The following is a 55,818-nucleotide window of genomic DNA, read 5'->3' as shown; positions in this document are numbered from 1 at the left end:
AGATCAACCGGGTCGCCAGGCCGGCGATCGGCATCGTCGCCGACGCCGGCGACGCCGCCCGGGCCCTGCTGGACGCCCTGCCCGCGCACAACCGGCGGCGGGAGTCCCGGGCCGACGAGCTCGCGGCGCTGCGCGCCCGGCACCACGACAAGGCGGTCAGCGCCGTGGGGCCGCAGATGGCGTTCCTCGGGGCGCTGCGCCGGGCGCTGCCGGACGACGGGTTCTTCGTCGACGAGTTCACCCAGGTCGCCTATGTCGCGCGCATCGGCTTCCCGGTCTACGCGCCCCGCACCATGGTGACGCCGGGCTACCAGGGCACCCTCGGCTACGGCTACGCCACCTCGCTCGGCGTGCAGGCCGCCAACCCGGACAAGGCCGTGCTGTCGGTCAGCGGCGACGGCGGGTTCATGTTCACCGCCAGCGAGATCGCCAGCGCCGTGCACCACAAGCTGCCGGTGGTGGCGGTGGTATTCGCCGACGGCGCCTACGGCAACGTGCTGCGCATGCAGAAGGAGCTGCACGACGGCCGGGTCATCGGCTCGCGCTTCACCAACCCGGACTTCGTCAAGCTGGCCGAAGCCTACGGCGCCGATGGCCGCCGCGCCGAGACCCCGGAGGCCCTGGAGATCGCGGTCCGCGAGGCGTTCGCCGCGCGCCGGCCGACGGTCATCGAGGTGCCGGTCGGCGAGATGCCCGAGCCCTGGCCGGTGATCCGGCCGGCCCCCAGCAAACCGAAGCGCACGGAGTAGGCCATGGCGAAGGAAACCGCCCTGATCGTCGGCGCCGGCGCCGGCCTGAGCGCCTCGCTGGCCCGGCTGTTCGCCAGACAGGGCATGGCGGTGGCGCTGGCCGGCCGCTCGCCCGGCAAGCTCGACGCCCTGGTCGCCGAGACCGGGGCCCGGGCCTATCGCTGCGACGCCGCCGATCCGGACAGCGTCGAAGCGCTGTTCACCGCCGTCGACAACGACCTCGGTTCGCCGGACGTGGTGGTGTTCAACCCCTCGGCGCGGGTCCGCGGCCCGGTCCAGGACCTGGACCCGGCGGCGGTCCGCGACGCCCTGATGGTGACCTGCTACGGCGGCTTCCTGGTCGCCCAGCAGGCGACCCGGCGCATGCTGCCCAGGGGCAAGGGAGCACTGCTGTTCACCGGCGCCTCGGCGGCGGTCAAGGGCTATCCGAACTCGTCGAGCTTCGCGATGGGCAAGTTCGGCCTGCGCGGCCTGTGCCAGTCGCTGGCGCGGGAACTGGCGCCAAAAGGCATCCACGTCGCCCATTTCGTGATCGACGGCGGCATCGCCGGTCCGCGCTACAGTGACGCTTCGCGCGGGCCGGACGCCTTCCTCGAGCCCGATGCGATCGCCGAGAGCTATCTCCACGTGCTGCGCCAGCACCGCAGCGCCTGGACCTGGGAGATCGAGCTTCGACCCTGGGTCGAGACCTTCTAGGAAGGAAGCGGAGCCGCCGGCCTCAGTCGACGACCGGCGGGTAGGCCCGGATCACGGCGGCGAACGTCTCGGACTCCGCCGCCTGACGGTCGCGGACCGCCGCCCAGGCGCCCCGCAGTGCCGCGACGGTTCCGCGCGACGGCGCCGACACCGCGACCTCGGCCGCCGCGATCGCCTGCAGCGCCGCCGCGTTCGCCTCGCGGTTGGCACCTTCCGCGAATCCGGCGGTCGCCCGGCAGGCGGCATCCAGGGTCGCCCGGCCGTCCGGACCGAGCATCTCCCAGCGCGCCCGGTTCACCACCACGTCGATCAGCGTCGCCGGCTGCAGGCGGCCCGGATACAGGTAGATCGACGCCACTTCGTGCAGTCCGAACGCCAGGTCGGATGCCGGCACGCCGGCCTCGGCGGCGTCGAAGGCGCCGGTCGCCAGACCGATCGCCAGATCCGAGCCGAAGCCGGTCGCGCTGGCCGCCCCGATCTGGTCCAGGATACGCGCCGCCAGCCCGAAGGCGCGCACCCGCAGGCCGCGGAACGGGGCGCTTTCGTCGAGCGGCTGCTTCAGCCAGGCGAGGCCGTCCGGCCCGACCGCCACGCAGGGCAGCCCGACCACGCCGAACCGCGCATACATCGCGTCGTACAGCGGCCGCCCGGCGCCGTCGCGCACCCAGGCGAGGTGGGCCGCCGGATCCAACCCGAACGGCACGCCGGTGAACAGCGCCGCCTCGGGGGCCCGGCCGCTGAGCACCGCCGGCATGCCCCAGGCCGCTTCCACCGAGCCCTGGGCGACCGCGTCGAGATAGGCGAACCGAGGCACCAGCGCACCCGGCTCGTGGGTTCGCACCCGCAGCCGCCCGCCGGAGCGTTCCGCGACCTCGGCCGCCAGGCGTTCGACCAGGCTGCCGTAGAGCGGCGTACGGACCCCGAAGGCGAGGTGAAGATTAACCCTTTCGCGAGCGAAAGCGGCGTTCGAACACAGCAGTCCAACCACCAGAGCGAAAACAAAAACCCGCATCCCTCGACCGTCCCGCGCGGCAGTTTGGCTGGTGTTCCGGGCCATTCGTTAACATGAACCCCGTCGACAGAGAACACGAGTCGGCGTATGGGTTGTGCTGCGGTTCCGGCGTTCGGGGCCGGCATCGTCTGAGGAGGCGGGCGAGACGTCGCCCTACGTTCGGAGTGACCGCGTTGGCTTGCAGCACCGGCATCCCGGCGTCCTGAGGAGGTGATATCTGCAATGTCCGGCGGACGCGTCGCGTTTGGAGTGCGTATCGAATGCCGACTGGTACGGTGAAGTGGTTCAACACCACCAAGGGTTACGGATTCATCAAGCCGGATGATGGCGGTGCCGACGTGTTTGTTCACATCACTGCGGTGCAGCGCTCCGGACTGCAGGGCCTCAACGAAGGCCAGGCAATCATGTACGAGATGAAGCCGCAGCGGAACGGCAAGATGGCGGCCGAGGAGCTGAAGCCGGTCTGATCGACGCCCCGACCCTGGCGACAGAACACACGAGCGGCGGCGCAGCACGGATGCGCCGCCGCTTTTATTTGCAGGCCCCTTGCAGGCATATATCGGGAAGATATATATCGGCGCGATACTAAACGCTGCCGATCGGTTGCCCGTCGATGGATGTGAAGACCCTTTGCCTCGCCGTGCTGTTCCAGGGCGAGGCCACCGGCTACGAGATCAAGAAGGCGTTCGAGGAAGGGCCGTTCGCGCATTTCCAGCGCGCCGGCTTCGGATCGATCTACCCGGCCCTTTCCAAGCTGCTGGTCGAGGGCCTGGCCGAGGCCGAGGCGCACGAGCAGGACGGGCGCCCGGACAAGAAGGTCTATCGCCTGACCCCGTCCGGCCACGCGGCGTTCCGCCGGGCACTCGCCGAGCCGCCGGAGCCCGACCATCTGCGTTCCGACCTGCTGTTCCTGCTGTATTTTGCGCGAGAACTGCCGCCCGCCCGCGTCGAGGCACTGATCGACGGCTATATCGAGGCCTACCGCAGCCAGGCCGAGCGCATCGCGGGATGCCGGGCCGAGCGGCTGGCGTCGGGCGCCGACATCGATCCCGGCCGCTGGCTGGTGTCCGGGTTCGGCGTCGAGGTCTACCGCGCCGCCGCCGACTATCTGACGCGCAACAGGGAGGCGCTGCTGGCAGGGCTCGCTCGCCCGATGGAAGCCGCCGAATGAACGCCGACCGGGGAAATTTCCGATGCGTGTGAACACCTCCATCGTCCTGGCAGCAGTCATCGCGGTCGCCGCGGCCGGATGGGTCCTCTCGGGCCAGTTCGCCGACCGCCCGGCAACCGCGGCGAGCGACCAGCCCGCCGGGTCCGAGGCCCCGACGGTCGCCAAGCCGCCGCGGGTACGGGTGGTCACCTCGAATGCGCGCGACTATGTGGCGGTCATCCGTGCCTCGGGTCAGACCGAGGCCAGGCGGGCCGTGGAGATCCGCGCCGAGACCGCCGGCCGGGTGGCATCGGTCGGCGCCCCGAAAGGCTCCTGGATGAACGCCGGCGACCTGATCGTGCAGCTCGACGAGGCCGACCGCCGCGCCCAGCTGGAGCGGGCCAAGGCCGCGATCGAGTTCCGCCGGATCGAGAACAACGCCGCCCGCCAGCTCGCCGCCAAGGGGTATCAGGCCGAAACCAAACGGGCCGAGGCGCACGCCGCGCTCGAGCTGGCGCGGGCCGAGCGCGCGCGCATCCAGGTCGACCTGGACCGAACGCGGATCACCGCCCCCTTCCGGGCCGTCCTCGACCGCCGGCCGATCGAGATCGGCGACTACCTGCAGGAAGGCGACCCCGTCGCCACGCTGATCGAGCTCGATCCGATGCGCGCCGTCGCCAGTGTCCCGGAGCAACAGGTCCAGGCGCTGGACGAAGGGATGCCGGCGACGGCGCGGCTGTCCTCCGGCACCGAGATTCCGGCTATCGTCACCTACACTGCGGCCGCCGCCGACAGCGCCACCCGGACCTTCCGCATCGAGGCCGAGTTCGCCAACCCGGACGGCCGCATCGGCCAGGGCATGACCGCCGAGCTGCAGATCCCGCTGCCGGCCCGGCCCGCCCACCACGTGTCGCCGGCGGTCTTCCTGCTGGACGACCAGGGAAAGATCGGCGTGATGATCGTCGACGACGGCGACGTCGCCCGTTTCAAGCGGATCTCGGTGCTCGGCTCCGACAGCGAGGGCGCCTGGATCGCCGGCCTGCCGGAGTCGGTCCGGATCATCAACGTCGGCCAACTGCTGGTGTCCGACGGCCAGGCGGTGACGCCGGTCGATGCCGGGACACCCCAGTCATGAGGATCCTGACATGCGGGCGCTGATCGACGCCGCCCTGGGGCGCAGCCGGACCACGCTGTCCGCCCTGCTGCTGATCCTGATCGCGGGCACCGTCGCCTATATCGAAATTCCGAAGGAAGCCGACCCCGACATCAACATCCCGCTGATCTACACGGTCCTCAAGCACGAGGGCATCTCGCCCGAGGATGCCGAGCGCCTGCTGCTGCGACCGATCGAGCAGGAGGTCCGCTCGATCGAGGGCGTGAAGGAGATGCGCTCGCGCGCCTATGAGGGCGGCGCCTCGATCGTGCTGGAATTCGACGCCGGCTTCGATGCCGACGCCGCCCTGGTCGACGTCCGCGAGAAGATCGACACCGCCAAGGCCGACCTGCCCGAAGAGACTGAGGAACCCGAGGTCCACGAGGTCAACTTCTCGCTGTTCCCGGTCCTGGTCGTGACGCTGTCCGGCGAGATCCCGGAGCGCGAGCTGCTGCATCTGGCCCGCACCGTCCGGGACGCGATCAAGACCCTGCCCGACGTGCTCGACGCCAAGCTGACCGGCGAGCGCCCGGAGCTGGTCGAGGTAGTCGTCGATCCGCTCAAGCTCGAGAGCTACGGCCTGCAGGCCGGCAACGTGCTCGACGCGGTCGCGCGCTCCAACCAGCTGATCGCCGCCGGTACCCTCGACACCGGCCAGGGACGGTTCCCGATCAAGGTTCCCGGGCTGTACGAGGGGGTGGCCGACATCCTGGAGCAACCGATCAAGGTGAACGGCGACGCCGTCGTCCGGATCCGCGACATCGCCAATGTTCAACGCAGCTTCAAGGATCGTGCCGGCTACGCCCGGCTCGACGGCCAGCCGGCGATCGGCATCGAGGTCACCAAGCGCACCGGCGCCAACATCATCGACACCATCGACGACGTCCGCGGCGTGGTGACCGAGGCCACTCAGCCGTTCCCGGACGCGGTCCAGGTGACCTTCAGCCAGGACAAGTCCGACCAGATTTCCCTGATGCTGACGGATCTTCAGAACAACGTCACCAGCGCCATCCTGCTGGTGATGATCGTGGTGGTCGGCGCCATGGGCGTCCGGTCAGCCGGCCTGGTCGGGCTGGCGATCCCGGGTTCGTTCATGCTGGGCATGCTCGTGCTGTCGTCGCTCGGGCTGACCATCAACATCGTGGTGCTGTTCAGCCTGATCCTGGCCGTCGGCATGCTGGTGGACGGCGCCATCGTGGTCACCGAGTCGGCCGATCGCCGGATGGCCGAGGGGCTGTCCAGACGCGACGCCTACGCCGAGGCGGGCAAGCGCATGGCCTGGCCGATCATCGCGTCGACCGCGACCACGCTCGCCGCGTTCTTCCCGCTGCTGTTCTGGCCGGGCGTGGTCGGCGAGTTCATGAAGTTCCTGCCGATCACGCTGCTGGTGACGCTGACCGCATCGCTGCTGATGGCGCTGGTCTTCGTGCCGGCCCTGGGCGCCATCATCGGCAAGCCGAGCGCCACGGATGACAAGGCCCGCACGCAGCTCGCCGCCGCCGAGACCGGCGACATCAATACGGTCACCGGCTTCACCGGCGGCTATCTGAAGGTGCTCAGGGCGGCGCTGCGCCATCCCGGCCTGGTGCTGGCCACCGCCTTCGGCACCCTGATCGGCGTGCAGGCCTACTACGCGACCCACGGCAACGGGGTCGAGTTCTTCCCCGACATCGAGCCGGACGTGGCGCTGATCTACGTTCACGCCCGCGGCGACCTCTCGGTCGAGGAGAAGAAGGAACTGGTGCTGCCGGTCGAGCGCGAGGTCCTCGCGGTCGGCGGCTTCGCGTCGGTCTACACCTTCATCGGCCAGCGCAGCGACGGCTCGTCCTCCGGCGGCGGCGAGGATGTCGCCGAGGACGTGATCGGCACCATCCAGGTCGAGTTCAAGGACTGGCTGGAGCGGCGGCCGGCCCGCGAGATCCTGGCCGACATCGTCGAGCGCACGCGCGACTTCCCCGGGATCTACGTGGAGCCGCGCAAGGAGGAAGCCGGGCCGCCGACCGGCAAGGCGGTGCAGATCCAGCTGCGCGGCCGCGATCGCGAGGACCTGGACACGGCCGCCGACACGGTGCTCGAGAAGTTCCGCGCGACGCCGGGGCTGAAGGACGTGGACGACACCCGCGACGTGCCGGGCATCGAGTGGCGACTGATCGTCGACCGCGCCCAGGCCGCCAAGTTCGGCGCCGACGTCAGCCTGATCGGCCGCTACGTCCAGCTGGTCACCAAGGGCATGAAGATCACCGACTACCGCCCGAACGACAGCGACGAAGAGGTCGACGTGGTGGTGCGCTACCCGGTCGCCATGCGCACCCTCGCCCAGCTCGACCGCATCCGGATGGAGACCGCCCAGGGCCTGGTGGCGATCGGCAACTTCGTGCGCATGACACCGGAACCGAAGACCGGGATCATCCGCCGGGTCGACGGGCTGCCGGCGATCACGGTGCGGGCCGACGTCGCCGAAGGGGTGCTGCCGGACAACAAGGTCCAGGAACTGCGGGCCTGGCTGCCCGGCGCCGGGCTGCCGGCCGGCATCGAGGTCAGCTTCAAGGGCGAGGACAAGGAGCAGCAGGAGGCCCAGGCGTTCCTGGTCAAGGCCTTCGGCGTCGCCCTGTTCATCATGGCGATCATCCTGGTGACCCAGTTCAACAGCTTCTATTCGGCGCTGCTGATCCTGTCGGCCGTCATCATGTCGACGATCGGGGTGATGATCGGCCTGATCGTCACCGGCAGCCCGTTCGGAATCGTCATGACGGGCATCGGCGTGATCGCGCTCGCCGGCATCGTCGTGAACAACAACATCGTGCTGATCGACACCTACGACACCTTGAGGAAGGACATCGCCGACCCCCGCGAGGCGGTCCTGCGGACCGGCGCCCAGCGCCTGCGCCCGGTGATGCTGACCACCGTCACCACCATCCTCGGGCTGATGCCGATGGTCATGCAGACCAACATCAACTTCGTCAGCCGCGAGGTCACCGTCGGCGCACCGTCGACCCAGTGGTGGGTGTCGCTGTCGACCGCCATCGTCTTCGGGCTGGCCTTCGCGACGGTCCTGACCCTGGTGGTCACGCCGGCGGCACTGGTGTTCAAGCACGACGTCGCCACCGGCTGGCGCCGGCTGAAGCAACGGCTTGCCGGACGCCGCGGCGGCCCCGGAACGGGCGGCACCGCGACGCCGGACTACGAACTGCCGCACGCCGCCGAGTAAGGCGGCGCCGCCGCCTCAGACCCGGGAGCTCGGCCGGTAGAAGGGCTGGTGCTTCGCCGGGTCTACGTAGCCCCGGTAGAACTTCTTCACGTGCGGCAGCAGGGCCTTCGACAGATTGCGACGCTCGACCTCGTCGTCGCTGAGGGCGCGCGACAGGTCGTCGTGCAATGCCTTCAGTGCCCCGTCGCGGTCGACCCTGGTGAACACGCCGTCGCGGTAGATCACTTCGCCGTCGCACATCACCGCCCGCACTCCGTCCGACTTGGCGCGCTGGATCACCGCGTCGAGCAACGGCGTCTCCCGGTCCAGATACGGATATGACATCTGCTCCCAGTCGAGCAGCACCAGGTCGGCCCCCTTCCCGACTTCGAGGGTGCCGAGGAAGTCGCCGTAGGGCGTGGTCTTCGCGCCGCCGGTGGTCGCCATCCGGAACACCTGGGGCGTGGTCGGCACGTCGTCGTCCATGCCCGGCACCCGATGCGCCCGCAACACCAGTCGCATTTCCTGCAGCATGTCGCGGTCGTCGTTGATGCCGGCCTCGTCGAGCCCGATGGCGGTGTTCACGCCCTTGATCTCGAAATGGTTCAGCGCCGCCAGGCCGGAGCGCAGCCGGAAGTTGGACGAGCAGTTGTGGCACACGCAGGTCCCGGTCTCGGCCAGCCGGTCGATGTCGCTCTCGTTCAGCCAGACCCCGTGGCCCAGGGTCAGCTTCGGTCCCAGCATGTCGAAGCGGTCGATGTACTCGACCGCTGTGCACCCGCCGCGCCGCCAAGCGTACTCCTTCTGCAGGGCGGTTTCGAGCAGGTGCATGTGCATCGGCACCTCGTACTTCTTCGACGCCTCCGACAGCGCCGTCAGAGCCGAGTCAGAGCACCAGTGCAGGTTGGCCGGCGCCAGCTGGATCTTGACCCGGCGCTTGTTCTGATGGCGCCCGTGCATGTGCGCGAACATGTCCATGCAGTCTTCCAGCCCCATCTGGAAGCGGTCGTACCAGCGCTGCATCGGGGCCTGCAGCTCCGGCGGCAGGCTCGCCACGAACGCCTTGTCGTCCTGGTAGACCATGCGGTTCTGGTCGCGCACCGCGAACGAGTAGGACACCCGCATGCCGATGTCCTCATAGGCCCGGATCACCTCGTTGGCCAACGGCTCGACCAGATCGATCTTGCCGGGCAGCCAGCCGTGGATGTGCTGCACCGTGGTGATGCCGGAGCCGATCATCTCGAACGCCGAGTACAGGGTGTCGAGGTAGAGGTTCAGGTTGCGGGTCACCATGCGGGTGATGAACCACAGCTCCAGCGGCATGTCGGGCGAGCCGAGCTGGACCGGCGTCAGGCCGACATGATGGTGGCCGTTGACGAAGCCGGGCACCAGCACCTCGCGGCCGGACCCGAGAACCGGCAGAGTCGGATGCTTGGCCGAGAGCGCCTCGTAGGTGCCGACTTCGGTGATGACGCCGTCCTCCTGGATCAGCGCGCCGTCGGCGATCTCCTCGACGGTGTGGCGGTCGACGGTCTTGGTGATCATGGTCTTGCTGCGAACGAGCGTGGTCGCCATCGCGATGCTCCTTCCCTGTGCGCCGGCCGCAAGGGCGGCGGCGTTCGTTGATGATGACGTGAAATGCGGGCTGCGGGCCCCTGACGGCTCAGGCGGTCCGGGCCAGCCCCTCCTGCTCGGCGAACGCCCTGTCGACCTCGTCGCGCAACAGCTCGGTGAGGTCGATGCGCAGGCGTTCCACCTCGCGCGAGAACTGGTCGCGCGGCCGCGGCAGCGAGATCGGGACGACCGCCTTGATGGTCCCCGGCCGGGCCGAGAACACCACCACCCGGTCGGCCAGCGCCACCGCCTCGTCGATATGGTGGGTGACGAACAGCACCGAGGCGCCGCTGTCGCGCCAGACGTCGAGCAGGAAGTCCTGCATCTTCTGCCGGGTCTGGACGTCGAGGGCGGCGAACGGCTCGTCCATCAGCAGCACCTTCGGCCGCATCGCCAGCGCCCGGGCCACCGCCACCCGCTGGCGCATGCCGCCGGACAGCTCGTCGGGACGCTTGTCCATCGCCTCGACCAGCCCGACATGACGCAGCGCCTGCTCCGCCACCGCCTTGCGGGCCGCCGGCGGGTCGCCCCGCAGCGACAGCCCGAAGCTGACGTTCTGCCAGACGTTCAGCCAGGGAAACAGCGAGGTCTCCTGGAAGATCAGGCTGCGGTCCGGCGACGGCCCGGTGACCGGGTCGCCGAAGAACCGGACGTCGCCGCCGGTGACCGTCTCCAGGCCGGAGATCAGGTACAGCAGCGTGCTCTTGCCGCAACCGGACGGCCCGAGGAACACCACGAACTCGCCGGGCTGGACGACCAGGTCGATGTCGCGCAGCGCCTCGTGGGCCCGGCGGGTGCCTTCCGCCCAGGTCTTGGAGACGCCACGGCAGACGATGGCATCGCCGTCGATGGGAAGGCTGTCAAAGGCCACGGAGCACCCCCGCCGGGTCGGGCATCCAGTACAGGATGCGCTTCTGGATCAATCGCATGAGGTAGTCGGTCAGGAAGCCGACGAAGCCGATCAGCGCGATGGTGAAGAACACCAGCGACGGATTGAAGGTGTTGCGCGCCAGCATGATCACCTGGCCGAGGCCGTAGCCGACACCGGTCGACTCCGCGATCAGCACCACCATCCACGCACCGAACAGGTTGAGCCGCAGGAACACCAGGATGCCCGGCAGGATCGCCGGGACGATCACCCGGCCGTAGATCTGCCGTTTCGACGCCCCCATGGTGCGGGCGACGTTGACCAGGTTGCGGTTCACCCCGTCGATCTGGTTCACCGTCGCGATCACCATGTGGAAGAACAGGGCGATCACGACCATGAATATCGCCGGCGCGTTGCCGATGCCGAACACGAATATCGCGACCGGCAGCCAGGCGATCGGCGAGACCGGGGCCAGCAGGGTGACGCTCGGCAGGATCAGGCGGTCGACCAGCCCCCAGTAGCGGATGGCGATGCCCAGCGCGATCGACAGCACCGCGGCGATCCCCAACCCCGCCAGCACCCGGCCGCCGGAGGCCAGCACCGTGATGAGCACCGCTTCCGCCGGGGTCGGGCCGGCCGAGGCCGAGACGCCGATCTGCCAGCGCGTCGCGGTGTTGAAGAACTTCGCCTGGTCGCCGAACGCGCCGAGGAAGATGTGCGGCGGCGGCAGCAGCTTGGGATCGGCCAGGCCGACCGCCCACAGCAGCTCCCAGATCAGCGCGAACATTCCGACCGAGATCAGGGTCCAGCCGACCTTCGGGATCAGGCGGTCGATCGCCTCGCCGACCACGATGCGGCCGCCGGCGAGCCGGGAGCCGGCCGGAAGCGAGGTGGCGCCCGGGGGCCCGGCCGCCGGCGGGGCTGTCGCCCCGCCGGTCCGACCCGCCGCCGTCCCGCGCGCCTGCTGAAGCGGCGACGCCATGCTCATGCCGCCGCCGCCTTGTATTTGAGGCTGCCGTAGAGATCGGCGTTCTCGGCGATGACCGCTTCCAGCAGCGTCCAGTCGATCGCCGAGCGGTCCGGCTTTTTCTTGATGTAGCCCATCTCGACCAGGCTGTCGGTGCGGTCGAGGATGAACTGGGTCTGGTTGCGGGCATCGACCACCGCCGGCTGCTTGGCCATGGCCAGCTTCGCGTTCTCCATCGAGGTCTTGTAGTAGGTGCCGACCAGATCGGTCAGGACCACCGCCTGCTCGGTCTCGGCCAGCTTCTGGGCCTTCATCATGCCCTTGATCAGGGCCTTCAGGGCCGCCGGGTTCTCCTCGATCAGGCTGGAGCGGGCCGCCAGCACGCAGTCGGTGTAGCCCTTGCCGTAGATGTCGGTGCCGTCGGACAGCATCACCGAGCCCGGCACGTCGTTCAGCAAGGCGGTGCCGTAGGGCTCGATCGTGCAGATCCAGTCGACCGCGCCGGCCTTGAAGGCCTCAACGGCTTCCGGGGTCGAGCCCATGTAGCGGACGTTCACGTCCTTGAAGCTGATGCCGTGCTTCTTCAGCCAGTCGTAGGGCATCACCTCCAGGGTATCGAGCTGGAAGGTCGCCAACGTCTTGCCCTTCAGCTTCTCGGGCGTGTCCAGGCCCGGCCGGGCGACGATCACGCAGCCCTCGATGCCGCCGCCGGCGACCACCTTGACCGGCGCCCCGGCGTCGAACAGCGCCATGAAGCTGGTGTAGGGCATCAGACCGACGTCGACCTGGCCAATGCCGAGGAAGGTCACCTGCTCGGCGAAGGTCGGTGTGTTCACGAACACCAGTTCCAGCCCGTCCTCCATGGCCAGCTGCTTGGCGTGGGCCAGAAACAGATTGAGGTTGCAGAAGCCGGTGCCGTGCGTCGACTTGACGGTCGACGCCGCGGCCTGGGCGGGGGAGCCGAGCAGGCCCGGCCCGACGGCCATGGTCAGCGCGCCGACCCCGGCCGCCTTCAGCAGCGAGCGGCGGTCGATCCTCGGCGCGCCGCCGAGGTCCATCGATCGGAAGTCCGGCAATGCAGCACAGCCGTATCGGTCACACATGGTCTTGTCTCCCTGCGTCGAGCCCACGGCGGCGATGCTCGCCGAGCTCCCGCGGGGGTTGCGGAGACCCCGCCGCGGCACCTGGGCGCCACGGCCGAGCCGTCGAAGACAACTGTCATGGTGCCGGGCCCCACGGGGTCCGGTGACGGTGACGGTCGGTCACGCAGTTGGGGGCGGTCGCGACGGGCCGACGAACCGACCCGGTCGAAACAACGAAGACAAGGCTCGCCCCAGGGAAGAACGGCGCGTCGGCGCCGAACTGTCCCTCCGACTGCGTTATCCGCAATCACCGCAACAGTTGCGTGGCACGCCAACCAAAGCTGTCGCCGAGGCGACGCTGCGCTGAAACAGGGAATCGCAGATTCCATGCCAACGGACAGGGTCTTTGTTTTTCAATATCTTGATGACATCAACTGAGATGCCCGGTATTCGCCGATGTTCATTTGTTTTGCAGCGCAGCATGCCGGCGCCCAAAACGCAGGCAGTGTGGACCGGGAGTCAGTCCCCGAACGCCTGCACCGCCTGCCATATCCGACTGGCGGTGGTGATCCAGCACATCGCCCCGAAAATTCCGGCAATCCACGGGAAGGCTTCGGGGAACACGCAGATCAGGACGAAGGCCGCGATGGTCTCGCTGCCCTCCGCGAGGCCGCCCAGATAGTAGATGCTCTTGCGGCCGCGGCTGGCCGTGGTCACGCCGCGCTTGGCGGCGACGATCGCGTAGGCCAGGAACGACGATCCGGTGCCGACGAAGCTGAAGATCAGGAACGCCGCCCACACCGCATGGTCCGGGCGGCCGAGCGCGAAGCCGAGCACGACCGCGCTGTAGAAGACGAAGTCGAGTACGATGTCGAGATAGCCGCCCAGGTCGCTGGGCCCCACGCTGCGGGCGATGGCGCCGTCCAGGCCGTCGCCCAGGCGGTTCGCCAGGATCGTCAGCAGGGCGAGGTCGTAGCGGCCGGCCGCCAGCGCCGGGACCGACAGGATCCCGACCAAGAAGCCGCCGACGGTCACCGCGTTCGCCGACACCCCGGCCGCCGCCAGCCGGCGGCCGGCCGCATCGAGCGGCGGATCGATCAGCCTGCGCAGCGCGGCATCGAACATCGTTCCCCAGCAGGCCGTTCACGACTCCGTCGCGCAGCTTGCACGCCGGCGACCGGATCGCAACCACGGTCGGCCCAAGGCGCCGGGCGGACCCGCCGGCCGGCACACCCGGCACGCCTACGCCATGCGGACCATCCGCGCGACGCGGCGGGCGGCCCGCCGCCACATCGGTAACGGCCGATCCTCGAAGTCGACCAGGAGCCGCGAGGTGCCGCCGCCGGCCAGGACCATCCGGAACTCCAACAACGTCGGCCCCGCCGACCCGGCGGCCGACGCCCTCACCCACACATCGAAGCCGCAGACGACCGAGACGAATGCCGGAATCTGCCGACGCACATCCGGGCGCGGCACGGTCAGCGGCAGCGGCGCCGGCGCCGCGCCGTCGACCGCCACGGTGGCCTCCGAAACCGGCTGCGCGGCATTTGCCCAGCCGACCAGCCGCAGCGTGCCGTCCTCGTGGATGGTCAGGCTGTCGAGATGGACGGCGCCGCCGGCGCCGCTGATGCGCACGCCGCCCCTGCCAGCCATGCTGCGGACATTTCGGAAGAACGACGGATGCGCTTCGATCCGGACTTTTCCGCCGCCGGCAGGCAGACGCGGAAGCTCGGCGCGGACGGACCGGCTGGCCGAGTGGGTGCGCACGAACCGCAGTTCGGTCACGCCGATCTCCTCCGCCAGCCGCCGCGCCTCGGCGATCTCGACGTCGGAGTCGTTGGAGGCCAGCAGGATGTACTTCCAGATCACCGCCCCGCCGCGCGGACGCTGCGCCGCCACCGCGTCGCGAAGGAAGGCGAGCGCCCGGTCGATTCGCCCGTTCACCCGGTAGCGGGCATAGGCGTCCTGGGTCGCGCCGTCCACCGACACCACCGTCTCCTCGACGAAGGCGTCGCCGATCCTGGCGGCGTAGTCGTGGTTGCCGTTGGTGATCACCCGTTGCAGGGTCTCCGGATATGACCGCCGCGCGGTCGCCAGCAGCTCGGGAAACCGCGGGTTGTTCAACGGCTCGCCCTGGCCGCAATACTCGACGGACAGGACTGCGAAGCCTTCGTTCCGCAGGTCGTCGAGCAGCCCGGCGAACACCTCCGGGGTCATGTGCAGCGGCCCCTTGCGGTGGCGTATCTGCTGGAGGTTGGAGCAGTCCGGGCATCGCAGCGCGCAGGCCAGCGAGGCCTCGACCTGCAGCTTCTCGATCACCCGGCGGCCGAGTTCGTCGACCGGCGCCTCGTCGGGACGCAGCAGGGCGCAGGACCGGCATACCTCCGGCCACGGCGCCTCCCCGCGGGCGAAGGCGGCACGGATCCGCCCGAACGCCTCGTTCTCCAGGATACGGCCGATGGCCGGCGTCGCCGGGTCGTCCGGAAGCCGACCGAGCGTGAGCCGCTCGCCGAAGTCGTCCTCGCACGGGATCTCGCCATTGGCCCTGACGTACAGGGTGCGCAGGATCTGGCAGTTCATCGAGGGTTCCGGGTACGGTCGGACGGGCGCACCAGGCAAGGCCGGTGAACCCACAGGACCCGAGGATCGTGACGGCGCAATCAGATACAGTATGCACGGCCGGCCGATATTCAAGCGTAGGGCGAGACCGACAGCAGCGGATCCCCTCGTAGTCGATCCGTTAGTGCAGCTTGGGCGCCCGGCTGTCGGCGTCGACCGAGGTTCCGGCGCGCGGCTCCGTCTCGTCGACGGTGGCGGGGCTGGCCTCCGCCATCTGCTCGGCCTCCTTCAGCAGCCGCCGGTAGGCGAATACCGACAGCGGAATCGAGCCGAGATAGGCGATGATCAGCAACGCCAGCATGAACCAGGGGGCGCTGACCACGCCGGTGATGATCAGGCCGGCGCCGATCAGGATCGGCAGCACCATGCGCTGCGGCACCTTCATGCGCTTGAACGAGAAGGTCGGCAGCTGGCTGACCATCAGCAGCCCTACCAGGACCAGCCAGAGCGCCATCAGCGGGGGATAGGTCGTGAGGTCGAGCCCGGTCTGGAACGCCAGCATCATCGGCAGCAGTGCCAGCCCGGCGCCGGCCGGCGCCGGCACGCCGGTGAAGTAGTTGTAGGTGAAGGCCGGCTTGTCGTCGTCCAGCTTGGTGTTGAAGCGCGCCAGCCGCAGCATGCAGCAGGTCGCGTAGAACAGCCCGGCCATCCAGCCGAAGTTGCCGAGCGACTGCAGGGCCCACAGATACACGATGATCCCCGGGGCGACGCCGAAACTGACGAAGTCGGACAACGAGTCCAGTTCCGCCCCGAACTTCGACTGCGCCCGCAGCAGTCGTGCCATCCGGCCGTCCAGCGCGTCGAACACCGCGGCCAGCACGATCATCCCGACCGCGAACTCCCACTTGCCGGCCAGGGCGTAGCGCAGGCCGGACAGGCCGAAGCAGACCGCCAGCACGGTGATCAGGTTCGGGATCAGCTTATTGAAGGACTGCCCGGAAAACCGTGGACTGCTGCGGCGGCGGCGAAGACGTTTCATCGGACCGCTCCGTTGCGCGCCGGCTCGGCCGAGGCGAGGTCCGCGAGGACCGTCTCGGCGGCGACGCAGCGCTGGCCCTCGACCACCAGCGGCGCCGTCCCGGCCGGCAGATACACGTCGACCCGGCTGCCGAACCGGATCATCCCCATCCGCTGACCGGCCAGCACGGTCTGTCCCTCCGTCAGATGGCACACGATACGTCGGGCCACCAGGCCGGCGATCTGCACGAAGGCGAGTTTCCGGCCGTCGGCGGTCTCCATCGCCACCAGCTGCCGCTCGTTCTGCTCGCTCGCCTTGTCGAAGGACGCGTTCACGAACGCCCCCGGAACATAGGCCAGCTTGGTGATCCTGCCGTCGACCGGGATGCGGTTCACATGCACGTCGAAGACGTTCATGAAGATGCCGATGCGGGTGACCTCGCCCTCGCCCGCCGTCTGTTCTCCCATGGCCAGCTCCTTCGGCCAGGGCACCGAGGCGATCGACACGATCAGCCCGTCGGCCGGGCTGACCACCAGCCCGTCACGGCTCGGCGTGACCCGGTTCGGGTCGCGGAAGAAATAGACGCACCACGCGGTCAGGAGGACGCCCGGGATCAGCAGCCAGTCGGCGATCAGGGCGAGCACAAGGGTCGCCACCGCGAACGCCGCGATGAACGGCCGCCCTTCCCGGGCGATCGGAACCAGGATGGAATTGAGCAAGGAACCCTCTTCGGATCAGTTCACGCGCGGCAGGCCGAATACCTGGCCGGGATATATCAGGTCCGGGTCGAGGATCTGATCCTTGTTGGCATCGAAGATCTCGACGTAGCGAACGCCGGTGCCATAGACCCGGGTGGCGATACGCCAGAGATTGTTGCCGGGCTGGATCACGACAAGGCGGTTGTCCGGCAGTTCCGTCAACGGGTCGGCACGGACGAACGGGAACGCCACCCGCGCCTCGACCGCGCCGGTCGACGTCACCTTGTCGACCCGCAACTGATAGGAGCCCGGCGCCACCGGCTCGGCCGGCCGCATGGTCCAGCGGCCCTCGGCGTCGGCCCCGGTATCGCCGACCTTGCGGTTGTCGATGAACACCTCGACCTTCGAACCGGGATCGGCCCGCCCGCTGAACACCACGTCGCCCTTGTCGTCGTAGTCGATCACGTCGACCGCCACGTCCTTCTGGCCGACGCCGTCCGCTGCCGCCGGCGCGGCCGGCTCCGGGTAGGCCGAGACCGCCGGCGCCGCTGACGCCAGCTGCGACGGCGCCGCGGGTTTCGGTTCGCCCGGCTGCGTCCCGACCGCGGCCGGGGCGGCGGGCGTCGGCGCGGCGGACGACGGCTCGGCGGACGACGGCTTGGCGGATGGCGGATCGGCGGGGATCGGCGCGGCTGAAGGCGGCTCGGCCGGGACGGGCGCCGACGCGCTGACGCCGGCAGCCGGCGCCGCGGCCGTCAACGCGGGAACGGCCGTCTCCTGCGGGGCCTTGCCCGCGACGACCGCGGACACGGCAGGCCCGGACCCGGAAGTCGCCGCCCCGGACACGGCGGTATCGCTTCCGGCTGCGGCACCGGCGACGGCGCCCACTGCGGCGCCCGCCGCGGCGCTCGTCCGGGTGTCCGAAGCCCCCGTTCCCGAAGAACCGGCACTCGAAGCACCGGCACTCGAAGCACCGGGCGCCGGCGTCGCCGCCGCACCGCCGGCGGATGTGCTGCCCGGGGTACCGTTCGACGCCAGCGGTCCGGCCGCCGGCGCCTGCAGCACCCGGGTCGCGACCCGCTGCTCGCTTCCGTCACCGTTCCTGGGCACCACCACCGCCAGCGGCACACTGGCCCCGTCGGTCGCGCGCCCCGCGATGTCCTTGCCCTTCTCGGGAATGACCAGCACGACGGCCTCGTCGGACTGTCTCGGCTGGTCGGTCAGTTCCTTCAGGCTCAATACACGCTCTCCCGCCTCCAGCTTGGAGGGCGGCACGAACACCCACTCGCCGCGGTTGTCGGTGGTGACCCGACCGATCTCCTTGCTGCCGTCGAGGATCGCGATATCGGTATTCGGGGCGCCGCGGCCGGCGATCACGGTGTTGCCGTCTGGATCGACCCGCACGACGTCGAAGCTCGGTGTCGACACAGTGGCCTGCTGACGGTCCTGCCCGGTCGCGGGCGGCGGCACCTGGGGCGCCCCCGCCGGTGTCCGGTCCGTCGATTTGGCGGTCGCATCCGGGCGCTTCGGGGACGGCGGCGCTGGGCTCGTCGGCGACGGCGCCCGGGCCACGGGCTCCGCCTCTTCGCCCGGCAGGACGAAGTAGTTCAACACAAGGGCGGACGCCAGGACCACTACCCCGACGACGCCGACCGTAACCGGTTTCGCGACCATCAATCCGCAAGCCGTGTAATGCTCGCCCGACCATAAACCCCTTGCGGTTTCGACACAATCGGACGGCCGGCCGAATTGATCGGCAATTCCTCCGGTTCGCCGCCTTGATCCACCCGTCCCGCGCCGCGGTTTGCCGCCCGGCTCCTCAGATCGGTTGACGACCGCCCTGCCCGGTGCGAAAGACCGCGGCATGACGATATCCACCGGTGTGTCCCAGCCGCTTCGCGTGTGCGTATTCTGCGGCTCATCCTCTCGTGTCGACGTGCGCTACCGCGACGCCGCCACGGCATTCGGCCGCCTGATCGCCGGCCGCGGCGCCGAGCTGGTCTATGGCGGCGGTCGCGTCGGCCTGATGGGGCTGGTCGCCGACGCAGCACTCGAAGGCGGCGCCCGGGTGACCGGCATCATCCCGCGCTTCCTGATGGACCTGGAGGTCGGCCACGGCGCGGTCAGCGAGCTGGTGGTCACCGACAGCATGCACGACCGCAAGGCCGAGATGTACGAGCGCGCCGACGGCTTCGTGGTGCTGCCGGGCGGCCTCGGCACCCTCGACGAGACCCTCGAGGTGCTCACCTGGTCGCAGCTCAAGCTGACGGCCAAGCCGATCGTCCTGGTCGACGTCGACGGCTTCTGGCAACCGCTGCTTGCGCTGATCGACCACACCATCCGGACCGGCTTCACAAGGCCCGAGAATCGCGCCCTGTTCCAGGTCGTCGACACGGTCGACGAGGTGTTCGACGCGCTGGCGGCGTTCCGGACCGATCCCAGCGTCGACGTCTCCAAGAAGTGGCTGTAGCCGCCGATTTCCGTCCGCGCCCGGCTTGCGTTGGGCGTTCCCGATGATATTGTGCCGCGCCCGCGGGTCCTGCGGGCGATTTCGTGTGTGATTGGAGCTTTCGATGGCCAAGATCAAGGTGGCGAACCCGATCGTCGAGCTCGACGGTGACGAGATGACCCGGATCATCTGGCAGATGATCAAGGACAAGCTGATCCTTCCCTATCTCGACGTCGACCTGAAGTACTACGACCTCGGGATGGAGGCGCGGGACGCGACCGACGACCAGATCACCATCGACTCCGCCAACGCCATCAAGCAGTACGGCGTCGGCGTGAAGTGCGCGACCATCACCCCGGACGAGGCGCGCGTCGAGGAGTTCAAGCTGAAGAAGATGTGGCGGTCGCCGAACGGCACGATCCGCAACATCCTCGGCGGCACCGTGTTCCGCCAGCCGATCATCTGCAAGAACGTACCGCGGCTGGTGCCGGGCTGGACCCAGCCGATCGTGATCGGCCGTCACGCCTTCGGCGACCAGTACCGCGCCACCGACTTCGTGGTCCCGGGTAAGGGCAAGCTGACCCTGACCTTCCAGCCGGAGGGCGGCGGCGCGCCGATGTCCTTCGAGGTGTTCGACTTCCCGGGCGGCGGCGTGGCGATGGCCATGTACAACCTCGACGAGTCGATCATCGGCTTCGCGCGGGCCTGCTTCAACTACGGGCTCGACCTCGGCTGGCCGGTCTACCTGTCGACCAAGAACACCATCCTCAAGGCCTATGACGGCCGATTCAAGGACCTGTTCCAGCAGGTCTTCGACGACGAGTTCGCGGCCAGGTTCAAGGCCAAGGGCATCGTCTACGAGCACCGCCTGATCGACGACATGGTCGCGTCGGCGCTGAAGTGGTCGGGCAACTTCGTGTGGGCCTGCAAGAACTACGACGGCGACGTGCAGTCCGACACCGTCGCCCAGGGCTTCGGCTCGCTCGGCCTGATGACCTCGGTGCTGATGACCCCGGACGGCAAGACCGTCGAGGCCGAGGCGGCGCACGGCACGGTGACCCGTCACTACCGCCAGCACCAGGCCGGCAAGGAGACCTCGACCAACCCGATCGCCTCGATCTTCGCCTGGACCCGCGGCCTGGAGTATCGCGCGAAGTTCGACGACACCCCCGAGGTTGCGCGGTTCGCCCAGACCCTGGAGAAGGTCTGCATCGACACGGTCGAGTCCGGGCACATGACGAAGGACCTGGCGCTGCTCATCAGCCCGGATCAACCGTGGCTGACAACCCAGCAATTTCTCGGCAAACTGGACGAGAATCTGCAGAAGGCGATGGGCTGACCGAGAGGGCCAGAATGCGGCAATGGGGAGGTGGTGCGCTGGTGATCGGCGCGCTGTTGCTGGGAGCGGTACCGGCGGACGCCAAGTGCGTGCCCAGCCCGTTCAAGGACGGCTGGCTGCAGGAGCAGGAGCAGCTCGGCGGCGACACGATGGACCGCCATGTCGGCCGGAGCCCGACCGAGCTGGCAGCCCGTCTGGCGAAGGAGCCGGCGAGTCCCGCCACCAGTTCCTTCCCGGACCGCCACACCGCGCGCCAGGTGATCTCGGCGGCGCTGATGCCGGACGAGGACGCCTACGACAGCTGGGCCGCCGGTGCCAACGCAGGCGAGCGGGCCGAGGTCCGGATGGCGTTCGAGCAGCCGATCGGCGTCTGGGTCGAGCGCGGCAACGCCTCCGGGGTCCCGGCCCACGGCATCACCGTGGTGCTCGAGGCCATGGGCAAGGGCAGCTGCCGGCTGGTCACGGCCTTCCCGACCAAGTGAACGGGCGTCGGCCGGACCGCGGCGGTCCGGTCGCACCAGCCTGACGCGGTCGGGCACTGGCGAGGGCGCATGGACCTCTATCACATCTGGTGCGACCTCAAGCCCGGGGTGCGCGACACCACCTTCGTGGAGGCGGTCGACCGCTACCTCGGCCGGCTGCGCGACGACGGGCTGATCGAGGGCTTCCGCGTCACCCGCCGCAAGCTTGGCCTCGGTGCCGCAGGGCTCGGCGAATTCCATGTCTGGATCGAGACCCGAGACCTGGCCCAGCTCGACGCCGCCTTCACCCGGGTGTCGAGCCGCGCCGAGCCGGTGGAGGGCTTCCACCACGGCGTGAACTCGCTGGTCCAGAACACCCAGTTCGCCCTGTACCGCGACTTCCCGGACCCGCATCGACAGACCGGCGAAGAGCGCTTCTGAGGTGCCGGACGACCTGATGGTGTACCTGGTCGCGGCCGGCGGTGCCCTGCTTGGGGCAACCGCCAGCGGCCTCGCCGGCTTCGCCTTCGCCGCCACCACTCTCGGCCTGTACGCCCACTTCCTGCCGCACGCCGCGATCTCGCCGCTGATCGTGGCGGCGTCGCTGGCCGTGCAGCTGATTCTCATGCCGATGATCTGGCGCCGGCTCGACTGGGGCGCCGCCCTGCCCTTCCTGGCCGGCGGGGTGTGCGGGGTGCCGTTCGGCGCCGCCCTGCTGTCCGTCCTGTCGGCCGACACCTTCCGGCATCTGGCCGGCGCCCTGCTGGTGATCTATGCCGGGTCGGTGCTGGTCACCGGGCGGCTGCCGAGCCTGCGGGTCGAGAGCCGGCTGGCCGACGCCGCGGTCGGCTTCGGCGGCGGCGTGCTGGGCGGATTCGCCGGCCTGTCGGGCGTGCTGCCGACCATCTGGTGCTCGCTGCGACGCTGGCCGAAGGACCGTCAGCGCAGCGTGTTCCAGCTGTTCAACACCGCCATGCACGTGGTCACGCTGAGCACCTACGCCGTGCAGGGCCGGCTGACCGCCGAGGTCGGCGGCCTGTTCCTGGCGGCGTTGCCCGGCATCGGCCTCGGCGCCTGGCTCGGCTTCAACCTGTATCGCCGAATCGACGACAAGGCGTTCGCGCGGGTTCTGCTGATCCTGCTCGGCGTGTCCGGGATCGGGCTGCTGGTCCCCCTGCTTCCGGAAATCCTGGGCTGACCGTCACACCAGCATGTTGAGATAGCTGCCCGGCGGCGCTTCCTGATCGATGTTGTCGTTGGCGATCAGGTTCATCAGGCGCTGGATCTGCCGTTCGATCTCATCCGGCGCGATCGCGGTCTTGAGGCGGAACCCGCGGTCCGGACGCGACCGCTCGGCCGGAACCGGCATCGCCGCCGGCGCAGTCCGGGCGGGGGTCTGGGCCGGGCGCGTCCGCGGGGCCGGAACCCGCGGCTCCCCCGGTCCTGTCGGCCTCAGCGCGATATGACAGCTCCCTGCCTCATGCCGTCAGGATACACGGTTTGGGGAGCCGGGGCAGCCGCTGGGTTCCGGATCCGTCCCGCCTGCGGCGGTCCGGTCCGGAATGACGAACATCAAAGGTCGTCATTCCGGACGAGCGCGTCGCCTTCGGCGCGGTTGAGCCGGAACCCACGAAGCGACGGACGTCAGGCCGACCGGCGCTGGTCCTTGCCGACGCCCAGGATCGGCTCGAGCGCATCGAGGCCGCGGGCCAGGGTCGCCTCGCTGGCCGCGAAGCACAGCCGCAGATAGCCTTCGCCGGCCGGCCCGAAGGCCGAGCCCGGGGCCAGGCCGACATTGGCCTCGTCGATGATCATCTTCGCGAACTCGACGCTGTCGTCCATTCCGTCGACCGCGAAGAACGCATAGAACGCCGCCTTCGGCCGGGCCAGCCGCAGCTTCGGCCAGGACTCCAGGCGGTCGAACACCAGGTCGCGGCCGGCCTTGCAGCGGGCACGCAGGTCGTGGATGACGTGGTCGCCGTCCTCGATCGCGGCGATCGCCGCGCGCTGCAGGAACTGCGGCACGCCGGAGGTGGTGATCTGCACCAGCTTGGCGATGGTCGGCGCCAGCGCCGCCGGGTGGGTCAGCCAGCCGAGCCGCCAGCCGGTCATCAGCCAGGACTTGGAGAAGGAATTGACCACCAGCAGCCGGTCGTCGCGGTCGGCGACCTGCAGGAAGGACGGCGCCACGTCGCGGTCGAACACCAGCTGGTGGTACACCTCGTCGGCGATCACCCAGATGCCGCGGGCGCGCGCGAACTCCATCAGGGCGCGCTGCTCGTCGCTCTCCATCATCCAGCCCGTCGGGTTGCCGGGCGAATTCACGAAGATCGCCTTGGTCCTGTCGTTCGCCAGCGCGAACAGCCGGTCCAGGTCGAGCCGCCACTCGCCGTCGATCAGCTCGATCGAGGCGTGCCGGACGACACCGCCATGGACCTCGACGGTGGAGTAGATGTTCGGCCACACCGGGCCGACCGCGATCACCTCGTCGCCCGGCTCGATCAGCATGTCCATCGCCAGGTACAGTGCGGACATGCCGGCGGTGACCAGGCTGACCTCGTCGGTCGAGACGTCGACCCCGAAGGTCCGCTTGGTATAGCCGGCCAGCGCCTGGCGCAGCGGCAGGATGCCGCGCTGGTCGGTGTAGAAGGTCTCGCCCCGGCGCAACGCCTCGGCGGCGGCGTCGCAGATGAACGCCGGCGTGGCCTGGTCGCCCTCCCCGAACCAGAATGGAATCAAGCCGGGCTTGTCCCAACCGTGCACGGCCACCTTGACGATGCCGGTCTCCGCCAGCTCCGCCACGTCGCGCCGCACGCTGTCGAGAATCGATGTCCCGCTCATGCCGTCCTCCAGGTTCGCAAGCCCCGGACATAACGGAAAGCGCCGGGCGGGAATAGGGCCTTTTTCCGCGCCGACGCTTGGGCTAACGGTAGTCTCCTTCTCCGATTGCGGGTGCCGGCGCCATGGCCGCGACGATCTATCTGCTCCGACACGGCGAGACCACCTGGAACCGGAGCGGCCGGCTGCAGGGCCAGCTCGACGCGCCGCTGACCCGGCTCGGCCTCGCCCAGGTCGACGCCGCCGGCCGCGCCCTCGCCGGGTTCCTCAACGGGACCGGCTTCCGGATGGTTGCGAGCCCGCTCGGCCGCACCCGGCAGTCGGCCGCCGTGGTCGCCGAGCATCTCGGCGTCGACTACGAGGCGATCGCCTGGGACGACCGGCTGAAGGAGATCACGCTGGGCGACTTCGACGGCGTGCCCGGCTGGCACGCCATCGACCACGCCCACCCGGAGGAAGCCGCGCGGCGCAACGCCGACCCGTGGAACTACCGCTATCCGAACGGCGAGAGCAGCCAGGACGTGCAGGACCGGGTGCGGCCGTTCCTGGCCGAGTGCCATGCCGCCGGCGGCGTCCACGTGGTGGTGGCGCACGGCGTGGTCAACAAGGTCATGCGCGGCCTGTATCTCGGCCTGACCCGCGAGCAGACCTTCGCCCTCGACCGACCGCAGGACGCCTTCCACCGGCTGGAAGCCGGCACCGAGGCGCGGATCGAGGTGGCGGTGCCGGACAGCCCGCGGGCGGAGACGACGGTGTAGGCTGGCGGCCGCGCCCGGACGGGCGGCTCAGCGCGGGGCAGTCGGCGCCGCGACCAGCCGCCAGGCGGCGACGCAGCGGCGGCGGAATTCGGGATCCTCGTGCCGGCCGGCCGCGATGTCGGCCGCGACGCAGGCCGAGGGATCGCCGACTGGCTGCAACAGCGGGTCGTCGCCGGCGGAGCGGAGCAGCTTTGCCGCCACCGCCACCGGCGGGTCGGGAAACGCCGCCAGCGCGTCCAGAGACGGCCGGAAGGCGCTGCGCCGGGTCAGCTCGGTGACCTGGTCGGACGCCACCGCCGGTTCGGCCCCGCCGGTCGGGTAGACCACGATCAGCGGGAAGAACGCCGCCAGCCGCGGAAAGACGGAATTGCGGAACACCTCGGCGCCCCAGTAGCGCCGGGCGATGTCGGCGAAATGCGCGTAGTCGCGGACCGCCACCATGTCGACCCCGGCGGCCGGCAGCACCTCGACCGGCGGCTTGCTCGGCACCACGGTGTCGTTGGCGACGTCGACATACCAGGCGCCGAGCTGCATGGCGTTCTGGAAGTAGGTGTTCCTCAGCACGCCCCAGGTCTTCTTGCCGACACCGCCGCTGCGGATGAAGGTCGAGATCGCCGCCTCCATCGGGTCGCGCGGGGCGTTGACCCGCTCCAGCAGCAGGGCCAGCACGGCGTCGCGGATCTCGCGGCAGCGCCCCAGCGGATACGGCTTGCCGTTGAACGACGGATGGCGGGCCGCCATCCCCGGGTCGACCTCGCGCCGAAGACCCTCGAAATACGCCGTCAGGGCGGCGGGATCGCCGATGTGTTCCGCGGTCAGGGCCGCCTGCCGGTCGTCGACCGGGGCCGGCGCCAGCGGCAGCAGCGGGTCGGTCACGCGGTGCCGGCCGCCACCGGCCGCCGCACCGTCCGAACGTCGCCGACCTTCTCGAGCGTGCGCGCCCGGAAGTCGGCGAGCCTCTCCTCCGCCACCGCCATGTGGAAGGCGTTGGCGTGCAGGATTCTCTGCCCCCCGACCATGAACGCGACATGGCCGGGCCAGCACAGCACGTCGCCGGGGCGCGCCGCCTCGACGCCGCCCTCGACCGGCTCGCCCAGCCCGGCCGCCTGCATGTCGCTGTCGCGCGGGGCGGCGATGCCGGCGCGGGCCAGCGCCAGCTGCACCAGGGCCGAGCAGTCGAGCCCGGTCGACGACCGACCGCCCCAGGCGTAGGGCGCGCCGAGGAAACGCCGGGCGGTGGCGATCCAGTCGTGGGCGGTGGCGACCATCGGGCACAGATGCCGGGTCCAGAGGTAGCCGCCGGGTCCCTCCGCGGTATCGGCCAGCCGCGACCAGCCGTCGTCGCGGGTCTCGGCGACCGCCACCGGGCTGGTCATGTGCAGCAGGGCGCGGGGCGTCAGCTTCAGGTCCGGCCCGTCGAACAGATAGCTGCGCAGCGCCGACACCCGGTGGGTCGGTTCAGCCGCCGGCGCGCCGAGCGCAGCCTCGCGGACATAGCCGACATAGCCGTCGACCCGGTTCTGCACCCAGGCCCAGCCGCCGGCCCGCTCGATCACGTCGACCGCCTCGCCGTACAGCAGCTCGGTCGCCTGCCGGGCGTCGTCGCGCGGCTGCTCCCTGACCGACGCGGTGCCGGCCGCGATCCGCGCCGGCGTCGGATCGGCGAATTGCGCCGCATCGACCTGGCCCCGCAGGCCGGCGGCCGCGAGGTCCGGCCGCCAGGCGTGCAGCCGCGGGTCCAGCGGTCTGGCGGCATCCGCCTCGGCCGTCATGAGTTCAGCTCCTTGATGGCGTCGTCCAGGCCGCCGAGGGTGAGCGGGTACATCCGCTTCTCCATCAGGTCCTGCACCATCGCCACCGACTGGGTGTATTTCCAGAACCGCTCCTGCACCGGGTTCAGCCAGACCGAGCGCCGGAAATGCGAGACCAGCCGCTGGATCCACAGACCGCCGGGCTCGGCGTTCATGTGCTCGACGCTGCCGCCGGCGACCGCGATCTCGTAGGGGCTCATGGCGGCATCGCCGACAAACACCGCCTTGTAGTCGGGCCCGAAGGTGTGCAGCACCTCCAGGGTGTCGATGCGCTCGACGTGGCGGCGCCGGTTGTCCTTCCACAGCCGCTCGTAGGGGCAGTTGTGGAAGTAGAAGTACTCCAGGTGCTTGAACTCGGTGCGGGCGGCCGAGAACAGCTCCTCGCACAGCTTGACGTAGGGGTCCATGGAGCCGCCGACGTCGAGGAACAGCACGACGTTGACGACGTTGCGGCGCTCGGCCTGCATCTGCAGGTCCAGCCAGCCGCCGTTCTTGGCGGTCTGGCGGATGGTGCCGTCCAGGTCGAGTTCGTCCGGCCGGCCGTGGCGCGCGAACTTCCGCAGCTTGCGCAGCGCCACCTTGATGTTGCGGGTGCCGATCTCGACGCTGTCGTCGAGGTTGCGGTACTCGCGCTTGTCCCAGACCTTGACCGCCCGGTTGTTGCGGTTGCCGTCCTGGCCGATCCGCACGCCCTCGGGGTTGTAGCCGTAGGCGCCGTAGGGCGAGGTGCCGGCGGTGCCGATCCACTTCGAGCCGCCCTGGTGCCGGCCCTTCTGCTCCTCCAGGCGCTGCTTCAGGGTCTCCATCAGCTGGTCCCAGCCGCCCATGGCCTCGACCTTGGCCATCTCCTCGGGCGTCAGGTTCAGCTCCGCCATCTTCCGCAGCCATTCCTCGGGCAGGTCCTTGCCGAACAGCTCGTCGAGCGCCTCCAGCCCCTGGAAGACGTGGCCGAACACCTTGTCGAAACGGTCGAGGTGACGCTCGTCCTTCACCAGGGCGGAGCGCGAGAGATAGTAGAAGTGGTCGACCGACCACGCCGCCAGCCCGGCCTTCACCGCCTCCAGCAGCGTGAGGTACTCGGTCAGCGAGACCGGCACCTGGGCCTCGCGCAGGGCGTAGAAGAACCGCGTGAACATGCTGACTCTTGTGACCGTGGCCGGTCCGGCGGTCAAGCGGTCCCGGTGAAACAAATGATACACTGCGCCCCGCACTCGGGCGCACCGACGAAACAATACCGCGTCAAGTTCCGGCCTTCCCGACGGCAACCACGCCGTCCCACTCCGAAGCGGGAGACACCCGATGACTATACGCGACGCCCGCGGCGAGCCGGTCTCCGCCGCCAGCACCGCCAGCCTCGCCGCCTTCGAGGCGGGACTGACGCAGTTCAACACCTACATGGACGACCCGGTCGCCACGATCGACACCGCGCTCGCCGAGCAGCCGGACTTCGTGATGGGCCATGTCCTCAAGGCCGAACTGATGATCTCGGCCTGGGAACGCAGCATGTCCGGGGCGATACGATCGGCCTGCGACTCCCTGGCCGCCCTGCGCGACAAGGCCAACGCCCGCGAGCGCGGCCATATCGCGGCGATCGCGGCCTGGGCCGACGGCGACTGGGCCGGCTACAAGCGACAGCTCGACCTGGTCTGCATGGAGCATCCACGCGACCTGCTGGCCCTGCAGGCCGGGCATCTGTCCGATTTCTACCATGGCGACCGCGAGAACCTGCGAGGCCGCGTGGCCCGGGCCCTGCCGTCCTGGAGCGCCGACCTGCCCGGCTACTCCTACGTCCTCGGGATGCTCGCGTTCGGGCTCGAGGAAGCCGGCGACTACGGCCGCGCCGAGGAGACCGGCCGCCACGCCCTGGCGCTGCAGCCCGACGACGGCTGGGCACAGCACGCCGTCGCCCACGTCCTGGAGATGCAGGCCCGACAGCCCGAGGCAATCGCCTTCATGGAAGCCGGCGCCGACCGCTGGGGTCGCCCCGGCAACGCGTTCGCCTTCCACAACTGGTGGCATACCGCGCTGTACAACCTGGACCAGGGCCGGATCGACCGGGCGCTGGAAATCTATGACACCTGCATCCGTCCGGCACCGTCGGAGATGCAGCTGGAGCTGGTCGACGCGGTCGCCTTCTTGTGGCGCCTGCACCTGCGGGGCATCGACGTCGGCGACCGCTGGACCGGCATCGCCGAGATCTACGCCCGGACCGGCGAGGAGGGCTTCTACGTCTTCAACGACATGCACGCGATGATGGCCTATGCCGCGACCGGCCGGCACGGCGACGCCGACCGGCTGCTGGCCGAGGTCGAGCGTCAGGCCCTCGCCCGGGGGACCAACGGCGACATGGCCCGCGCGGTCGGGCTGCCGGTGATCGCGGCGGTGCACGCCTTCGGCCGGGGCGACTTCGCCGGGGCCACCGACCTGCTGCTGCCGATCCGCACGCGGACCTATCCGTTCGGCGGCAGTCACGCCCAGCGCGACATCGTCCAGCGCACGCTGATCGAGGCGGCGCACCGCGCCAGGCGAACGGCGCTGGCGACCGGCCTGCTGCAGGAGCGGGTATTCCTGAAGCCGGCCTGCCCGTTCAGCTGGAACTGGCTGGAGCGGGTCAGGGGAGGCAACGACACGGCCGTGCGCGCGGTGGCATGACGACGGGCCGGGCCGACGACCACCGGCCGGCCCGGCCTTCTCCTACTGTGCCTTCAGCGCCTTCTCGATGGCGGCTCGGTGACTGAACAGCTTGGAGGTCACCGGGACCGCCCCCTCGTCGCCGCATTCGCGCTTCTTCGGCTCGGCGGTCGCGGCCGCCTCGGCCATGTAGTGGTCGAGGAAGCCGATGTCGTCGTCGTCGGCGCCGAGTTCGCGCAGGTTGTCCCGGACCAGATTGCGGAAATAGTCGGCCTCCTTCGCGTCGCCGCCGCAGACCGGGATCGACGCCACGATGTAGCCGGCCTGGTCGGCATAGGCGCGCATCGCCTCCGGGGCGGCCTCGGTCAGCTTGCCGGCGGCTGCCGGTCCCGCGGCCGCGATCGTCAGCAGGGCCGCCAGCGCGGCGGTGCGCAGGCCGCTCATGCCCGGCCCTCCCGGCGTGCCAGGAACGCCAGCCGCTCGAACAGGTGGACGTCCTGCTCGTTCTTCAGCAGGGCGCCGTACAGCGGCGGGATCAGGTCCTTCTTGTCGGTCACCTTCAGGGCCTCCGGCGGAATGTCCTCGACCACCAGCAGCTTGATCCAGTCCAGCAGCTCCGAGGTCGACGGCTTCTTCTTCAGGCCCGGCACCTCGCGGATCTCGTAGAAGGCCGTCAGGGCGGCGTGCAGCAGCTGCTTCTTCAGGTTCGGGAAATGCACGTCGACGATCCGCTCCATGGTCTCGGTGTCCGGAAAGCGGATGTAGTGGAAGAAGCAGCGGCGCAGGAAGGCGTCCGGCAGCTCCTTCTCGTTGTTCGAGGTGATCAGCACGATCGGCCGATGCCGGGCGGCCACGGTCTCGCGGGTCTCGTAGACGTGGAATTCCATGCGGTCGAGCTCGAGCAGCAGATCGTTCGGGAACTCGATGTCGGCCTTGTCGATCTCGTCGATCAGCAGCACCGCCTGCTCGTCGGCGGCGAAGGCGTTCCACAGCTTGCCGCGGTGGATGTAGTTGGCGATGTCCCGGACCCGCTCGTCGCCGAGCTGACCGTCGCGCAACCGCGCCACCGCATCGTACTCGTACAGCCCGTGCTGGGCCTTGGTGGTCGACTTGATGTGCCACTCGATCAGTGGCTTGCCGAGCGCGGTGGCGATCTCGCGCGCCAGCACGGTCTTGCCGGTTCCGGGCTCGCCCTTCACCAGCAGCGGCCGGCCGAGCGCCACCGCGGCGTTGACCGCGACCATCAGGTCCTCGGTCGCGACGTAGCGCTCGGTACCCTCGAAACGCCCGGTCGTCATGGAGATCGGCTCGCTCATCACACCTCTCGACTCAGCAACTCGTCCTCGAATGGAAACGCCGACAGCAGCTCGTATCCGTCGCGGGTCACGCGGACCTGCTGCTCCAGCTTGACGCCCTCGCCGCCCTGCGCGCCACCGATATAGGCTTCGACGCACAGCGTCATGTTCTCCTCGAGCACGGCGTCGTAGCCATGGTCCTGCATGTCCCTGCCGTGAAGGATGTACGGGTACTCGCCGGTCAGCCCGACGCCGTGCATCAGCACGAAGTAGCGGCGCTCCCAGAACTCGTCCGGTACCGGCCATGCCGCCTCGGCGATCTCGCGCGAGCTGCGGCCGGCCTTCACCAGCTCGACATCGTGGTGGATCTGCTCCCAGGCCGTGCGGTACAGCCGGCGCTGCTCGTCCGACGGCTTGCCCGGTCCGGAGAAGAAGGTGCGCGAGAAATCGGCGTAGATGCCGTAGGGCCCGACCACGTCGGTGTCGAGCGCCACCAGCTCGTTCGCCTCGATCACCCGCGGCGACGATTCCTGGTACCAGGGATTGGTGCGCGGCCCGGAGTTCAGCAGCCGGGTCTCGACGTAGTCGGCGTCGTCGGCGATCACGCTGCGGTGCAGCTCGGCCCACACCTGGTTCTCGCTGGCGCCCGGCCGGATCGCGTCGCGCAGGGCGTGCACGCCCTTCTCCACGACCCGCAGCGACGCCTTCATCATGGCGATCTCGGCATCCGTCTTGCGGGCACGGGCGCGCTCGACCGGCTCCTGGGCGTCGCATAGCACGAAGCCCTCGGCGGCGAGCGCCTCCGCGGCCAGGTGCTGGACCGGCTCGATGCCGATCCGCCGCGCCTCCGGCACCGCCGCGCGGATCGCCGCCGCCAGTTCGCGCGCCCAGGCCCGAGCCTTGTCGTCGCGATGGTCGCCGGCTGCGACATAGGACACCGTGGTCGCCTCGCACACCCGGTCGACCACCGGGCCGGCGGCCGCCAGATGGCCGGCACCGTGGAACTCGTAGACCGTCACCGGCCCCTCGACCGGGACCAGGGCGTAGCGCGCCGGGTTGCGGGCCGTGAAGATCTGCATGTTGCGGGTGCCGGTGGCGAAGCGCAGGTTGACCGGGTCCAGCAGAACCACGGCGTCCAGGTCGCGGGCCGCCATCTCGGCCCGCAGCCGGGCCAGCCGGGCCCGGGTCACCGCGGCCTCGTCGATCGCCACCCCGTCCACGACCGCCGGCGCCGCGCGCTGCGGCAGCACGCGGCCAGCCTGCAACGGGCCGGGCGTGACGGCGCCTGTCGGGCCGGCAGGGTTCATCGCGGCGTCTCCACGGTCCGTGGCGGCACAGCAGGCGAGAGTGACCCGGCGACCGGCATGCGGCAACCCCTCGCCCCGTGCAGCACCGCTCAGGCCGCGGCCGGAGCCTTGGCGAGCTCGGCCTCGATGGCGTCGAGGGCGGCTTGGGTGGCCGCCGCGTCGGGACCGCCGGCCTGCGCCATGTCCGGGCGGCCGCCGCCGCCCTTGCCGCCGAGCGCCGCCGAGCCGACCCGCACCAGGTCGACCGCGCTGATCCGGCCGGTCAGGTCGTCGGTCACGCCGACCACCAGGGACGCCTTGCCGTCCTCGGCGCTGGCGACCGCCACCACGCCCGAGCCGATCTCCTTCTTCAGGGCGTCGGCCAGCCCCTTTAGCTCGCGCGCCGGCACGCCGTCGAGCGCGCGGGCCGCGTAGGTCAGCCCGGCCACCGACTTGGTCGCCGCCCCGGCACCGCCGCCGGACGCCAGCTTCTTGCGGGTCTCGACCAGCTCGCGCTCCAGCCGCCGACGCTCCTCCAGCAGGGCATGGACCCGCGCCGGGACATCCTCGACCGTCGTCTTCAGCTCGGCCGCCGCCTCCGAGAGCGCCGCCTCGCGCCCGACGATCCAGGCCAGCGCGCCGGCGCCGGTGACCGCCTCGATGCGGCGCACGCCGGCCGCCACCGCACCCTCGCCGACGATCTTGAACAGGCCGATGTCGCCGGTGCGCCGGACATGGGTGCCGCCGCACAGCTCGATCGACCAGGCCGCCCGGTTGGCGCTCACCGGGGCGCCGCCCATCGACACCACCCGGACCTCGTCGCCGTACTTCTCGCCGAACAGCGCCATCGCGCCCTTGTCGATGGCCGCCTGCGGGGTCATCAGCTGGGTCGACACCTCGGAGTTGCCGCGCACCCGGCGATTCACCTCGGCCTCGACCCAGGCCAGGTCCTCGCGGGCGATCGACGCCTGGTGGCTGAAGTCGAAGCGCAGCCGCTCGGGCGCCACCATCGAGCCCTTCTGGGCGACATGCTCGCCGAGCCGCTGGCGCAGCGCCTCGTGCATCAGGTGCGTAGCCGAGTGGTTGGCCCGGATGCTGTCGCGGCGCTCGTCGTCGACCGTCAGTTCGACCGCGTCGCCGACCTTCAGCACCGCCCCGGACAGCACGCCGCGGTGCACGAACACGTCGCCGAGCTTGCGCTGGGTGTCGACGACCGCGACCGTCGCCCCGCCGGTCGAGCGGATGCTGCCGCTGTCGCCCACCTGGCCGCCGGACTCGCCGTAGAACGGGGTCTGGTTCACGACCACCAGGACCTCCGCCCCCGGCGCCGCCGTGTCGGCCGGCTTGCCGTCGACCAGCAGCGCGGTCACGACGCCCTCGGCGCGGGTGGTGTCATAGCCCAGGAACTCGCTCGCCCCGGCCTTCTCGCGCACCCCGAACCAGACCGCGTCGGTCGCCGCCTCGCCGGACCCGGCCCAGGCCTTGCGGGCGGCCGCCCGCTGGCGCTCCATCGCCACCTCGAAGCCGGCCTGGTCGAGGGTCCTGCCCTGGCCGCGCAGGATGTCGGCGGTCAGGTCGACCGGAAAGCCGTAGGTGTCGTAGAGCTTGAACGCGACCTCGCCGGACAGCGGCTGGCCGCCGCCGAGCCTGTCGGTCGCCTCCTCCAGGTGCTTCAGGCCGCGCCCGAGGGTCTCCTTGAAGCGGGTCTCCTCCAGCTGCAGGGTGCCGGTGATCAGCGCCTGCGCCCGCCCGAGTTCCGGATAGGCCTCGCCCATCGCCCGCACCAGCGGCGGCACCAGCCGGTGCATGAGCGGCTCGAGGCAGCCCATCATGTGGGCGTGCCGCATGGCCCGCCGCATGATCCGGCGCAGCACGTAGCCGCGGCCCTCGTTCGACGGCAGCACGCCGTCGGCGATCAGGAAGGAACTGGCCCGCAGGTGGTCGGCGATCACCCGGTGCGACACCTTGAACGGCCCGTCGGGGTCGGTGCTGGAGGCGTGCGCCGACGCCTCGATCAGGCCGCGCATGGTGTCGGTGTCGTAGTTGTCGTGCTTGCCCTGCAGCACCGCCGCGATGCGCTCCAGCCCCATGCCGGTGTCGATCGACGGCCGCGGCAGGTTGCGGCGCTCGGCCCTGGTGACCTGCTCGAACTGCATGAACACCAGGTTCCAGATCTCGATGAACCGGTCGCCGTCCTCGTCGGGCGAGCCCGGCGGCCCGCCGGGGATGCCCTCGCCGTGGTCGAAGAAGATCTCCGAGCACGGTCCGCACGGGCCGGTATCGCCCATCGCCCAGAAGTTGTCGGAGGTCGCGATCCGGATGATCCGCTCGTCCGGCAGTCCGGCGACCTCGCGCCACAGCGCCGCCGCTTCCTCGTCCTCGCTGTACACCGTCACCAGCAGCCGGTCCTTCGGCAGCCCGAACTCGCTGGTGATCAGCTTCCAGGCATACTCGATGGCGTTCTCCTTGAAGTAGTCGCCGAACGAGAAGTTGCCGAGCATCTCGAAGAAGGTGTGGTGGCGCGCCGTGTAGCCGACATTCTCCAGGTCGTTGTGCTTGCCGCCGGCGCGCACGCATTTCTGGGCGGTGGTGGCGCGGCTGTAGTCGCGGGTCTCGGCGCCGGTGAACAGGTTCTTGAACTGCACCATGCCCGAGTTGGCGAACATCAGGGTCGGGTCGTTGCGCGGCACCAGCGGCGACGATTCGACGATCGTGTGGCCGTTGGTCGCGAAATAGTCGAGGAACGCGCGTCGGATCTCGTTCGTGGTCGCCATGGCGAATCTCCAGCCTGCCCAGCCCCGGCGGCCCAGCGCCGGCAGCCATGCTCTCGGCATGCGAAAGCGCGGTCCCACCGGACCGCGCCCCCGCCTCGGAAAGCCCCCGCTTTTAGCGACGCACCGCCCGGCTGTCCAGGGAACGCGATGTCGCTCCCGGCCAGCCGCCGGCGTCGGCCTCAGTCGTCGGTCGCGCCCTCGCCCGGATCCGGGTCGCCGACCAGCATGGCGTCGGCCACCAGGCCGGCATTCGCGCGGATCTTACTCTCGATCGCCTGGGCCACGTCCGGGTTCTGCTTCAGGAAGTTCTTGGCGTTCTCGCGGCCCTGGCCGATGCGGTTGCCGTCATAGGAGAACCAGGCGCCCGACTTCTCGACAATGCTGGCGTTCACCCCGAGGTCCAGTAGTTCGCCGGTCTTCGACACGCCCTGGCCATACATGATGTCGAACTCGATGACCCGGAACGGCGGCGCCAGCTTGTTCTTGACGACCTTCACCCGGGTCTGGTTGCCGACCACCTCGTCGCGGTCCTTGATGGCGCCGATGCGGCGAATGTCGAGCCGGACCGAAGCGTAGAACTTCAGGGCGTTGCCGCCGGTGGTGGTCTCCGGGTTGCCGAACATCACGCCGATCTTCTGGCGGATCTGGTTGATGAAGATCACCATGCAGCGCGACTTCGAGATCGAGCCGGTCAGCTTGCGCAGCGCCTGGCTCATCAGCCGGGCCTGCAGACCGACATGGGTGTCGCCCATCTCGCCCTCGAGCTCGGCCCGCGGCACCAGGGCCGCCACCGAGTCGATCACCAGCACGTCGATCGCCCCGGAGCGCACCAGGGTGTCGGCGATCTCGAGAGCCTGCTCGCCGGCGTCCGGCTGCGAGATCAGCAGCTCGTCGACGTCGACCCCGAGCTTGCGGGCATAGATCGGGTCGAGGGCGTGCTCGGCATCGATGAAGGCGCAGGTGCCGCCGGCCTTCTGGGCCTCAGCCACCACGTGCAGCGCCAGCGTGGTCTTGCCGGAGCTTTCCGGCCCGTAGATCTCGACGATGCGGCCTCGCGGCAGGCCGCCGATCCCGAGGGCGATGTCGAGCCCGAGCGAGCCGGTCGATACCGTGTCGATCTCGACCGCGCCCTCGCGCGCGCCGAGCTTCATCACCGAGCCCTTGCCGAACGCGCGCTCGATCTGGCCGAGCGCGGCCTCCAGTGCCTTGGACTTGTCCATGCCGTCCTTCTCGATCAGTCGCAGCGCCGCGGTCATCGGCAGGCCTCCTTCTATCGCGGGGCACCCGGCGCGGCAACGGGGGGCATCCGGAACTCGGGCCGGGCCGGTCGAAACCGGCGCTCAGCCGCCGCGCCGGACCAATCGTACTTACTTTGTTCTCATCTGCAAGCTGATTTTCGCGTTTTGTTCACGCCTAAATCCAGGATTCCAACCCCATGGTTAACTCAAGATATGGGGACGGACGATCCGACCGCCCGCTTGACCGCCACCGCGAGCTGCTTGAGCGAGAACGGTTTCGGCAGGAACGCGACGCCGTCGGCCCCGACGATTCGCTGTCGCAGGGCGTCTTCCGAGTAGCCCGAGATACAGACCACCGGCAGGCCCGGGCGGGTCTCCCGGACCTTGCGGAACAACGTCGGCCCGTCGATTCCCGGCATCACCACGTCGGTGATCAGCAGGTCGAGGTCCGGCGCCTCGCGTTCCAGCAGCTCGAGGGCCGCCTCGCCGGAGCGCGCCTCGATCACGTGGTAGCCCTTGCTGCGCAGCGCCCGGGCCGCGAACAGCCGGACCGGATCCTCGTCCTCGACCAGCATCACGGTACCGGTTCCCGACAGGTCGGAATCGAACCGGGCTTCGCCCGACTCGGCGGCAGCGGCGATCTCGCCGGACCAGGCCGGCAGGTAGATCGAGAAGGTCGTGCCGGCGCCGACGGTGCTGTCGACGAACAGGTGGCCGCCGAACTGCTTCACGATGCCGAACGCGGTCGACAGGCCGAGCCCGGTTCCCTGTCCGACCTCCTTGGTGGTGAAGAACGGCTCGAAGATCCGGGCCAGATTCTCCTCCGGGATGCCGGTGCCGGCGTCGACCACGTCGATCAGGACGTACTCGCCCGGCGGCATCGCCTCCTCGCCCTGGCGCAGCGGCTTGACCGTCGCGACCAGGGAGGTCTGCATCCGGATCACCCCGCCGGTCGGCATGGCGTCGCGGGCATTCACCACCAGGTTGATGATCACCTGCTCGAGCTGGCCGACGTCGGCCTTGACCGGCTTCAGGTCGCGGCCGTGCACCAGCTCCAGGGTGACGGTCTCGCCGATCAGCCGGCGCAGCAGATGCGAAAGGTCAGCCAGCGTCTCGGTGATGTCGATCACCCGCGGGATCAGGGTCTGCTGGCGCGAGAACGCCAGCAGCTGCCGCACCAGGTTGGCCGCCCGGTTGGCGTTCTGCTTGATCTGCATGACGTCGGCGAAGGACTGGTCGCCGGGACGGTGGCGCTGCAGCAGCAGGTCGCAGAACCCGGTCATCGCGGTCAGCAGGTTGTTGAAGTCGTGGGCCACCCCACCGGCCAGCTGGCCGACCGCCTGCATCTTCTGCGACTGCACGAACTGCGTCTCGAGGATGCGGCGCTGGGTGATGTCGATCGCATACACGATCGCCCCGGGCCCGGCCATCCCCGCCTGCCCGCCGTCACCCTGGCGACGCACGAACAGCGAGACATAGGCCTCGGCCTCGGCCCCGAGCCCGGCCTCGACCTGCTCGTCCGCGGCGGTCGACTGCAGCGCGGCGGCGACCCGGTCGCGGTCGACCGGGCTGATGCAGTCGAGAAAGGCCGTCCCGGCCAGGGCATCGGCCCGGTCGAATCCCGCAAGCCGCCCGAAATAACGGTTGTGGCCGGTCACCCGGCCGTCCCGGTCGAGCTGGACGACGCCGACCGGCGCATCGCGCATCACCGACGCGATCCGCGCCTCCGAACCGGTCGCCGCGCTACCGTTGCCGGTTCCCGGCAGCTGCCGCAGGCTGACCCGGAAGCCTTCCTCCCCCAGTTCGAAGGTCGGGAGGACGGTCGGGTGCTCGCCGGCGATCGCCTCGCCCTCGATCGGCCGGCCGGTCGCCTCGGGCGCTGCCCGTATACGCAGGGCCTGCAGGCGCAGGCGGGCCAGCGCCCGGCCGCCGCCGGTCTCGGCCTCGTCCCCTAGCCAGTCCCGCAGCGGCCCGGAGAACGAGGCCAGCCTGCCGTCCTGGTCGAGATCGATCCGCACCGCCGTCGCGCCGTCGGACGCCGGCGCGGCCGCACCCGCGACCGCCGGTTCCGAACCGGGCGTGTCCGCGCGGCGCGGCGCCGGGACCGGACCGGACCGGCCGCGGTACCACCAGGCGAGGCCGCCGCCGACGACCGCGCCCAGGGCGGCCGTCGCAGCCGATGCGACGAGATCCATCACGCCCCGATCACCCGGTCATCTTCCGGCCCTTGAGCCGATACACGTAGGAGATCACCTGGGCGACGGCCTTGTAGTGGGTCTCCGGGATCTGCTGGTCGATCTCGACCGCGGCGAACAGCGCACGGGCCAGAGGCGGGTTCTCGACGATCGGCACCTTGTGCTCGTTGGCGACCTCGCGGATGCGCAGCGCCACCGCGTCCGCCCCCTTGGCGACCAGGGTCGGCGCCGCCATGGTCTCGGTGTCGTATTTCAGGGCGACCGCGAAGTGGGTCGGGTTGGTCACCACCACGTCGGCCTGCGGCACCGCCGACATCATCCGGCGCCGGGCCCGGTCCATGCGGATCTGCCGGAGCCGCGCCTTGACCTGGGGATCGCCGTCGGACTGCTTGTGCTCGTCGCGGATCTCCTGCCGCGACATCCGCATCTGCTTCATGAACTCGTAGCGCTGGTAGACGAAGTCGGCGACCGCCACCACGAACATGAAGCCCAGCACGCCGATCATCAGCTTGATCACCAGGGTCTGGATCTCGGCCAGGACATCGATCAGGTCCATGTCCAGCAGCTGCTCGGCGCGATCCAGCTCCGGCGACACCAGCATGTAGGCGATCGCCCCGACGATCGACATCTTCACGATGCCCTTGAGGAACTCGACCACCGACTTCAGCGAGAACATCCGCTTCAGGCCGGAGATCGGCGACAGCTTCTCGAGCTTCGGCGTGATCGGCTCGGTCGTGAACAGCAGGCCCGACTGGCCGATACTCGCCAGCAGCGCGAGCACCATGAACAGCCCGAAAGCCGGCGACAGCGCGAGCAGCGCGTCGAGCGTCAGGTCGAACATGATCTCGCCGGCACTGCCGGCGTCGAGGTGAACCAGCGCCGCCTGATGGAACACCCGCGCCATCGAGGTGTGGAGCTGAAACGCGATGAACGGGGCGAGCAGGGCCACCATGAAGGTCATGCCGAGCAGCGTCGCGAAGTTGGAGACCTCCTTGCTCTGCGCGATCTGGCCCTTCTTGCGGGCGTCGGCGAGCTTCTTGGAAGTCGGCTCTTCGGTCTTTTGGGAGTCGTCCTGCGCGTCCGACATCGCCCGCTTCGCTCAGTTGGGGATCAGGTAGGTGGCCGCCGTATCCGCATAGTACGTCAGAAACGCCGACATCAATGCGCCCAGAATGGTCGCGAGCACCAGCATGCCCATGTAGATCTGCACCGGCAGGCCGATGAAGAAGATCTGCAGCTGCGGCATCAGCCGGGACATCACGCCGAGGCACACGAAGAACAGCAGGCTGAAGACGTAAAACGGGGCCGACAGCTGGATCGCGACCTTGAAGCTGCCGGCCGACAGCTCGGTGATCGCCTCGGACAGGTCCGCGAACATCAGCTCGCGGCCCGCCGGGAACGTCCCGTAGCTCTCGACCACCGCCCGGATGATCATGTGGTGAAGGTCGGTGATGAACAGCAGCAGGATCCCCAGCATCGTGAGGATCAGGCCGATGACGGTCCCCTGCTCGGTGAGCGACGGGTTGAAGATGTTCGCGGCGGCCAGGCCGGCGGAGAACGAGATCACCCGGCCGGCGGTGTCCAGGGTCAGCAGCAGCAGCCGGGACACCAGGCCGAAGTAGATGCCGATCAGCACCTCGCCGGCGATCAGGGTCAGCAGCTCGGCGGCGTTCCCGGGTTCCGGCGGCAGCTGCGGCGCGATCGCCGGTGCCACCGCCAGGGCGAGCAGGCCGGAGAACAGCAGCCGCACGCGGATCGGCACGAACGTCTCGCCGATCCCTGGGATCATCAGCATCGCCGAGCCGGTGCGCGCGAACACCAGCAGGATCTGGAACACCTGGAGCGGCAGATACTGCTCGAGGTTCACGCGCGCTCCCCACTCGCTCGGCCGGCCGCCGCCGACCGGCGGTCCGGACGGCCGGACGCGGCGTCGCCGGTCACGGCAGACCGATGATCTTGTCGGCGATACTCTCGAAGAAGGTGCTGATCTGGGCCAGCATGAACGGCAGCAGCAGCAGCAGCGACGCGAACACCACCGCGATCTTCGGCACGAACACCAGGGTCATTTCCTGCAGCTGGGTCAGCGCCTGGAACAGCGCGATGATCAGCCCGATGACCAGTGCCACCCCCATGATCGGGCCGGCCATGGCCAGCAGCGTCAGGATCGACTCCCGGGCGATCGAGAGCGCGTCTTCCTCGGTCACGGTCGGCCTCCGGTTGGTCCAGCACCCGTATTCACCCGGCAGGAACTGCCGGGTGGGCAAGAACTGCCCGACCGATCGACGCGCTGCGCCGGATCAGATCGGCATGCGCAGAATCTCCTGGTAGGCCTGGACAAGTTTGTCCCTCAGGGTGGTCACGGTCTGCAGCGTCACCTCGGCGTCGTTCACCGCGGCCACGACGTCGTTGAGGTCGGCCTTGCCGGCGATGCCCGCCTTCGACATGTCCTCGCCACGATGCATCGTGCCGACGGCCTCGACGGCCGCGTCCTGCACATAGGCCGCGAAATCCTTGGCGCCCGTGACGGTACCTGGGTTGCCGGTGTTGGCGGTGCCCGGAACGGGGGGCATCATATCGCCGATTCGTGCGACCATGCTGCATTCTCCTCGACGTCAATCTAGCAAATCGGGGGCGTCGCCGGAAGCCGGGCGCCGGGCGCCCGCGCTCGCGCTGTCAGTTGCGGATCAGGTCGATGGTGCGCTGGATCAGCGACTTCGACGACTCGATGACGCTCATGTTCGCCTCGTAGCTGCGCTCGGCCTCGCGCAGGTCCGTCAGCTCGATGAGCGAGTTGACGTTCGGCATCTTCACGTAGCCGTCGTCGTCGGCCATCGGATGGGTCGGCTCGTACACCAGATTGAAGTTGCTCTGGTCTCGACCGATCTTCGACACCTTCACCAGGTCGGCATTCATGCCCCGGTCCAGGACGTTGTCGAAGGTGATGGTCTTGCGGCGGTACGGATCGTCGCCGGCCTTGCTGCCGACCGATTCCGCGTTGGCCACGTTCTCCGCCAGAACCCGCAGCCGGGTGCCCTGGGCGCGCATGCCGGAGGCGGAGATCTTGATCGAATTGACGAGATCCATGGCGGGACTCTCCTGTTACGTCGGCGGCGTCAGCCCTGACCCTGGGTACCCAGGGCCATGCGGAGCATCTTCAGGTTCTTCTGGTAGATGTTCGTGGCCAGCTGGTACTGCATCTGGTTGTCGGAGAGCTTCATGAGCTGCTCTTCCATCACCACCGAGTTGCCGTCCGGGTTGACCTCGTAGACATCCTTCAACCGCACCTTCTCGACCCGGTGGTCGGGCGGGGTGACGGTGCCGTTCAGGTGCTCGCCCGAGGTCGCCGCCATTCGCACCGGCGACAGTTTCCGAAGCTCGTGGTTGAACTTCAGGGCCTCGAGCTCCTTGGAGCGGTATCCCGGGGTGTTGGCGTTGGCGATGTTCTGCGCCAGGACCGCCTGGCGCTGGCCGAGCCAGCCCATCTTCTGCCGGGCCATCTTGAACAGCGACATGTTCGAGAGATCCATCACCCTACCCCGTCGTTTGAAAAGCAATTTATCTAAAATTGCTTCTTTTGTCGAACCGGCCGTGGCACCGTGCGGCTCCAGCGGCCTCGCAGAACCAAAAGCAATGACCGTGCCAACCGCTCCTGCCAGCGACCGTGCCAAGCTTTGCGCCACGCGATATAGTCGGACAGGATCGGAGCCGACGATGACCAACCGCCCCACCCGACCTTCGCCTGCCCGACCTTCCGCTGCCCGGGAACGGCCCCCTGCGCGCGACCGGCACGACCGCGACCGCAAGGTGGCGATCGCGCTCAGCCACGACATCGGTTCCGACCATGCCCCGACGGTGGTCGCCAAGGGCTATGGCGAGGTCGCCGAGCAGATCCTGCGCCTGGCCTTCGACAACGACATCAAGGTCCGGACCGACCCGGATCTCGCGCAGATCCTCGAGGTGGTCGAGGTCGACTGCGAAATTCCACTCCAGGCGTTCGCCGCCGTCGCCGAGATCCTCACCTACGTCTACCGGATGAACGGCGCGCTGCCGACCCCGGACCGGACCGCCGGCGAGGACATGCCGTGACCGGCGCCCGGGACGGAACGGACCGCGCCGCCCTGGCGGCCGAGGTCGCCGAGCTGCAGGCGGCGATCCATCGGCTCGGCACCCCCGACGGCGCCGCCGATCCGGCGACGCGGGTCGAGCTCGAGCAGCGCGTGGTCCGGCTGTGCACCGCCGCCCAGTCGCTTCCCGGCGCCGAGGCGCGGGCCCTGTCCGAACCGCTCGCCGGGCTGATCGCCGCCCTCGACCAGGCCGCCGAGCGACTTCGGGCCACCGTCGGTACGGGCGATTCGCCGCCGGATGCCGGCACCGCACGACGGGCCGCCGCCGCCTACGGCAGCGCCGCGGCTCGACGCCGTCGGGGTTTCTGAGACGCGGAGCCCTCAGGCTTGGCAGGGTGCCGCGGGAGGCGGACAATCGGTCGATGGATCTCGGTGACTATCTCCGTACCGTTTTCGCCCTGCTGTTCGTCCTGGGCCTGATCGGACTGCTGTACGTGCTGGCCCGGCAGTACGGCGCCCAGCGCCTGGGCCTCGGCCGTTCCGGTCCGGGCGGCAGGCTGGCGGTCGTCGAGGCCCGGTCGCTCGGTGCCCGCCATCGCCTGGTCCTGGTGCGCCGTGACGATGTCGAGCACCTGCTGCTGATCGGCCCGGACCGGGACGTGGTGGTCGAGGCCGGAATCCCGGCCAAGGCCTCGTTCGACGCGGCGCTGACCGCCACCGACCCTGGAGCCGCCCCGTGACGTTCCGGCTGCTGTCGACCGCCCGCGCAGGCCTCGCCCGGCTCGGCTCCGCCCGGCTGGTCCTGGCCGTGGCCATCGCGCTCGGCGGCCTGGCCGTGGCCGGCGCGTTGTGGAGCGGACCGGCGACCGCGCAGTCACTCACCCTGGATCTGGGCGAAGCCGGCGGATCGACCACCGCCCGGCTGATCCAGCTGGTCATGCTGATCACCATCCTGTCGCTGGCGCCGGGCCTGCTGGTGATGGTGACGTCGTTCACCCGGATCGTGGTGGTGCTGTCGCTCCTGCGGACCGCGCTCGGCACCCAGCAGTCTCCGCCAAACATCGTGGTGATCAGCCTGGCGTTGTTCCTCACCGGCTTCATCATGACCCCGACCCTGAAGGAGGCCTGGACCAACGGCATCGAGCCGCTGATCCAGGAGCGCATCGACGAGTTCGAGGCGTTCGAGGCGGTCGCCCAGCCGTTCCGGGGCTTCATGCTTCGCACGGTGCGCGACAAGGACCTGCGGCTGTTCGAGGACATGGCCCAGGTCGGTCCGGCGGAGAGCGGGCTGAACGCGCCGCTGCACGTGCTGATTCCGGCCTTCATGATCAGCGAGCTGCGGCGCGCCTTCGAGATTGGCTTCCTGCTCTACCTGCCGTTCGTGATCATCGACATGGTGATCGCCTCGGTCCTCATGTCGATGGGCATGATGATGGTGCCGCCGGCGGTGATCTCGCTGCCGTTCAAGCTGGTGTTCTTCGTGCTGGTCGACGGCTGGTACATGGTCGCCGGCAGCCTGGTGCGCAGCTTCGGGGTCGGGCCTTAGGGAAGGTCGTGCCTCAAATGACCTGAGGCTGAATCGCCGATCGAGCCGCTTCGACGGCTGGGATCGGGTTCCCGGAGAAGCCGTCGCCGTTCCGGTCAGTTGGTCGCGCTCAGCGTGCCTTCCTTGAGCTTGTCGCGATAGCTCGACAGGAACGCCTGGAAGCGGCCGATCTCCTCGAACCGCTCGGTCAGCTTCATGAAGTCGTCCGGCTGACCGCTGGTGTTGTTGGTGATCAGGCGGAAGGCCTCGCGGTACGGCGTGTTGTCCATCTGGTTGGCGTAGAGCTGGCGCAGGCGGTTCAGGCCTTCGCCGTTGTCGCTCAGCGACAGCGACACCGCCCAATTCAGGATGAACTGCGCGGCGTCGGGCTTGATCCGCGATCCGTCCAGCCCGGCATTGCCGACCAGCCGGCGGAACACCTTGGCCGCCTCGACCCAGTTCTGGCTGCGCCAGTAGATGTCGGACAGCAGCAGGTCGGCCTCGCGCGACTTGTCGCCTTCCAGCAGCTTCAGCGCGCCCTGGGCGTCGCCCAGCTCGAAGATCGCGCGGGCCCGCAGGCGGCGGCGCTCCTGCGCCAGCGGATCACTGAGGCCGGGAGCCACGCTCTCGTCCAGCGCCTTGATGGCGGAATCCGGCTGCCGGTCGAGCAGATGGATCACCGCGAGCCGCGCCCCGACCCGGGCCTTCTCCACCCCTTGCAGCCGGAACTTGACCTGACGGTCCAGCAGGCGCGCCGCGCGGTCCAGCAGGTCGACGCGCACCAGCCGGTCCGCGAGGCCCTCGATGATCTTGTCGCCGGCCTGACCGACCGGGGTCAGTTCGCGGAACGCGTCGTACAACCCCAGTGCCTGCAACGGCGTCATGCCCTCCACCGCGCCGCGGGTGAAGATGTCGCTGAACGCCTTCGTCAGCTCCTGCGCCGCTTCCTTGGTCTCGAGATTGTTCGGGAAGAAGGTCACCGCCTGGCGCAACGCGTCCAGGCCGGCCTCGTAGTCGTTCTCGCCGAGCCGGAGCTGGCCGAGTTCGCGCAGCAGCTCGAACTCCAGGCGGTCGCCGCGCCACGCATAGCGCAACTGGTCGAGGCGGTCCGCCGCCTCCTTGGGCGAGATCCGCCCTTCCTCGAGGTCGAACTCGATCAACGCCCGTTCCGAGCGGACCCGCGCCCAGCGGTCCTCGCCGTCCGCCAGCCGTCGCCAGATCTCCAGCGCCGTCTCCACGTCCCCGGAGGCCTGCAGCACGCGCGCCCGCAGGAAGTCGAGACGGGCCTTCTCGCCGGCCGTCGGCGCCCCCTCGGCGACCACGTCGAGGAACGACCCGGCGCCCCGGAAGTCGCCGGCCCGGATCGCCGCCTCGGCCGCCAGCAGCGCCAGCTCGGTGGTGTAGTTGCGGGGATAGCCGCCGGGGATCTCGCCGGCCCGGGCGAAATGCTCGACCGCCTCGTTCCACTTGCCCTGGGCCGCCGTCGCCACCCCGCGCCATAGCTCGGCCTCGGAATAGCCGTTCAGGGCCGGGTCGGACAGGCTTGCCTCGGCCTCCTCGTAGCGCCCCAGCATGAAGTCCGCGGCACCGCGCAGCGCCTTGACGTCCGGGCGCTTGGCCAGATCCTCGTCGGACTGCTCGATGGTGCGGAGCAGGCCGATCGCCTCGGCGGCGAGGCCCCGGGCAAAATAGAACTGCGCAAGTTCCAGTCGCGGCCCGCTACGCGAAATGCTGGTCGCCTCCGAGATCCGGAGCTGCAGAGCCTGGCGCCGGTCGAGGAATTCGGCCTCGCTGCCCAGGCGCCAGTTGCTCATGTCGAAGATCCGGCCCGGCGGAAGTCCGGCCGGAAGGCCGTCGAAGCGACGCCCCGAGAAGGCATCGTCGCCGGCGTGCTGCGTCGGTCCCGACAGCAGCAGGCCGCCGTCGACCGTCACCGCGACCCCATCGGGCAGGACCCGCACCTCGACCTCGTCCAGTCGCGGCCGCACCACCACGCCCTGCACCGAGGCCAGGATCGACAGCTCCGGGTAGGTTCGCTCGCCGTCGATGCCGCGCGACAGCGGCGTGATCGGGACCATGAACAGACCGTCGCCGACCTCCGGATCCCGCACCACGATCGGTCGGCCGATGCCCTCGACCGGCACGAACAGGCGCGGCCCCTGCGGGCTGACCATCTGGGCGTCGACCCGCAGCGGCACGTCCGGACGGGACGCCTGCGGCTGCAGGTCGAGCACCCAGGCGTTGCCGTCGCGCCAGACCCGCGGATTCACGCCCTCGACCACGGGTATCCGCAGGGCCGATCCGGGATCCACCGGGATCTGCTGCGGCTGGCCGACGATCTGATTGCCGCCGGCGGCGATGCCCGACAGATCGAAGGTCACCTCCCGGTCGAACGCCGCCCAGATATGCCCGGCGCGCGCGAAGATCACCGCCGCGACCGGCTCGGGCCACTCGAACCGCATCGACAACGTGTCGTTGGCGGTCGTGCTCGTGATCCTGAGCGGCGGCCCGCTGATACTGCCGGGACTGGAATTCGCGAAGGTCACCCCGCCGCCACGCGGCTGCGGCTCGGAGACGCCGGCCGGCACGGTCATGGCCGTGCCCGTCCCGACCCCACCGGCAGGCGGCAGCCCGGCCGGGGCTTCGGCCAGCGGCGGCGTCGGCGCCGCTCGCGGCGGCGGAGCCGCGTCGGATCCTGGTGACGCCGATGCCGGGGCGGTCGGCGGCGTTCCGGCAGCACGAGCCGGCGGCACGCCGGTCCCCGGTGCTGCCGCCGTCGGTGCTGCCGCCGTGGGGGCCGATGCCTGGGGTACCGTCGCCGGGGGCGTCGCCGGAGCGGGGGCGGCGGCCGGCGGCGGCGCGGCGGCCGGGGCCGCAGCCACCCTTCCCTTGCCGTCACGCCGGATGTCGAGCACCACCTTCGAACCGGAACGGAAGGCGTCGACCGAGCGGCCCGGCGGGACCGGGACCGTCACGACAACCGCGTCGCCCGAGGTCTGGGACGCAAACCCGCGCAGTGGCTCCGGCAGATCCCGACGGACCCCCGCATCGTCGATCCGGGCCGGGCGGTCGAACCGGATCCGGGCTTCGCCATCGGCCGTCTGCGCCTGGAACTCGACCGGCTGCGGCCAGTCGAACACGATGCGGTCATAGTCCGGATGGCGCCCGATCCGAATCCCGAGCGACGGCGCCTGGGCATCGGCCGCCGGCGCGGCGGGCGGTGCCGGGACCGAAGCAGCGGGGGCCGAAGCAGCGGGGGCCGAAGCAGCGGGAGCCGAAGCCGCGGGCGGTGCAGCCGGCGGCGCGGATGCCACCGGTGCCGGTGCCGGATCGGTGCCGCGCGCCATCAGGTCGACGATCACCTGGTTGCCGCTCCGGTCGGTGCGCATCCGGTGGTTGCCGGTCAGCTCGACCACCACGCTGCGGCCGTCGCTGCCGATCCGGGCGCCACGCACGAACTGGCCGAGCCCCGCCGCCGCCTCGGCGACCGGTCCCTCGATCGGCCGGGAGAACCGGATGACCAGCGCGTCGCCGAACCGCTCGGCCGAGTACTGGACCGGCCCCGGCCACGCGAATATCAGGCGGTCGAAACCGTTCTCCGCGGCCCCGAGCACGCCGACCGGGTCGGCAGCGGCCGGTCTGGTCGACGCCATCGCGGCCACCAGCAGAGCCGCCAGGACCACACGAAGCGCCGTCGTCATGGCCCACGCTCCGGCAGCACCACGACCTCGACCCGCCGGGCCAGCGCGTAGCGCCGATCCATCGGGGCGGTCGGCTCGACGGCATAGAACCGGCTGTCGCCCATGCCGGCGGCGAGCGGCATGCGTTGCAGCCCGGCCTCCACCAGGGCCACCGCCACGGCGTCGGCACGGGCCAGGGACAGCGCGCGGTTCGAGCCGAGCGGCCCGCCGCCCGCCATCGGCCGCGGATCGGCATGGCCGACTACTTCGATGCGGTTGGGCAGGGTCGTCAGTGCGGTGGCGAGCTCGGCGACCGACATCCCGGCCGCGGGGGTCAGGCTCGCCTGACCGGTCTCGAACAGCAGATCCGACGGCAGGCCGATAACCAGCCGGTCGCCGGACCGCTCGATCCGGGCTGACCGCAGCACCGGATCGCGCGCCAGCTTGGCCGCCAGCAGGGGCTCCAGGTAGCTCAGCCGGAACCCGGGCCCGCGCCGCTCGGTCTCGACCCCCAGAGGCTGCGGCGGCGCCGACTCCTCGACGGTGGTGACGGTCTTGCCGAGCGCGACGGAGATCGACGCGGCGGTCGCGTCGAAGCTGGGGGAGTCGATCGTGGTCATCGCGAAGCGCATGACGAAGAATGCCAGCATCAGCGACACCAAATCGACAAGCGTGACGAGCCAGCTCGGCCCGCCGCCGTATTTCCGGCCGGCTCGCCGGCCCAGCTTGCGCTCATGCGCCGTCACGTTCGAGCGAACATTCGACAGCGTCACCGCGCGACCTCCCCGCCCGGGCGGGTCCGGAACACGAACCTCACCGTGTCGGTCTGCCCCGGCTCCAGGCCGGCGGCGATCAGCGCCGGATCGATGCCCAGCCGGGCGAACCCCTCGGCCAGGTCGGCAACCGAGCCGGCGCGCGCCAGGCGTCCGGCGCCACGCTCGGCGGCCGGCATCGAGAACAGGATGTCGAGTTCCATCACCGAGCCGGCCGGTGGCGAGGCCAGCAACGGCGCCAGTTGCCGGGCCAGCTGCTCGCCGACCGGGGTCAGTCCGCCGGCCCCCGGTGCGTAGACCCGTGCCACCGGCGCCGACACGTAGATCGGGTTGCCGTCCGGCTCCACGGTGACACGGGCGACCGGCAGGGTCTGCTGGAAGATCGCGCCGATGCGCGCCCGGGTCGACTCGCCGATCGCCTGGCCAGGGTCGGCCTCCAGGATGCTGTCGCCGAAACGCGACTGCAGCGCCGCGGTGAACGACCGCTGGACGCTTTCGAGCACGCGATCGCTCCGCCCCGGCTCGATGGTCGAAAGCGCGTTCAGGAGGATGAAAAATGCCAGCAGGAGCAGGAACAGGCTGAGGAACAGCGGCTGGCTGGCCCCCTTGTCGGGCTCCCGAGGCGTTTGCCGGGACAAGGACATGCGCGCCTAGTCGAGTTTGTCGAACAGCGCATCGACCTCCGTCTGGGTTCTGGCTGCACCGGGCAATTGGGGACCGTTGAGCAACCCGCTTTCCGAAGCCGACCCGCGATCCTGTTTTTCCCCTACTTTCGCGGATTTGTCACGTTTTCTTTCGGGGCTGCCTTCATTCCGGGTGCCGTCCGCTTCGAGGCGGTCGACGGCGACCCGGACCGCGGTCAGGCGCTGGCCGGCGATGTCGCGGACGCTTGAGGCCTCCAGGATCTCCGTGACCGCGGCATTGATGCCGGCGGTGAGATCGGGTGCCATCGCCTCGGTCGCGGTCATGACCCGCTCGACGGCGTCGATGATCCTGTCGAAAGCTTCCTGAAGCTCGCGGTCGATGGATTCGATTTCAGCGCGGGCACGCCCGGAAGCGCTGGCGGTCTCGACCGTCATGCCTCCGCTCCCGCCTGGCCGTCCCTAGAACTCGCCCAGGACGGCGGTCATCTTGGTCTTGAGCGTCGCGGCGTTGAACGGCTTGACGATGTAGTTGTTGACCCCGGCCTTCTTGGCCGCGATCACGTTCTCGGTCTTGCTTTCCGCGGTCACCATGATGAACGGGGTACCGCGCAGCTTCTCGTCGGCCCGTACTTCCTTCAGAAGCTGGAGACCGGTCATCGGCTCCATGTTCCAGTCCGAGATGACCAGACCGAAAGTGTCGCGCCGCAGCTTCTGCAGCGCTGTAGCCCCGTCGGAAGCCTCGTCGACGTTGTTGAAGCCGATCTGGCGCAGCAGATTGCGGATAATCCGCAGCATCGTCTTGTAGTCGTCGACGATGAGCACCGCCATGTTCTTATCGACCGCCATATGCCTAGTCCTCCAATCGAACCTTTCGCCCTGGGGGTACCCCTCGCCGGTTCGTCCCCGTCAAGACGCTATGCGATAGCAGTTAATCGGTCGTAAACGCCGCAGGCCCGTCAGTTCATGTCCGGCATCTTCTTGCGCTCGGCGATCCGCATGGTGATCTCCTTGGCCCTCACCGGGTCCATGTCGGCGAGTACCGGCGCGGTCTTCGATGCCTTCATCCGCTCGAAGACCTCAAGAAGCACGTCCATGTCAAGCTCGTTGAAGATTCGGGCCGCGTCCTTCGGCTTCATGGTCTCGTAGATCTTCACCAGGCCGGCGATCTGCTGCTCCTCCTGCGCGTCGTATTTCTTGATGAGCTCCTCGATCTCCGCCTTGACCGCCTTGAGCTCCTCGATCTTGCTTTCGATCCGATGCTCGGCCGCGGTCAGCAGGCCTTCGCGCTGTTCGATCGCCCGCTCGCGCGCATCGAGCTCCTTGCGGCGCTCCGACAGGCTCTGCAGCAGCTCGATCTGCGACTTGCCGAGCGCGAACGGGTCGACCTTTGCGTCGCCCGACGCGGCCGGTTTGTCGTCGGCCGCCGCTACCTGAAGCGTCCCGATCTTTCCATCGCCGGCGGCCACCGCCGGGCTGCCGACCGAGACCGCCATGTCGAGGGTGAACATCGACGGCACTTCGGCGCGGCGTTCCCAGACAGCGCCGACCTTGACCGACAGGACGAGGGCCGCCGCCAGCGCGGTCAACGGCAGCAGCCGGGGACCGAAGCCGCGGCGACGCGGCGACGGAACCTTGCCCGCGGACCGTCCGGCGGCTGCCTTGCCGCCCTTCGCCAGGCGGGCGGCGTTCGGCGTGGCGGCGGCCGCGGCCGCCACCGCCGGGTTCGTCAGGCCCGGCTTTGCGGGACGGCCGGCACCGGCCGGAACAGCCCGGGCCGGGGCCGGCGTCGAATCGTCGGGCTTGGGCGCGCGGCGCCCTCGACGGTCGTAGGTCATGGTCAGCGCACGTTCCTCAGGGCGTTCATCAGATCACGCTCGGCCTGCGACCGAACGTCGTCGGACTCGTTCTCCGGCGCTGCGGCCGACGGGTGTCCGGCCGACGGCCTCGGCTGCCGGCTCGCCGGCCGCGGGCGTCCGGCCGTCCCCGGGGCGGCCGGCGACGGGGCGGCCGGCGACGGGGCGGCCGTCGCCTCGCCGGCACTCGACATCCCACCGGCCAGCCGGTCGCCGGCGGCGTCGGCGCGTTGCACCAGATAGGTCAGCTCATCGCGCAGCGCCTGGGCGCGGGCAACCGGCTCGTCCAGCGTGACCTTGGCCTGCTCGGCCGCCTGCCGGATGCCCTTGAGGCTCGCCTCGGCCCGCCGGGTCGCCTCGTTCATGCGCTCGACGACCGCGTCGACCGCGTCGCGGTCGGCGCGGAGCGATGCCAGGCGCCGCTGCAGCAGCACGACGTAGACCACGGTCGGCAGCAGCAACACGATCAGCAGGAGATTGAGCCCCAGGTCGAGATTCATCCGGCGACCTTTCCTGTCCCGGCCTGCCCGACCTCGACGCGCTTCACCCTGGCTGGCCTCGTCACATCGCGCCTCGTCACATCTTGCGCAGTCGGTTGCTGATCCGCACCGCGATGTTGCCGCTCTTGCGCCCCATCTTGCCGCTGAACAGCGAGACGTTGCCGCAACGCATGTCGATGGTCGAGGTCGGGATGGCGTTAAGCAGAATCCGGCTGCCCGGCTTCAGGTTCAGCACGTCGTTCAGCGACATCACGATCTCGTCCAGCACCGCGTCGAGCTCGACCTCGGTGTTCCACAACTCGTTGGCCAGGTGGGTCTCCCAGATCGAGTCGCGGCCGAACTTCTCGCCCATGAACATCTGCAGCAGCAGTTCGCGCACCGGCTCCAGCGTGGCGTAGGGCAGCATCAGCTCGAGCCGGCCGCCACGGTCCTCCATGTCGATCCGCAGCCGCGCCAGCACCGCCGCGTTGGCCGGCCGGGCGATGGTCGCGAAACGCGGGTTGGTCTCCAGCCGGTCGAACCGGAAGGTGACCGGGCTCAACGGGTCGAAGGCGGCCGACAGGTCGCTCAGCACCACGTTGACCATGCGCTCCACCAGGTTGCGCTCGATCGTGGTGTAGGGCCGGCCCTCGATCCGCATCGCCGCGGTGCCGCGGCGGCCGCCGAGCAGCACGTCCACGATCGAGTAGATCAGCGCGGAGTCGACGACCAGCAGGCCGAAGTTGTCCCATTCCTCGGCCTTGAAGACCGACAGCATGGCGGGCAGCGGGATCGAGTTCAGGTAGTCGCCGAACCGGATCGAGGTGATGTTGTCGAGCGAGACCTCGACGTTGTCGGACGTGAAGTTGCGCAGGCTGGTCGACATCATGCGCACGAGGCGGTCGAACACCACCTCCAGCATCGGAAGGCGTTCGTAGGAGACCAGCGCCGAGTTGACGATCGCATGGATGCCGGAGGTGTCGGAATCGCCGGCGCCGGCCTCGTCGAAGCCCAGCAGGCTGTCGATCTCGTCCTGATTGAGGACCCGTGCGGAACCGACGTCCTCACCGTCGTCGTCCCCCATGGACTCCCATTCAGCCGCGAGATCGTCGTTTGTCGCCATCACAGTCGCCTTATTGGACCAGCATTTCCTTGAACAGCACGTCGCGGACCTTGACCGGACGCGCCGCGATGTTCACCCGGCGCAGCAACTCCTCGCGCAGCCGATACATTCCAGCCGAGCCGTTCAGGTCGTCGACCCGAAGCTCGCGCAGATAGACCTGAAAGTTGTCCACAATGCGGGGAAGCACGTCGTTGATCCGATCGACGTCCTGGGGACTCTCGAGTTCCAGGGCGATCTTAATCTTCAGGAAGGTCGACTTCCGGCCGCTGGTGTTCAGGTTGACGATCAGATCCGGCACCTCGAAGAAGAACGCCCGCTGCGACGAGGGCGGCGGCGGCGGTGCCGGTTGTGCCGCGGCTCCCTCTTCGGCCGGCGGCGGCTCCTGGCCGCCGAACAGGCCGAGCATGAACGCCGCGCCGACCCCGCCGCCGATCAGCACCAGCAGCAGGATCGCGCCGAATATGATCAGCCGCTTGCCGCTGATCCGCTTCTTTTCGGGTCCGTCGCCGACACCTTCGATGTCGTCGAGCGCATCTTCGGCCATTCCAGTCTCCGTCCGTCCCGGCCCGTCGGAACCGTGCCGCCGTGCCGGACCTGCCCCTGCAAGGGCGATGCCGACTCGGTGAATCTTACCGGATCGCCCGCCACTTCGAAAGCGCGCCCGCCGAAGCCGTCCCGGCGGCAGGCCCGAGCCCCCTGGATATGGGCCCGCGGCCCGCGGTGCGATACCCCCATTGCCGGTCGCCGGAAACTTCTGCCGGGCAGTCCGTGCCCGGTCGCCGGCCGCGGCGGCCGGTCCCCGCGGAAGCCGCGGCTCCGGAACTGGCACGCCCCCTGCATGGAGGCTTTCCGGAAACACCGGGCGAACCGGCACGAAGCGTCATCGAGGGTACGGAGCGAGTCATGGACAACCCGATCTACATCGCCCTGTCGCGACAGACCGCACTGCGCCGCCAGATGTCGGTGGTCGCCAACAACGTGGCGAACATGAACACCACCGGCTTCAAGCGCGAGATGATGGTCTACCAAGCGTATTCCGAGAAGGTGCCGTTCACCACCAAGATGGACTTCGTGATCGACCAGGGAACCGCCACCGACCACAAGGCAGGCGGCCTGATGGTCACCAACAACACCTTCGACCTCGCGATCAACGGGCCGGGATACTTCCAGGTCGACGACGGCGAGGCCATCCAGTACACGCGCAACGGCACCTTCACGCTCGACGGCAACAACCGGCTGGTGACCCAGCAGGGCTATGTGGTCATGGACCCCCAGGGCAACCCGATCGTGGTGCCGGGCACCGGCAGCGGCCTCACGATCAGCGAGGACGGTTCGATCCAGATGGACGACCAGCAGGTCGGCCGGGTCGCGGTCTACGAGTTCGACGACCAGCGCGCGCTCAAGAAGACCCGCCACAGCATGTTCCAGACGGACCAGACCCCGAACCCGCCGGAGCGGAGCCGGGTCATGCAGGGCATGGTCGAGAGCTCCAACGTAAGCGGTGTGGCGGAGATGACCCAGCTGATCGAAGTCTCGCGCGCCTACGAGTCGGTCAAGAACATCATCGACCGCGAGGACAAGCGCCAGGAAGCGATGATCCAGAAGTTGGCACGCCCCATGCAAGGCTTCTGATTGAGGCTGCTCCACCGCGGAGCATCGGCCGGGGCGCGAACCCGGACACGGATTGGGAATGCGGGCGCGGCGCGCCGGCGAAGGGAGAATACAATGCAGTCCTTGAGCATCGCGACGACCGGCATGGCAGCCCAGCAGCTCAATGTCGAGGTCATCTCCAACAACATCGCGAACATGAACACCACCGGCTACAAGCGCCAGCGGGCGGAGTTCCAGGACCTGCTCTACCAGGACCAGCGCCGGGTCGGCACCAACTCCTCGGACGCCGGCACCATCGTGCCGTCGGGCATCCAGCTCGGCGTCGGCGTGAAGACCGCCGCGACCTACCGGATCAACGAGCAGGGCGCCCTCACCCTGACCGAGAACAACCTGGACGTCGCGATCCGCGGCGCCGGCTACTTCCAGGTCGAGCTGCCGAACGGCGAGACCGCCTACACCCGCGCCGGCTCGTTCCAGACCAGCCAGGACGGCACGATCGTGACGCCGGACGGCTACACCGTGCTGCCCGGCATCACCCTGCCGGCGGCCACGCTGAACGTGACGATCAACGAGTCCGGCCAGGTCTTCGCCCTGATCGACGGACAGGTGCAGGAGCAGAACGTCGGCCAGATCCAGCTCGCGACGTTCCAGAACGCCGCCGGCCTGGAGAACGTCGGCAACAACCTGCTGTTGGAGTCCGAGGCGTCGGGCGCCGCCACCACCGGCGTGCCGGGCGCCAACGGCTTCGGAAAGATCCAGCAGGGCTTCGTGGAAGCCTCGAACGTCGATCCGGTGCAGGAGATCACCAACCTGATCACCGCACAGCGCGCCTACGAGCTGAACTCGAAGGTCATCGAGACCTCCGACCAGCTGATGTCGACGGTCAACAACATCCGCTGACGCCGACTGACGGAGCCGCCTGAGGCCAGGGAGACACCCGATGAACCGCACCGCCCGCACGATCGCCTCCGCCCTGATCGGAGCCGCCATGCTCGGCACAAGCTGCCTGGCCGGTATCGGCCAGGCGGCGGCCGCCGCCGAAGGGATCCCGTTGATCCTGAAGCAGCGGGTGGTGGTCGGCGGCGACGGGGTCCGGCTCTCGGACCTGTTCGCCAACGTGCCGCCCGAGAGCGACGGCCGGATCGCCGACTCCCCCGCTCCCGGCGACCGGATGGTCTTGGGTGCCCGGCAACTTTTTCACTACGCGAAGTCGTTCGGGCTGATCTGGCGTCCCCGCGACGCGAAGGTCTATTCCGAGATCGTCCGCGACGCGGCGCCGGTGCCGCCCGAACTGATCCGGGAGGCGCTGGCGGATGCGCTGGCGCGCGAGCAGCTCGGCGACGACTTCGACATCCAGCTGTTCAACCGCGACGTCCCGCTGCTCGTCGCCACCGGCGAACGCCCGACACTGCAGGTTCGCAACCTGGTGTTCGACCCGCGCTCGCGCCGGTTCGACGCCGCCATCTCGCTGATCGGCGGCGAGTCCTCGCCGGTGATCGTGAACGGTCGCGTCGAACCGATGGTCAGCGTTCCGGTGCTCCGGACCCACGCCATGCCCGGCGACCTGATCCGCCAGGACGACATCCAGTGGCAGCGGGTCGAGGCCCGTCGGGCCGGGCCGAACACGATCAGCCGGCTCGAAGACCTGATCGGCAACACCCCGCGTCGCCCGATCACCGCGGGCCAGGCGATCCGCACGACCGACGTTCTCCCGAACTACGTCATCGCCAAGGGCGACCTCGTCACGATCGTGCTCAAGGCAGGCACGATGACCCTGACGGCCAGTGCAGAGGCGCTCCAGAAGGGTGCCGTCGGCGAGATCATCCGGGTCCGCAACAACCAGAGCCGCAAGGTGCTGGAGACCCGTGTGATCGGCGCCGACACCGTGACCGTGGCCACCGCCCAGATCGCGTCCATCAACTGACTGCACTCGACGCCCCCCGCGCAAAACGCGCATCAGGAGGATCCAGAACATGACCGCCCGTCGCTCGACCGCTCTCCCGCTCCTCGCAGCCCTCGCCGCCGCGACCGCCCTGTCGGGCTGCGGCGCCGTCGACCGGCTCGCCGGCATCGGCCAGGCCCCGGAGATGTCCCGGATCGAGGATCCGACCCGCAGCGCCGGCTACCAGCCGGTCACCCTGCCGATGCCGGCCCCGGTCGTGGCCACGCGCCAGGCCAACTCGCTGTGGCAGGAAGGCAGCCGGGCGTTCTTCAAGGACCAGCGCGCCAGCGACATCG

General features: G+C 69.5%; 57 protein-coding genes (2 of these 57 running past the window's edge). 21 read left to right on the top strand and 36 right to left on the bottom strand.

Features of this window, described 5'->3' with window-relative positions; all coding sequences use genetic code 11:
* A protein-coding gene (locus tag RIC31_RS03610) for a thiamine pyrophosphate-dependent enzyme (protein WP_350103210.1) crosses the window boundary here: on the top strand, window positions 1-749 show its 3' end. It extends 901 nt beyond the left edge of the window; 749 of the gene's 1,650 nt are visible here — the last part of the coding sequence; its start codon lies beyond the left edge, outside the window; its stop codon occupies window positions 747-749.
* Between the two features lie 3 nt (window positions 750-752).
* The gene (locus tag RIC31_RS03605) at window positions 753-1,445 is read left to right on the top strand and encodes an SDR family NAD(P)-dependent oxidoreductase (protein WP_350103209.1); all 693 of its coding nucleotides are present in this window, start codon (window positions 753-755) and stop codon (window positions 1,443-1,445) included.
* 22 nt (window positions 1,446-1,467) lie between these two features.
* On the opposite strand, the gene RIC31_RS03600 is transcribed toward RIC31_RS03605, so the two are convergent.
* Window positions 1,468-2,457, bottom strand: coding sequence for a hypothetical protein (locus RIC31_RS03600; RefSeq protein WP_350103208.1), 990 nt, complete (start codon window positions 2,455-2,457; stop codon window positions 1,468-1,470).
* A gap of 260 nt (window positions 2,458-2,717) precedes the next feature.
* On the opposite strand from RIC31_RS03600, the gene RIC31_RS03595 reads away from it, so the two are divergent.
* From RIC31_RS03595 to RIC31_RS03580, 4 genes are all read left to right on the top strand, one after another.
* Window positions 2,718-2,924: a cold-shock protein gene (locus RIC31_RS03595; RefSeq protein ID WP_350103207.1), complete on the top strand. Its 207-nt coding sequence runs from the start codon at window positions 2,718-2,720 to the stop codon at window positions 2,922-2,924.
* Window positions 2,925-3,070: 146 nt separating this feature from the next.
* Entirely contained in the window at window positions 3,071-3,628 is a 558-nt protein-coding gene (locus RIC31_RS03590; RefSeq protein ID WP_350103206.1) for a helix-turn-helix transcriptional regulator, read from the top strand.
* A 22-nt stretch (window positions 3,629-3,650) separates the two neighbouring features.
* Window positions 3,651-4,742, top strand: a complete 1,092-nt coding sequence (locus RIC31_RS03585) for an efflux RND transporter periplasmic adaptor subunit (RefSeq protein WP_350103205.1) — start codon at window positions 3,651-3,653, stop codon at window positions 4,740-4,742.
* 10 nt (window positions 4,743-4,752) lie between these two features.
* Entirely contained in the window at window positions 4,753-7,968 is a 3,216-nt protein-coding gene (locus RIC31_RS03580; protein WP_350103204.1) for an efflux RND transporter permease subunit, read from the top strand.
* Window positions 7,969-7,983: 15 nt separating this feature from the next.
* Here RIC31_RS03580 and RIC31_RS03575 read toward each other — a convergent pair whose 3' ends face one another.
* The 9 genes from RIC31_RS03575 to RIC31_RS03535 form a co-directional block, all read right to left on the bottom strand.
* Window positions 7,984-9,522, bottom strand: coding sequence for an amidohydrolase family protein (locus RIC31_RS03575; RefSeq protein ID WP_350103203.1), 1,539 nt, complete (start codon window positions 9,520-9,522; stop codon window positions 7,984-7,986).
* A gap of 88 nt (window positions 9,523-9,610) precedes the next feature.
* Window positions 9,611-10,432: an ABC transporter ATP-binding protein gene (locus RIC31_RS03570; protein WP_350103202.1), complete on the bottom strand. Its 822-nt coding sequence runs from the start codon at window positions 10,430-10,432 to the stop codon at window positions 9,611-9,613.
* Complete coding sequence (locus RIC31_RS03565; protein WP_502989940.1) at window positions 10,422-11,216, bottom strand: ABC transporter permease; 795 nt, start codon at window positions 11,214-11,216, stop codon at window positions 10,422-10,424. The genes RIC31_RS03570 and RIC31_RS03565 overlap by 11 nt, the downstream gene beginning before the upstream one ends.
* Window positions 11,217-11,413: 197 nt before the next feature.
* Window positions 11,414-12,499 (bottom strand): ABC transporter substrate-binding protein, encoded by a 1,086-nt coding sequence (locus RIC31_RS03560; RefSeq protein WP_350103200.1) that lies wholly within the window; start codon window positions 12,497-12,499, stop codon window positions 11,414-11,416.
* A gap of 498 nt (window positions 12,500-12,997) precedes the next feature.
* Window positions 12,998-13,603 (bottom strand): CDP-alcohol phosphatidyltransferase family protein, encoded by a 606-nt coding sequence (locus RIC31_RS03555; RefSeq protein WP_350103199.1) that lies wholly within the window; start codon window positions 13,601-13,603, stop codon window positions 12,998-13,000.
* A 117-nt stretch (window positions 13,604-13,720) separates the two neighbouring features.
* Entirely contained in the window at window positions 13,721-15,058 is a 1,338-nt protein-coding gene (locus tag RIC31_RS03550) for a radical SAM protein (protein ID WP_350103198.1), read from the bottom strand.
* Between the two features lie 160 nt (window positions 15,059-15,218).
* Window positions 15,219-16,076 (bottom strand): CDP-diacylglycerol--serine O-phosphatidyltransferase, encoded by an 858-nt coding sequence (pssA, locus tag RIC31_RS03545; RefSeq protein WP_350103197.1) that lies wholly within the window; start codon window positions 16,074-16,076, stop codon window positions 15,219-15,221.
* On the bottom strand, window positions 16,073-16,774 hold the full coding sequence (locus RIC31_RS03540) for a phosphatidylserine decarboxylase (RefSeq protein WP_350103196.1): 702 nt from the start codon (window positions 16,772-16,774) through the stop codon (window positions 16,073-16,075). Before RIC31_RS03540 ends, pssA begins: the two co-directional genes overlap by 4 nt.
* Before the next feature lie 15 nt (window positions 16,775-16,789).
* The gene (locus RIC31_RS03535) at window positions 16,790-18,631 is read right to left on the bottom strand and encodes a LysM peptidoglycan-binding domain-containing protein (RefSeq protein ID WP_350103195.1); all 1,842 of its coding nucleotides are present in this window, start codon (window positions 18,629-18,631) and stop codon (window positions 16,790-16,792) included.
* Here RIC31_RS03535 and RIC31_RS03530 point away from each other — a divergent pair.
* The 5 genes from RIC31_RS03530 (at window position 18,618) to RIC31_RS03510 (ending at window position 22,200) form a co-directional block, all read left to right on the top strand.
* Window positions 18,618-19,223, top strand: coding sequence for an LOG family protein (locus RIC31_RS03530; RefSeq protein ID WP_350103194.1), 606 nt, complete (start codon window positions 18,618-18,620; stop codon window positions 19,221-19,223). The two genes, RIC31_RS03535 and RIC31_RS03530, sit on opposite strands and share 14 nt — an antisense overlap.
* A gap of 103 nt (window positions 19,224-19,326) precedes the next feature.
* The gene (locus tag RIC31_RS03525) at window positions 19,327-20,541 is read left to right on the top strand and encodes an NADP-dependent isocitrate dehydrogenase (protein ID WP_350103193.1); all 1,215 of its coding nucleotides are present in this window, start codon (window positions 19,327-19,329) and stop codon (window positions 20,539-20,541) included.
* A gap of 14 nt (window positions 20,542-20,555) precedes the next feature.
* Complete coding sequence (locus RIC31_RS03520) at window positions 20,556-21,023, top strand: RNase A-like domain-containing protein (protein ID WP_350103192.1); 468 nt, start codon at window positions 20,556-20,558, stop codon at window positions 21,021-21,023.
* 69 nt (window positions 21,024-21,092) lie between these two features.
* On the top strand, window positions 21,093-21,443 hold the full coding sequence (locus RIC31_RS03515; RefSeq protein ID WP_350103191.1) for a DUF6614 family protein: 351 nt from the start codon (window positions 21,093-21,095) through the stop codon (window positions 21,441-21,443).
* A 1-nt stretch (window position 21,444) separates the two neighbouring features.
* The gene (locus RIC31_RS03510) at window positions 21,445-22,200 is read left to right on the top strand and encodes a TSUP family transporter (RefSeq protein ID WP_350103190.1); all 756 of its coding nucleotides are present in this window, start codon (window positions 21,445-21,447) and stop codon (window positions 22,198-22,200) included.
* A gap of 3 nt (window positions 22,201-22,203) precedes the next feature.
* On the opposite strand, the gene RIC31_RS03505 is transcribed toward RIC31_RS03510, so the two are convergent.
* Together RIC31_RS03505 and RIC31_RS03500 are read right to left on the bottom strand one after the other, a co-directional pair.
* Window positions 22,204-22,371, bottom strand: coding sequence for a hypothetical protein (locus RIC31_RS03505; RefSeq protein WP_350103189.1), 168 nt, complete (start codon window positions 22,369-22,371; stop codon window positions 22,204-22,206).
* Between the two features lie 275 nt (window positions 22,372-22,646).
* The gene (locus RIC31_RS03500) at window positions 22,647-23,843 is read right to left on the bottom strand and encodes a pyridoxal phosphate-dependent aminotransferase (RefSeq protein WP_350103188.1); all 1,197 of its coding nucleotides are present in this window, start codon (window positions 23,841-23,843) and stop codon (window positions 22,647-22,649) included.
* Between the two features lie 122 nt (window positions 23,844-23,965).
* Between RIC31_RS03500 and RIC31_RS03495 the strand changes: the two genes are divergently transcribed.
* A complete protein-coding gene (locus RIC31_RS03495) occupies window positions 23,966-24,598 on the top strand; it encodes a histidine phosphatase family protein (protein WP_350103187.1) in 633 nt (210 codons plus the stop codon).
* Between the two features lie 27 nt (window positions 24,599-24,625).
* Here the strand turns inward: RIC31_RS03495 and RIC31_RS03490 are convergent, their stop codons facing one another.
* From RIC31_RS03490 to RIC31_RS03480, 3 genes are read right to left on the bottom strand one after another with little or no spacing between them, the layout of a single operon-like run.
* On the bottom strand, window positions 24,626-25,474 hold the full coding sequence (locus RIC31_RS03490) for a hypothetical protein (protein ID WP_350103186.1): 849 nt from the start codon (window positions 25,472-25,474) through the stop codon (window positions 24,626-24,628).
* Window positions 25,471-26,370: a C40 family peptidase gene (locus RIC31_RS03485; protein WP_350103185.1), complete on the bottom strand. Its 900-nt coding sequence runs from the start codon at window positions 26,368-26,370 to the stop codon at window positions 25,471-25,473. The genes RIC31_RS03490 and RIC31_RS03485 overlap by 4 nt, the downstream gene beginning before the upstream one ends.
* Window positions 26,367-27,545 carry a vWA domain-containing protein gene (locus RIC31_RS03480; protein WP_350103184.1) on the bottom strand — a complete coding sequence of 393 codons (1,179 nt, stop codon included), beginning with the start codon at window positions 27,543-27,545 and terminating at the stop codon, window positions 26,367-26,369. Before RIC31_RS03480 ends, RIC31_RS03485 begins: the two co-directional genes overlap by 4 nt.
* 163 nt (window positions 27,546-27,708) lie before the next feature.
* Between RIC31_RS03480 and RIC31_RS03475 the strand changes: the two genes are divergently transcribed.
* Window positions 27,709-29,061, top strand: a complete 1,353-nt coding sequence (locus RIC31_RS03475) for a tetratricopeptide repeat protein (RefSeq protein WP_350103183.1) — start codon at window positions 27,709-27,711, stop codon at window positions 29,059-29,061.
* Window positions 29,062-29,103: 42 nt separating this feature from the next.
* On the opposite strand, the gene RIC31_RS03470 is transcribed toward RIC31_RS03475, so the two are convergent.
* The 12 genes from RIC31_RS03470 to flgB form a co-directional block, all read right to left on the bottom strand.
* Window positions 29,104-29,484, bottom strand: a complete 381-nt coding sequence (locus RIC31_RS03470; RefSeq protein WP_350103182.1) for a hypothetical protein — start codon at window positions 29,482-29,484, stop codon at window positions 29,104-29,106.
* Window positions 29,481-30,356 carry an AAA family ATPase gene (locus RIC31_RS03465; RefSeq protein WP_350103181.1) on the bottom strand — a complete coding sequence of 292 codons (876 nt, stop codon included), beginning with the start codon at window positions 30,354-30,356 and terminating at the stop codon, window positions 29,481-29,483. The genes RIC31_RS03470 and RIC31_RS03465 overlap by 4 nt, the downstream gene beginning before the upstream one ends.
* Window positions 30,356-31,642: a M24 family metallopeptidase gene (locus tag RIC31_RS03460; RefSeq protein WP_350103180.1), complete on the bottom strand. Its 1,287-nt coding sequence runs from the start codon at window positions 31,640-31,642 to the stop codon at window positions 30,356-30,358. The genes RIC31_RS03465 and RIC31_RS03460 overlap by 1 nt, the downstream gene beginning before the upstream one ends.
* Window positions 31,643-31,731: 89 nt before the next feature.
* Complete coding sequence (alaS, locus tag RIC31_RS03455; protein WP_350103179.1) at window positions 31,732-34,395, bottom strand: alanine--tRNA ligase; 2,664 nt, start codon at window positions 34,393-34,395, stop codon at window positions 31,732-31,734.
* A 179-nt stretch (window positions 34,396-34,574) separates the two neighbouring features.
* Window positions 34,575-35,651: a recombinase RecA gene (recA, locus tag RIC31_RS03450; RefSeq protein WP_350103178.1), complete on the bottom strand. Its 1,077-nt coding sequence runs from the start codon at window positions 35,649-35,651 to the stop codon at window positions 34,575-34,577.
* Between the two features lie 188 nt (window positions 35,652-35,839).
* Window positions 35,840-37,828, bottom strand: a complete 1,989-nt coding sequence (locus RIC31_RS03445; protein WP_350103177.1) for a response regulator — start codon at window positions 37,826-37,828, stop codon at window positions 35,840-35,842.
* A 10-nt stretch (window positions 37,829-37,838) separates the two neighbouring features.
* On the bottom strand, window positions 37,839-38,915 hold the full coding sequence (gene flhB, locus RIC31_RS03440; protein ID WP_350103176.1) for a flagellar biosynthesis protein FlhB: 1,077 nt from the start codon (window positions 38,913-38,915) through the stop codon (window positions 37,839-37,841).
* Window positions 38,916-38,927: 12 nt separating this feature from the next.
* On the bottom strand, window positions 38,928-39,695 hold the full coding sequence (gene fliR, locus RIC31_RS03435; protein WP_350103175.1) for a flagellar biosynthetic protein FliR: 768 nt from the start codon (window positions 39,693-39,695) through the stop codon (window positions 38,928-38,930).
* Window positions 39,696-39,765: 70 nt separating this feature from the next.
* Window positions 39,766-40,032 (bottom strand): flagellar biosynthesis protein FliQ, encoded by a 267-nt coding sequence (gene fliQ / locus RIC31_RS03430; protein ID WP_350103174.1) that lies wholly within the window; start codon window positions 40,030-40,032, stop codon window positions 39,766-39,768.
* 93 nt (window positions 40,033-40,125) lie between these two features.
* The gene (gene fliE / locus RIC31_RS03425) at window positions 40,126-40,422 is read right to left on the bottom strand and encodes a flagellar hook-basal body complex protein FliE (RefSeq protein WP_350103173.1); all 297 of its coding nucleotides are present in this window, start codon (window positions 40,420-40,422) and stop codon (window positions 40,126-40,128) included.
* A 79-nt stretch (window positions 40,423-40,501) separates the two neighbouring features.
* The gene (gene flgC / locus RIC31_RS03420) at window positions 40,502-40,912 is read right to left on the bottom strand and encodes a flagellar basal body rod protein FlgC (protein WP_350103172.1); all 411 of its coding nucleotides are present in this window, start codon (window positions 40,910-40,912) and stop codon (window positions 40,502-40,504) included.
* Window positions 40,913-40,941: 29 nt separating this feature from the next.
* The gene (gene flgB, locus RIC31_RS03415) at window positions 40,942-41,355 is read right to left on the bottom strand and encodes a flagellar basal body rod protein FlgB (protein ID WP_350103171.1); all 414 of its coding nucleotides are present in this window, start codon (window positions 41,353-41,355) and stop codon (window positions 40,942-40,944) included.
* Between the two features lie 184 nt (window positions 41,356-41,539).
* Between flgB and RIC31_RS03410 the strand changes: the two genes are divergently transcribed.
* The 4 genes from RIC31_RS03410 to fliP are packed head-to-tail and all read left to right on the top strand — an operon-like array spanning window position 41,540 to window position 43,438.
* Window positions 41,540-41,914, top strand: coding sequence for an EscU/YscU/HrcU family type III secretion system export apparatus switch protein (locus RIC31_RS03410; RefSeq protein WP_350103170.1), 375 nt, complete (start codon window positions 41,540-41,542; stop codon window positions 41,912-41,914).
* Entirely contained in the window at window positions 41,911-42,261 is a 351-nt protein-coding gene (locus RIC31_RS03405; protein ID WP_350103169.1) for a hypothetical protein, read from the top strand. Before RIC31_RS03410 ends, RIC31_RS03405 begins: the two co-directional genes overlap by 4 nt.
* Before the next feature lie 53 nt (window positions 42,262-42,314).
* Window positions 42,315-42,632 (top strand): FliO/MopB family protein, encoded by a 318-nt coding sequence (locus RIC31_RS03400; protein WP_350103168.1) that lies wholly within the window; start codon window positions 42,315-42,317, stop codon window positions 42,630-42,632.
* Window positions 42,629-43,438 (top strand): flagellar type III secretion system pore protein FliP, encoded by an 810-nt coding sequence (gene fliP, locus RIC31_RS03395; RefSeq protein WP_502989901.1) that lies wholly within the window; start codon window positions 42,629-42,631, stop codon window positions 43,436-43,438. Before RIC31_RS03400 ends, fliP begins: the two co-directional genes overlap by 4 nt.
* Before the next feature lie 95 nt (window positions 43,439-43,533).
* Here fliP and RIC31_RS03390 read toward each other — a convergent pair whose 3' ends face one another.
* The 9 genes from RIC31_RS03390 to RIC31_RS03350 form a co-directional block, all read right to left on the bottom strand.
* Window positions 43,534-47,118: a tetratricopeptide repeat protein gene (locus RIC31_RS03390; protein WP_350103167.1), complete on the bottom strand. Its 3,585-nt coding sequence runs from the start codon at window positions 47,116-47,118 to the stop codon at window positions 43,534-43,536.
* Window positions 47,115-47,870: an OmpA family protein gene (locus RIC31_RS03385; protein ID WP_350103166.1), complete on the bottom strand. Its 756-nt coding sequence runs from the start codon at window positions 47,868-47,870 to the stop codon at window positions 47,115-47,117. Before RIC31_RS03385 ends, RIC31_RS03390 begins: the two co-directional genes overlap by 4 nt.
* A complete protein-coding gene (locus tag RIC31_RS03380) occupies window positions 47,867-48,508 on the bottom strand; it encodes a hypothetical protein (protein ID WP_350103165.1) in 642 nt (213 codons plus the stop codon). Before RIC31_RS03380 ends, RIC31_RS03385 begins: the two co-directional genes overlap by 4 nt.
* 12 nt (window positions 48,509-48,520) lie before the next feature.
* Window positions 48,521-48,949 carry a hypothetical protein gene (locus RIC31_RS03375; protein WP_350103164.1) on the bottom strand — a complete coding sequence of 143 codons (429 nt, stop codon included), beginning with the start codon at window positions 48,947-48,949 and terminating at the stop codon, window positions 48,521-48,523.
* A 24-nt stretch (window positions 48,950-48,973) separates the two neighbouring features.
* Window positions 48,974-49,360 carry a response regulator gene (locus RIC31_RS03370; RefSeq protein WP_350103163.1) on the bottom strand — a complete coding sequence of 129 codons (387 nt, stop codon included), beginning with the start codon at window positions 49,358-49,360 and terminating at the stop codon, window positions 48,974-48,976.
* Between the two features lie 110 nt (window positions 49,361-49,470).
* On the bottom strand, window positions 49,471-50,349 hold the full coding sequence (locus tag RIC31_RS03365) for a MotE family protein (RefSeq protein ID WP_350103162.1): 879 nt from the start codon (window positions 50,347-50,349) through the stop codon (window positions 49,471-49,473).
* 2 nt (window positions 50,350-50,351) lie between these two features.
* Window positions 50,352-50,867, bottom strand: coding sequence for a DUF6468 domain-containing protein (locus RIC31_RS03360; RefSeq protein ID WP_350103161.1), 516 nt, complete (start codon window positions 50,865-50,867; stop codon window positions 50,352-50,354).
* Between the two features lie 76 nt (window positions 50,868-50,943).
* Complete coding sequence (gene fliM, locus RIC31_RS03355; RefSeq protein WP_350103160.1) at window positions 50,944-51,969, bottom strand: flagellar motor switch protein FliM; 1,026 nt, start codon at window positions 51,967-51,969, stop codon at window positions 50,944-50,946.
* Between the two features lie 10 nt (window positions 51,970-51,979).
* Window positions 51,980-52,513, bottom strand: coding sequence for a flagellar basal body-associated FliL family protein (locus RIC31_RS03350; RefSeq protein ID WP_350103159.1), 534 nt, complete (start codon window positions 52,511-52,513; stop codon window positions 51,980-51,982).
* Window positions 52,514-52,872: 359 nt separating this feature from the next.
* Here RIC31_RS03350 and flgF point away from each other — a divergent pair, with 359 nt between their 5' ends.
* From flgF to flgH, 4 genes are all read left to right on the top strand, one after another.
* Entirely contained in the window at window positions 52,873-53,601 is a 729-nt protein-coding gene (gene flgF / locus RIC31_RS03345) for a flagellar basal-body rod protein FlgF (RefSeq protein WP_350103158.1), read from the top strand.
* A 93-nt stretch (window positions 53,602-53,694) separates the two neighbouring features.
* The gene (flgG, locus tag RIC31_RS03340; RefSeq protein ID WP_350103157.1) at window positions 53,695-54,480 is read left to right on the top strand and encodes a flagellar basal-body rod protein FlgG; all 786 of its coding nucleotides are present in this window, start codon (window positions 53,695-53,697) and stop codon (window positions 54,478-54,480) included.
* Window positions 54,481-54,520: 40 nt separating this feature from the next.
* Entirely contained in the window at window positions 54,521-55,504 is a 984-nt protein-coding gene (flgA, locus tag RIC31_RS03335; protein WP_350103156.1) for a flagellar basal body P-ring formation chaperone FlgA, read from the top strand.
* 49 nt (window positions 55,505-55,553) lie between these two features.
* Window positions 55,554-55,818, top strand: the start of a protein-coding gene (flgH, locus tag RIC31_RS03330) for a flagellar basal body L-ring protein FlgH (RefSeq protein ID WP_350103155.1). The gene runs 494 nt beyond the window's last position; only the first 265 of its 759 coding nucleotides appear in the window; its start codon is at window positions 55,554-55,556; its stop codon lies off the right edge, out of view.

The sequence above is a fragment of the Thalassobaculum sp. genome (assembly GCF_040219615.1).
GTDB lineage: Bacteria > Pseudomonadota > Alphaproteobacteria > Thalassobaculales > Thalassobaculaceae > Thalassobaculum_A.
Note: the sequence above shows the minus strand (reverse complement) of the source record. Positions and strands in the feature narration are given on the sequence as shown.

Bases quoted from the DNA above. Each gene is read 5' to 3' on its own strand.
- RIC31_RS03605 (WP_350103209.1), top strand. From the start codon at position 753: ATGGCGAAGGAAACCGCCCTGATCGTCGGCGCCGGCGCCGGCCTGAGC.
- RIC31_RS03600 (WP_350103208.1), bottom strand. From the start codon at position 2,457: ATGCGGGTTTTTGTTTTCGCTCTGGTGGTTGGACTGCTGTGTTCGAAC.
- RIC31_RS03595 (WP_350103207.1), top strand. From the start codon at position 2,718: ATGCCGACTGGTACGGTGAAGTGGTTCAACACCACCAAGGGTTACGGA.
- RIC31_RS03590 (WP_350103206.1), top strand. From the start codon at position 3,071: ATGGATGTGAAGACCCTTTGCCTCGCCGTGCTGTTCCAGGGCGAGGCC.
- RIC31_RS03585 (WP_350103205.1), top strand. From the start codon at position 3,651: ATGCGTGTGAACACCTCCATCGTCCTGGCAGCAGTCATCGCGGTCGCC.
- RIC31_RS03580 (WP_350103204.1), top strand. From the start codon at position 4,753: ATGCGGGCGCTGATCGACGCCGCCCTGGGGCGCAGCCGGACCACGCTG.
- RIC31_RS03575 (WP_350103203.1), bottom strand. From the start codon at position 9,522: ATGGCGACCACGCTCGTTCGCAGCAAGACCATGATCACCAAGACCGTC.
- RIC31_RS03565 (WP_502989940.1), bottom strand. From the start codon at position 11,216: ATGTTCGCGCTGATCTGGGAGCTGCTGTGGGCGGTCGGCCTGGCCGAT.
- RIC31_RS03560 (WP_350103200.1), bottom strand. From the start codon at position 12,499: ATGTGTGACCGATACGGCTGTGCTGCATTGCCGGACTTCCGATCGATG.
- RIC31_RS03555 (WP_350103199.1), bottom strand. From the start codon at position 13,603: ATGTTCGATGCCGCGCTGCGCAGGCTGATCGATCCGCCGCTCGATGCG.
- RIC31_RS03550 (WP_350103198.1), bottom strand. From the start codon at position 15,058: ATGAACTGCCAGATCCTGCGCACCCTGTACGTCAGGGCCAATGGCGAG.
- pssA (WP_350103197.1), bottom strand. From the start codon at position 16,076: ATGAAACGTCTTCGCCGCCGCCGCAGCAGTCCACGGTTTTCCGGGCAG.
- RIC31_RS03530 (WP_350103194.1), top strand. From the start codon at position 18,618: ATGACGATATCCACCGGTGTGTCCCAGCCGCTTCGCGTGTGCGTATTC.
- RIC31_RS03525 (WP_350103193.1), top strand. From the start codon at position 19,327: ATGGCCAAGATCAAGGTGGCGAACCCGATCGTCGAGCTCGACGGTGAC.
- RIC31_RS03520 (WP_350103192.1), top strand. From the start codon at position 20,556: ATGCGGCAATGGGGAGGTGGTGCGCTGGTGATCGGCGCGCTGTTGCTG.
- RIC31_RS03515 (WP_350103191.1), top strand. From the start codon at position 21,093: ATGGACCTCTATCACATCTGGTGCGACCTCAAGCCCGGGGTGCGCGAC.
- RIC31_RS03505 (WP_350103189.1), bottom strand. From the start codon at position 22,371: ATGCCGGTTCCGGCCGAGCGGTCGCGTCCGGACCGCGGGTTCCGCCTC.
- RIC31_RS03500 (WP_350103188.1), bottom strand. From the start codon at position 23,843: ATGAGCGGGACATCGATTCTCGACAGCGTGCGGCGCGACGTGGCGGAG.
- RIC31_RS03495 (WP_350103187.1), top strand. From the start codon at position 23,966: ATGGCCGCGACGATCTATCTGCTCCGACACGGCGAGACCACCTGGAAC.
- RIC31_RS03485 (WP_350103185.1), bottom strand. From the start codon at position 26,370: ATGACGGCCGAGGCGGATGCCGCCAGACCGCTGGACCCGCGGCTGCAC.
- RIC31_RS03480 (WP_350103184.1), bottom strand. From the start codon at position 27,545: ATGTTCACGCGGTTCTTCTACGCCCTGCGCGAGGCCCAGGTGCCGGTC.
- RIC31_RS03475 (WP_350103183.1), top strand. From the start codon at position 27,709: ATGACTATACGCGACGCCCGCGGCGAGCCGGTCTCCGCCGCCAGCACC.
- RIC31_RS03470 (WP_350103182.1), bottom strand. From the start codon at position 29,484: ATGAGCGGCCTGCGCACCGCCGCGCTGGCGGCCCTGCTGACGATCGCG.
- RIC31_RS03465 (WP_350103181.1), bottom strand. From the start codon at position 30,356: ATGAGCGAGCCGATCTCCATGACGACCGGGCGTTTCGAGGGTACCGAG.
- RIC31_RS03460 (WP_350103180.1), bottom strand. From the start codon at position 31,642: ATGAACCCTGCCGGCCCGACAGGCGCCGTCACGCCCGGCCCGTTGCAG.
- alaS (WP_350103179.1), bottom strand. From the start codon at position 34,395: ATGGCGACCACGAACGAGATCCGACGCGCGTTCCTCGACTATTTCGCG.
- recA (WP_350103178.1), bottom strand. From the start codon at position 35,651: ATGACCGCGGCGCTGCGACTGATCGAGAAGGACGGCATGGACAAGTCC.
- RIC31_RS03445 (WP_350103177.1), bottom strand. From the start codon at position 37,828: ATGGATCTCGTCGCATCGGCTGCGACGGCCGCCCTGGGCGCGGTCGTC.
- flhB (WP_350103176.1), bottom strand. From the start codon at position 38,915: ATGTCGGACGCGCAGGACGACTCCCAAAAGACCGAAGAGCCGACTTCC.
- fliE (WP_350103173.1), bottom strand. From the start codon at position 40,422: ATGGTCGCACGAATCGGCGATATGATGCCCCCCGTTCCGGGCACCGCC.
- flgC (WP_350103172.1), bottom strand. From the start codon at position 40,912: ATGGATCTCGTCAATTCGATCAAGATCTCCGCCTCCGGCATGCGCGCC.
- flgB (WP_350103171.1), bottom strand. From the start codon at position 41,355: ATGGATCTCTCGAACATGTCGCTGTTCAAGATGGCCCGGCAGAAGATG.
- RIC31_RS03410 (WP_350103170.1), top strand. From the start codon at position 41,540: ATGACCAACCGCCCCACCCGACCTTCGCCTGCCCGACCTTCCGCTGCC.
- RIC31_RS03400 (WP_350103168.1), top strand. From the start codon at position 42,315: ATGGATCTCGGTGACTATCTCCGTACCGTTTTCGCCCTGCTGTTCGTC.
- RIC31_RS03390 (WP_350103167.1), bottom strand. From the start codon at position 47,118: ATGACGACGGCGCTTCGTGTGGTCCTGGCGGCTCTGCTGGTGGCCGCG.
- RIC31_RS03375 (WP_350103164.1), bottom strand. From the start codon at position 48,949: ATGACGGTCGAGACCGCCAGCGCTTCCGGGCGTGCCCGCGCTGAAATC.
- RIC31_RS03370 (WP_350103163.1), bottom strand. From the start codon at position 49,360: ATGGCGGTCGATAAGAACATGGCGGTGCTCATCGTCGACGACTACAAG.
- RIC31_RS03365 (WP_350103162.1), bottom strand. From the start codon at position 50,349: ATGACCTACGACCGTCGAGGGCGCCGCGCGCCCAAGCCCGACGATTCG.
- RIC31_RS03360 (WP_350103161.1), bottom strand. From the start codon at position 50,867: ATGAATCTCGACCTGGGGCTCAATCTCCTGCTGATCGTGTTGCTGCTG.
- fliM (WP_350103160.1), bottom strand. From the start codon at position 51,969: ATGGCGACAAACGACGATCTCGCGGCTGAATGGGAGTCCATGGGGGAC.
- RIC31_RS03350 (WP_350103159.1), bottom strand. From the start codon at position 52,513: ATGGCCGAAGATGCGCTCGACGACATCGAAGGTGTCGGCGACGGACCC.
- flgF (WP_350103158.1), top strand. From the start codon at position 52,873: ATGGACAACCCGATCTACATCGCCCTGTCGCGACAGACCGCACTGCGC.
- flgG (WP_350103157.1), top strand. From the start codon at position 53,695: ATGCAGTCCTTGAGCATCGCGACGACCGGCATGGCAGCCCAGCAGCTC.
- flgA (WP_350103156.1), top strand. From the start codon at position 54,521: ATGAACCGCACCGCCCGCACGATCGCCTCCGCCCTGATCGGAGCCGCC.